This is a genomic window from Alcaligenes aquatilis, from assembly GCF_003076515.1.
GTDB lineage: Bacteria > Pseudomonadota > Gammaproteobacteria > Burkholderiales > Burkholderiaceae_B > Alcaligenes > Alcaligenes aquatilis.
This window is the reverse complement of the sequence record NZ_CP022390.1, coordinates 1,554,316-1,611,986: the sequence shown is the minus strand read 5'-3', so window position 1 is coordinate 1,611,986 and position 57,671 is coordinate 1,554,316. Positions and strand designations below refer to the sequence as shown.

At 55.8% G+C, this 57,671-nt stretch carries 52 protein-coding genes, 1 other RNA gene and 1 pseudogene (2 of these 54 only partly in view); 33 read left to right on the top strand and 21 right to left on the bottom strand.

Annotation, left to right across the window (positions count from 1 at the left end):
* Positions 1-670: the 5' portion of a LysR substrate-binding domain-containing protein gene (locus CA948_RS07435; RefSeq protein WP_108728725.1), read on the bottom strand. 263 nt of this gene lie to the left of the window's left edge; the window shows 670 of its 933 coding nt (coding positions 1-670); it begins with the start codon at positions 668-670; its stop codon lies beyond the left edge, outside the window.
* Positions 671-790: 120 nt separating this feature from the next.
* Here CA948_RS07435 and CA948_RS07425 point away from each other — a divergent pair.
* A pseudogene (locus CA948_RS07425) lies at positions 791-1,997 on the top strand (MFS transporter).
* A gap of 64 nt (positions 1,998-2,061) precedes the next feature.
* On the opposite strand, the gene CA948_RS07420 reads toward CA948_RS07425, so the two are convergent.
* Positions 2,062-3,771 (bottom strand): sulfate adenylyltransferase, encoded by a 1,710-nt coding sequence (locus tag CA948_RS07420; protein ID WP_094197198.1) that lies wholly within the window; start codon positions 3,769-3,771, stop codon positions 2,062-2,064.
* Positions 3,768-4,202, bottom strand: coding sequence for a hypothetical protein (locus tag CA948_RS17610; protein WP_159086127.1), 435 nt, complete (start codon positions 4,200-4,202; stop codon positions 3,768-3,770). The genes CA948_RS07420 and CA948_RS17610 overlap by 4 nt, the downstream gene beginning before the upstream one ends.
* Before the next feature lie 30 nt (positions 4,203-4,232).
* Here CA948_RS17610 and CA948_RS07415 point away from each other — a divergent pair, with 30 nt between their 5' ends.
* A complete protein-coding gene (locus CA948_RS07415; RefSeq protein WP_108727696.1) occupies positions 4,233-7,676 on the top strand; it encodes a hybrid sensor histidine kinase/response regulator in 3,444 nt (1,147 codons plus the stop codon).
* Here the strand turns inward: CA948_RS07415 and CA948_RS07410 are convergent.
* From CA948_RS07410 to sstT, 7 genes are all read right to left on the bottom strand, one after another.
* On the bottom strand, positions 7,663-8,325 hold the full coding sequence (locus CA948_RS07410; protein WP_108727695.1) for a response regulator transcription factor: 663 nt from the start codon (positions 8,323-8,325) through the stop codon (positions 7,663-7,665). The two genes, CA948_RS07415 and CA948_RS07410, sit on opposite strands and share 14 nt — an antisense overlap.
* A 128-nt stretch (positions 8,326-8,453) precedes the next feature.
* Entirely contained in the window at positions 8,454-10,118 is a 1,665-nt protein-coding gene (gene actP, locus CA948_RS07405) for a cation/acetate symporter ActP (RefSeq protein WP_108727694.1), read from the bottom strand.
* Positions 10,115-10,426 carry a DUF485 domain-containing protein gene (locus tag CA948_RS07400; protein ID WP_108727693.1) on the bottom strand — a complete coding sequence of 104 codons (312 nt, stop codon included), beginning with the start codon at positions 10,424-10,426 and terminating at the stop codon, positions 10,115-10,117. The genes actP and CA948_RS07400 overlap by 4 nt, the downstream gene beginning before the upstream one ends.
* 392 nt (positions 10,427-10,818) lie before the next feature.
* Positions 10,819-11,655 (bottom strand): MurR/RpiR family transcriptional regulator, encoded by an 837-nt coding sequence (locus tag CA948_RS07395; protein ID WP_108727692.1) that lies wholly within the window; start codon positions 11,653-11,655, stop codon positions 10,819-10,821.
* 208 nt (positions 11,656-11,863) lie between these two features.
* Positions 11,864-12,367 carry a nucleoside 2-deoxyribosyltransferase gene (locus tag CA948_RS07390; protein WP_094197192.1) on the bottom strand — a complete coding sequence of 168 codons (504 nt, stop codon included), beginning with the start codon at positions 12,365-12,367 and terminating at the stop codon, positions 11,864-11,866.
* 328 nt (positions 12,368-12,695) lie between these two features.
* Entirely contained in the window at positions 12,696-13,328 is a 633-nt protein-coding gene (locus CA948_RS07385) for a LysE family translocator (protein WP_094197190.1), read from the bottom strand.
* Between the two features lie 157 nt (positions 13,329-13,485).
* On the bottom strand, positions 13,486-14,712 hold the full coding sequence (gene sstT, locus CA948_RS07380) for a serine/threonine transporter SstT (RefSeq protein ID WP_108727691.1): 1,227 nt from the start codon (positions 14,710-14,712) through the stop codon (positions 13,486-13,488).
* Positions 14,713-14,856: 144 nt separating this feature from the next.
* Here sstT and ssrA point away from each other — a divergent pair.
* Positions 14,857-15,218, top strand: a transfer-messenger RNA (tmRNA) gene (ssrA, locus tag CA948_RS07375).
* A gap of 116 nt (positions 15,219-15,334) precedes the next feature.
* Entirely contained in the window at positions 15,335-15,958 is a 624-nt protein-coding gene (locus CA948_RS07370; RefSeq protein ID WP_108727690.1) for a glutathione S-transferase family protein, read from the top strand.
* An 87-nt stretch (positions 15,959-16,045) separates the two neighbouring features.
* Here CA948_RS07370 and CA948_RS07365 read toward each other — a convergent pair whose 3' ends face one another.
* Positions 16,046-16,699, bottom strand: coding sequence for an FMN-binding negative transcriptional regulator (locus CA948_RS07365; RefSeq protein ID WP_108727689.1), 654 nt, complete (start codon positions 16,697-16,699; stop codon positions 16,046-16,048).
* A 105-nt stretch (positions 16,700-16,804) separates the two neighbouring features.
* Here CA948_RS07365 and pdxR point away from each other — a divergent pair, with 105 nt between their 5' ends.
* Positions 16,805-18,313, top strand: a complete 1,509-nt coding sequence (pdxR, locus tag CA948_RS07360) for a MocR-like pyridoxine biosynthesis transcription factor PdxR (protein WP_108727688.1) — start codon at positions 16,805-16,807, stop codon at positions 18,311-18,313.
* Between the two features lie 116 nt (positions 18,314-18,429).
* Here pdxR and CA948_RS07355 read toward each other — a convergent pair whose 3' ends face one another.
* A complete protein-coding gene (locus CA948_RS07355; RefSeq protein ID WP_094197147.1) occupies positions 18,430-19,329 on the bottom strand; it encodes a LysR family transcriptional regulator ArgP in 900 nt (299 codons plus the stop codon).
* A 110-nt stretch (positions 19,330-19,439) separates the two neighbouring features.
* Here CA948_RS07355 and CA948_RS07350 point away from each other — a divergent pair, with 110 nt between their 5' ends.
* The 4 genes from CA948_RS07350 to CA948_RS07335 all read left to right on the top strand — a co-directional run bounded on the left by CA948_RS07350 (position 19,440) and on the right by CA948_RS07335 (position 21,947).
* Positions 19,440-20,057 (top strand): LysE/ArgO family amino acid transporter, encoded by a 618-nt coding sequence (locus CA948_RS07350; protein WP_094197146.1) that lies wholly within the window; start codon positions 19,440-19,442, stop codon positions 20,055-20,057.
* Positions 20,058-20,106: 49 nt separating this feature from the next.
* Positions 20,107-20,610 carry a GNAT family N-acetyltransferase gene (locus tag CA948_RS07345; RefSeq protein WP_108727687.1) on the top strand — a complete coding sequence of 168 codons (504 nt, stop codon included), beginning with the start codon at positions 20,107-20,109 and terminating at the stop codon, positions 20,608-20,610.
* Between the two features lie 287 nt (positions 20,611-20,897).
* Complete coding sequence (locus CA948_RS07340; protein WP_108727686.1) at positions 20,898-21,353, top strand: MaoC family dehydratase; 456 nt, start codon at positions 20,898-20,900, stop codon at positions 21,351-21,353.
* A complete protein-coding gene (locus CA948_RS07335; protein WP_108727685.1) occupies positions 21,354-21,947 on the top strand; it encodes a TetR/AcrR family transcriptional regulator in 594 nt (197 codons plus the stop codon).
* 102 nt (positions 21,948-22,049) lie between these two features.
* On the opposite strand, the gene CA948_RS07330 is transcribed toward CA948_RS07335, so the two are convergent.
* The gene (locus CA948_RS07330; protein ID WP_108727684.1) at positions 22,050-23,333 is read right to left on the bottom strand and encodes a pyridoxal phosphate-dependent aminotransferase; all 1,284 of its coding nucleotides are present in this window, start codon (positions 23,331-23,333) and stop codon (positions 22,050-22,052) included.
* A 336-nt stretch (positions 23,334-23,669) separates the two neighbouring features.
* Here CA948_RS07330 and CA948_RS07325 point away from each other — a divergent pair, with 336 nt between their 5' ends.
* Positions 23,670-24,158, top strand: a complete 489-nt coding sequence (locus CA948_RS07325) for a MarR family winged helix-turn-helix transcriptional regulator (protein ID WP_108727683.1) — start codon at positions 23,670-23,672, stop codon at positions 24,156-24,158.
* On the top strand, positions 24,155-24,931 hold the full coding sequence (locus CA948_RS07320) for a HEAT repeat domain-containing protein (protein ID WP_094197140.1): 777 nt from the start codon (positions 24,155-24,157) through the stop codon (positions 24,929-24,931). Before CA948_RS07325 ends, CA948_RS07320 begins: the two co-directional genes overlap by 4 nt.
* Before the next feature lie 22 nt (positions 24,932-24,953).
* On the opposite strand, the gene CA948_RS07315 is transcribed toward CA948_RS07320, so the two are convergent.
* Positions 24,954-26,078, bottom strand: coding sequence for a metallophosphoesterase (locus CA948_RS07315; RefSeq protein ID WP_108728724.1), 1,125 nt, complete (start codon positions 26,076-26,078; stop codon positions 24,954-24,956).
* A 523-nt stretch (positions 26,079-26,601) separates the two neighbouring features.
* On the opposite strand from CA948_RS07315, the gene CA948_RS07310 reads away from it, so the two are divergent.
* Positions 26,602-28,677 (top strand): catalase, encoded by a 2,076-nt coding sequence (locus tag CA948_RS07310; protein ID WP_108727682.1) that lies wholly within the window; start codon positions 26,602-26,604, stop codon positions 28,675-28,677.
* Between the two features lie 44 nt (positions 28,678-28,721).
* Here the strand turns inward: CA948_RS07310 and CA948_RS07305 are convergent, their stop codons facing one another.
* Positions 28,722-29,528, bottom strand: coding sequence for a hypothetical protein (locus tag CA948_RS07305; RefSeq protein WP_230017796.1), 807 nt, complete (start codon positions 29,526-29,528; stop codon positions 28,722-28,724).
* A 110-nt stretch (positions 29,529-29,638) separates the two neighbouring features.
* Here CA948_RS07305 and CA948_RS07300 point away from each other — a divergent pair, with 110 nt between their 5' ends.
* Positions 29,639-29,968 carry a hypothetical protein gene (locus CA948_RS07300; protein ID WP_094197136.1) on the top strand — a complete coding sequence of 110 codons (330 nt, stop codon included), beginning with the start codon at positions 29,639-29,641 and terminating at the stop codon, positions 29,966-29,968.
* Positions 29,969-30,040: 72 nt separating this feature from the next.
* Here CA948_RS07300 and CA948_RS07295 read toward each other — a convergent pair whose 3' ends face one another.
* A complete protein-coding gene (locus tag CA948_RS07295) occupies positions 30,041-32,053 on the bottom strand; it encodes a ligand-gated channel protein (RefSeq protein WP_108728723.1) in 2,013 nt (670 codons plus the stop codon).
* A gap of 235 nt (positions 32,054-32,288) precedes the next feature.
* On the opposite strand from CA948_RS07295, the gene CA948_RS07290 reads away from it, so the two are divergent.
* Positions 32,289-33,362: a linear amide C-N hydrolase gene (locus tag CA948_RS07290; protein WP_108727681.1), complete on the top strand. Its 1,074-nt coding sequence runs from the start codon at positions 32,289-32,291 to the stop codon at positions 33,360-33,362.
* 138 nt (positions 33,363-33,500) lie between these two features.
* Complete coding sequence (gene fdxA, locus CA948_RS07285; protein WP_094197133.1) at positions 33,501-33,833, top strand: ferredoxin FdxA; 333 nt, start codon at positions 33,501-33,503, stop codon at positions 33,831-33,833.
* Here fdxA and CA948_RS07280 read toward each other — a convergent pair.
* Positions 33,830-35,371 (bottom strand): MFS transporter, encoded by a 1,542-nt coding sequence (locus tag CA948_RS07280; protein WP_108727680.1) that lies wholly within the window; start codon positions 35,369-35,371, stop codon positions 33,830-33,832. The genes fdxA and CA948_RS07280 overlap by 4 nt on opposite strands.
* Before the next feature lie 84 nt (positions 35,372-35,455).
* Between CA948_RS07280 and CA948_RS07275 the strand changes: the two genes are divergently transcribed.
* Positions 35,456-36,322, top strand: a complete 867-nt coding sequence (locus CA948_RS07275; protein ID WP_108727679.1) for a LysR family transcriptional regulator — start codon at positions 35,456-35,458, stop codon at positions 36,320-36,322.
* A gap of 6 nt (positions 36,323-36,328) precedes the next feature.
* Here CA948_RS07275 and gph read toward each other — a convergent pair whose 3' ends face one another.
* The 3 genes from gph to ompA all read right to left on the bottom strand — a co-directional run bounded on the left by gph (position 36,329) and on the right by ompA (position 38,433).
* On the bottom strand, positions 36,329-37,024 hold the full coding sequence (gph, locus tag CA948_RS07270; protein WP_108727678.1) for a phosphoglycolate phosphatase: 696 nt from the start codon (positions 37,022-37,024) through the stop codon (positions 36,329-36,331).
* A 6-nt stretch (positions 37,025-37,030) separates the two neighbouring features.
* Positions 37,031-37,753, bottom strand: coding sequence for a bifunctional 2-polyprenyl-6-hydroxyphenol methylase/3-demethylubiquinol 3-O-methyltransferase UbiG (ubiG, locus tag CA948_RS07265; protein WP_094197130.1), 723 nt, complete (start codon positions 37,751-37,753; stop codon positions 37,031-37,033).
* A gap of 83 nt (positions 37,754-37,836) precedes the next feature.
* Positions 37,837-38,433, bottom strand: a complete 597-nt coding sequence (ompA, locus tag CA948_RS07260) for an outer membrane protein OmpA (RefSeq protein ID WP_094197129.1) — start codon at positions 38,431-38,433, stop codon at positions 37,837-37,839.
* A 440-nt stretch (positions 38,434-38,873) separates the two neighbouring features.
* Between ompA and gyrA the strand changes: the two genes are divergently transcribed.
* The 14 genes from gyrA to cysM all read left to right on the top strand — a co-directional run bounded on the left by gyrA (position 38,874) and on the right by cysM (position 54,263).
* Entirely contained in the window at positions 38,874-41,558 is a 2,685-nt protein-coding gene (gyrA, locus tag CA948_RS07255; RefSeq protein WP_094197128.1) for a DNA gyrase subunit A, read from the top strand.
* Positions 41,558-42,667 (top strand): 3-phosphoserine/phosphohydroxythreonine transaminase, encoded by a 1,110-nt coding sequence (serC, locus tag CA948_RS07250; RefSeq protein ID WP_094197127.1) that lies wholly within the window; start codon positions 41,558-41,560, stop codon positions 42,665-42,667. The genes gyrA and serC overlap by 1 nt, the downstream gene beginning before the upstream one ends.
* A complete protein-coding gene (pheA, locus tag CA948_RS07245; RefSeq protein ID WP_094197126.1) occupies positions 42,660-43,751 on the top strand; it encodes a prephenate dehydratase in 1,092 nt (363 codons plus the stop codon). Before serC ends, pheA begins: the two co-directional genes overlap by 8 nt.
* 326 nt (positions 43,752-44,077) lie before the next feature.
* Positions 44,078-44,962 carry a prephenate dehydrogenase gene (locus CA948_RS07240; protein WP_108727677.1) on the top strand — a complete coding sequence of 295 codons (885 nt, stop codon included), beginning with the start codon at positions 44,078-44,080 and terminating at the stop codon, positions 44,960-44,962.
* Complete coding sequence (gene aroA / locus CA948_RS07235) at positions 44,959-46,281, top strand: 3-phosphoshikimate 1-carboxyvinyltransferase (protein WP_108727676.1); 1,323 nt, start codon at positions 44,959-44,961, stop codon at positions 46,279-46,281. Before CA948_RS07240 ends, aroA begins: the two co-directional genes overlap by 4 nt.
* The gene (gene cmk / locus CA948_RS07230) at positions 46,278-46,955 is read left to right on the top strand and encodes a (d)CMP kinase (protein WP_094197123.1); all 678 of its coding nucleotides are present in this window, start codon (positions 46,278-46,280) and stop codon (positions 46,953-46,955) included. The genes aroA and cmk overlap by 4 nt, the downstream gene beginning before the upstream one ends.
* Before the next feature lie 84 nt (positions 46,956-47,039).
* The gene (gene rpsA / locus CA948_RS07225) at positions 47,040-48,758 is read left to right on the top strand and encodes a 30S ribosomal protein S1 (protein ID WP_022983279.1); all 1,719 of its coding nucleotides are present in this window, start codon (positions 47,040-47,042) and stop codon (positions 48,756-48,758) included.
* Positions 48,759-48,763: 5 nt separating this feature from the next.
* On the top strand, positions 48,764-49,123 hold the full coding sequence (locus CA948_RS07220) for an integration host factor subunit beta (RefSeq protein ID WP_026482971.1): 360 nt from the start codon (positions 48,764-48,766) through the stop codon (positions 49,121-49,123).
* Between the two features lie 114 nt (positions 49,124-49,237).
* On the top strand, positions 49,238-49,570 hold the full coding sequence (locus tag CA948_RS07215) for a lipopolysaccharide assembly protein LapA domain-containing protein (RefSeq protein ID WP_094197122.1): 333 nt from the start codon (positions 49,238-49,240) through the stop codon (positions 49,568-49,570).
* 16 nt (positions 49,571-49,586) lie between these two features.
* Positions 49,587-50,834, top strand: a complete 1,248-nt coding sequence (lapB, locus tag CA948_RS07210) for a lipopolysaccharide assembly protein LapB (RefSeq protein WP_108727675.1) — start codon at positions 49,587-49,589, stop codon at positions 50,832-50,834.
* Positions 50,831-51,760 (top strand): D-glycero-beta-D-manno-heptose-7-phosphate kinase, encoded by a 930-nt coding sequence (gene rfaE1, locus CA948_RS07205; protein ID WP_094197120.1) that lies wholly within the window; start codon positions 50,831-50,833, stop codon positions 51,758-51,760. Before lapB ends, rfaE1 begins: the two co-directional genes overlap by 4 nt.
* On the top strand, positions 51,757-52,755 hold the full coding sequence (gene rfaD, locus CA948_RS07200) for an ADP-glyceromanno-heptose 6-epimerase (protein WP_094197119.1): 999 nt from the start codon (positions 51,757-51,759) through the stop codon (positions 52,753-52,755). Before rfaE1 ends, rfaD begins: the two co-directional genes overlap by 4 nt.
* Positions 52,756-52,871: 116 nt before the next feature.
* Positions 52,872-53,258, top strand: a complete 387-nt coding sequence (locus CA948_RS07195; protein ID WP_108727674.1) for a ComEA family DNA-binding protein — start codon at positions 52,872-52,874, stop codon at positions 53,256-53,258.
* A gap of 99 nt (positions 53,259-53,357) precedes the next feature.
* Positions 53,358-54,263, top strand: coding sequence for a cysteine synthase CysM (gene cysM / locus CA948_RS07190; RefSeq protein WP_108727673.1), 906 nt, complete (start codon positions 53,358-53,360; stop codon positions 54,261-54,263).
* Here the strand turns inward: cysM and mltB are convergent.
* On the bottom strand, positions 54,260-55,453 hold the full coding sequence (gene mltB, locus CA948_RS07185; RefSeq protein ID WP_094197116.1) for a lytic murein transglycosylase B: 1,194 nt from the start codon (positions 55,451-55,453) through the stop codon (positions 54,260-54,262). The two genes, cysM and mltB, sit on opposite strands and share 4 nt — an antisense overlap.
* Positions 55,454-55,464: 11 nt before the next feature.
* On the opposite strand from mltB, the gene CA948_RS07180 reads away from it, so the two are divergent.
* From CA948_RS07180 to CA948_RS07170, 3 genes are all read left to right on the top strand, one after another.
* Entirely contained in the window at positions 55,465-56,388 is a 924-nt protein-coding gene (locus CA948_RS07180; RefSeq protein ID WP_162496896.1) for a histone deacetylase family protein, read from the top strand.
* Positions 56,389-56,473: 85 nt separating this feature from the next.
* Positions 56,474-57,223, top strand: coding sequence for an electron transfer flavoprotein subunit beta/FixA family protein (locus CA948_RS07175; RefSeq protein ID WP_094197115.1), 750 nt, complete (start codon positions 56,474-56,476; stop codon positions 57,221-57,223).
* Positions 57,224-57,671: the start of an electron transfer flavoprotein subunit alpha/FixB family protein gene (locus CA948_RS07170; protein WP_086060209.1), read on the top strand. Its footprint extends 482 nt past the window's final position; only the first 448 of its 930 coding nucleotides appear in the window; its start codon is at positions 57,224-57,226; its stop codon lies beyond the right edge, outside the window.

The following is a 57,671-nucleotide window of genomic DNA, read 5'->3' as shown; positions in this document are numbered from 1 at the left end:
CGATGTTGTTGCAAATCATCGAAGTTGGTAGCGTCAGTTCGGGCTCATCGGTCGCGCGGTGCAAGGCCCACGGCTCCAGCTTGCCGCTGTTGGGAAAGCGGTAGTGCAGGCAGGTGTAATTCAGCAGATCAGCAGGTACTTGGGGTATTCCTTGCCGCGCCAGATAGTCGGGTGAGGCGACCAACATCGAACGAAAAGAGCCAAGCCGACGAGCGGAAAGGCGCGAGTCAGTGGGGTTGCCCGTTCTGACTACGGCGTCGAAACCTTCCTCGATCACATCAACGAGCCGGTCGCTGAAATCCAGGTCCAGCTCGATCTCCGGGTACTCGCGCATGAACTCGCCGAGCACGGGCAGTAACAGCGAGCTGACTAAAGGCAGGCTGACTCGCAACCGGCCATGCGGCATAGTCGTCGCCTGCGACAGTTCCTGTTCTGCCGCCTCGATTTCGGCAAGGATGCGGCGGCTGCGCTCCAGGAACAGCGAGCCCTCGGCTGTCAGCGAGACACTGCGAGTGCTACGGTGGAACAGGCGCACACCCAGCTTTTCCTCCAGCCGCGCCACACTCTTACCAACCGCAGAGGCCGACACGCCCAGCAGCCGACCAGCTGCAACGAAGCTGCGCACTTCAGCCACTTGGACGAACACCACGAAGCTGTTGAGACTGTCCATCATCACCCCTCAATTACGGACATAAAGTTCCGCTTAACACGGAACTCTACCTGACTTTTTCTTTAATTTCAGGCTTTCTATCATGACGTTTGGGTCCACTGATGAAAGGAATTACCTGTAATGACTTCCGTAATTACGCGATGCGCCGACGCCCCGCCTGCGCATCTTTCCACCCGTGTACAGACCATAGCTCAACAGGCACTGGACCAAGGCCGCCTGGTCGGTGCGGTCGTGCTGGTGGCCCGCGATGGCAAGCTGATCCATCACCAGGCTTACGGCTGGGCCGACCATGAAAGTCGTCGTGCGATGACGGTGGATACGGTCTTTCGCCTGGCCTCCGTGAGCAAGCCCATTGTCTCCACCGCCGCACTGGTATTGGTGGCGTCGGCCATTGTTGCTGATCGCCATCAGCGGCTTCGCTGTTGTCAATGCGGTGACGGCTGTTTCTGACAGCTATACCATCACACTTGTCGCCCGTTTCTTTGCTGGTGTATTTGCAGGACTGTTGTGGGCCTTGGTGGCCGGCTATGCGGCCCGCATGGTGCCCGAGCACCTGAAGGGCCGCGCCATCGCGATCGCCATGGCAGGTACGCCGATTGCACTTTCCCTGGGCATTCCGGCCGGCACTTTTCTGGGTGCGGCTTGGGGTTGGCGCGTGACTTTTGGTCTTATGAGCATTCTGACGGTGATTCTCGTGGTCTGGGTGACTGCCAAGGTGCCGGACTTTCCAGGACAAGCACGCGGAAAGGGGTTTGCACTCAGGACGGTTTTTACTTTACCGGGCATTCGGCCGATTCTGTTTGTCACGCTAGTTTATGTGCTGGCCCATAACATCCTCTACACCTACATAGCCCCCTTTCTCGTCCCGGTTGGCATCGCGGATCGGATCGATCTTGTCCTGCTGGTTTTTGGCGTCGCTGCGTTACTGGGCATCTGGATTGTGGGTGTGTTGATCGACCGCCGCTTGCGTGAACTGGTACTGATCAGCACGACCTTGTTCGCGCTTGCCGCATTGGCACTTGGCCTTGTCGGCAACGTACCGGCTGCTGTCTACGCGTCTGTCGCCGTCTGGGGGCTAGCCTTTGGTGGTTCGGCGACGCTCTTTCAAACGGCTTTGGCCAAGACGGCAGGGGAAGCCACCGACGTAGCGCAGTCCATGATGGTGACGGTCTGGAACATCGCTATTGCTGGTGGCGGAATTGTCGGCGGCATTTTGCTCGAAACCTTCAGCGTGTCTGCCTTTCCGTGGAGTGTGCTGGTGCTGCTTGTCGCGGCATTAGTGGTCACTGGAGTTGCTCGCTCACATGGTTTTCCATCATCGAGATAGGCATCTGCCACGGGCCGTCCTGCCCGATCTCAATCCAAGCAGGACGGTGTAGCAAGATACCGCCTTATTCCTTATCCGCCCCACGATAGCGCTGGTAGGGCAGGACGTTCCAGGTACGTGTGGTCAATTGCTTGGCAGAGATCACCGCTGGAATATCGTCCAGTAGGCTGCGGGCTGAATGCAGTTCCCGCACGACCTCTTGCTTGTCCTGATACATGAACTCGTCCGAGGCCTCTTCCGGTGCTTGCTGCTGTTTTTCTTCCAGATCGCTGATCAGACGCTCTTGCTGAAAGCGCAAGGCAGCACGGGCATCTTCAATCCAGGCGGCTTGCATGCTGCGGTTATGGTCCACCACGGCGCTGTACTCGGTGTAGACACCGTTATAAATATCCCCCGCATGGTGTCGGACGTCGTGACTGGCGATTTCTAGATCACGCACCGTCAGTTGAGATGGATCCAGCGGTTCGCTGCGCTTGGCCCCGCCCAGACGGGTGTACTGGGTGTAGTAGGGGAACATGCTCTGGATCACCTTGCTGACGGGCTGAATCGCCTCGCCTTCCTCGCAAAGACCTTTGGGTTGCACGCCTTGCATGGCGGGCAGGATGGATTCGGGGCGGCAAATCTCCTTGGGCGGCATGATGCCGTGACGCAGCATCTCACGAATGCCCGTGCCGGAGATGGTCAGCCTGAAGCGATCATCGTGCGGGCAAGTCTCGGAAGTAGCGTGGCAGGCGCAGCGAGTGCAGTAAAACACCTCGTGGAACAGGCGCACATCAATGCCCATTTCCTTGGGGCTGAACTGATCAAAAATGCTGTGGCTGGCGTACTTGTCGTAGTAGCTGCCAATCCCGGCGTGATCCCGCCCAATCAGGGCGTGAGTACACCCGTAGTTCTTCATGATCAGGGCATGCAAAATGGTTTCGCGCGGACCCGCAAAAATATAGGTGACACGCAACGGTGACAGGATGGCGCGGTCCTTGGGGTAGTAGGTATCGAGCACGTTCCGGTAGGCCATCATGCGGAACTCATGGCGCACGTATTCACGCTTGGCCATCTCTACCAGTGGCTGCAGGAACAGGCCATCAATCCCCTCCAGCGCATTGCGGTGAATGTACTCGTGGCCCCGGTGCAGTGGGTTTGCGCCGGTGATAAAGCCCGCCACGGAATTGAATTTCTTTTCTTCGTAGAACAGATGCCAGGTGTCCTTGGGTTCGCGCCGCAGTTTCTCGAATGGGCCCCAGTCCACACGCTGCAGCAGGTGCAAGGTGCCGCCCAGGGACACATCGCCCATGCGTCGGTAAATGGAATCCACACCGGGGTGGTTTCTGTCTGTCGTGCCAAACAATTGCTGGGCGCGCTGCTCCTTGTCGTAGGAGAAGATGTCCTCGATGCTAAGGATGGCAACTGGTTCGTTGTCGCTATTGGTCAGCGCCACTTCAGAGCCAACCGAAAGGTCTTTGATAATGTCGCGGTTGCGATCGCCAATGGGAGCAAAGCTCAAGGGCACAGGCCACACCACACCATTACTCAAACGACCCTCTTTGAGCACGGAGTTGTAGTCGGCCTCGTTCATGAAGCCCTTGTTGGGAGAGAGCACCCCGGTCGCAATCATCTCGATGGTGATGACCGCCTCCAGATCCACGCGGATGCTGGGCAGGGAGCGCGCACGTTCGATCTCGTCCTTGACGCGATCTTCCGGGACGACCTGGTTGACCAGCGTCCCACCATGCGGCTGCTGGGGGTAGCGGTCAAAGTTCAATGTTGAGTGCTTCATATTGCCTCCTTTAATGTGCCCCGCGTGATGATGAAAGATAGTTGTTTGTCGGGGCGTTTTTCTGGTGTTGGGTGATAGATGTGCTCTGGGCCGGAGCAGATGCTCTTTGCTTTCAAACGCTCTATTTCTTCTTGTGATGTCGGACGAAAAATCCTTGTCCGAACAGGTGATGCAGCGCTGGCTTGAGTACCGCTTGCGCATCGTTTTGCTGCGGTCGTTTGATACGGCATGACGACAGGGATACAGGCACCGTGTCGGGCTGCTTGGCAGGTGAGGTGATCTTCACCGTGGCCCATGATGCTGCGGCGGTTGCTTGCCCCAGGAGATCTGCCTTGAAATTCAAATTGGGTATAGGTGATAAGCCCTAGATTTTCATGGCCAGATCCCGCAGGAACTGTCCTAGTATTACTTACAATCACGAGAAAAATCATCGAGTTATACCAAAGTAGGAGACAGTGCAGATGACGCCAGCTTGGGTCGTGTTGGCTTCCTTGATTTACGCCGCCATCTTGTTCGCCATTGCCTGGTTCGGAGACAGGAATCCTTTGTATACCCAGCGCCCTTGGCTGCGACCCACGGTCTACAGCCTGGCCTTGGCTGTGTACTGTTCTTCCTGGACCTTTTATGGTGCGGTCGGCTCGGCCGTGCGCTATGGCATTGGTTTTTTGCCTATTTATTTAGGCCCCATGCTGATGCTGCTGTTTGGCTGGCGGATTATTGAACGCCTGGCGCTGGTGGCTCAATCCCAGAATACGGTGTCCATTGCGGACTTCATGGCCAGTCGTTATGGGCGTTCGCAGCGTTTGGCGGCGATGGTGGCGGGGATTGCTGTGGTGGCTGCCGTTCCGTATCTGGCCCTGCAATACAAGGCGGTCGCCTTGAGTTTGAGTGTGCTGGCAGGGACGGAATTTCATGTGGGCCTATTAGGTGATCCGGCCTTATATGTTGCCGTTTTGATGGCCTTGTTTGCCATCCTGTTTGGAACACGGCAAGTGGATGCCACTGAGCATCGACCGGGCTTGATGCTGGCAGTGGCGTTTGAGTCGGTGGTGAAACTGGTGGCGTTGGTTGCCGTTGGTGTGTTCGCGTTTCGCTGGTTTGGGGAGGCTGAACTCAATATGGTGGGAGCGGTCACCACCTTGTTCGAGAACAGTCCCCCCGTGGGCTTTGTCGGGCAGACCTTGCTGGCTTTTGCCGCCATTATTTGCTTGCCCCGTCAATTCCATGTGGCCATTGTGGAATGTGGGGATGTGGTGGATATACGGCGGGCGCGCTGGTTGTTCGGCGCGTATCTGGTGCTGGTCAGCGTGATGGTTGTGCCCATTGCTGCGGCAGGTGTCAGCTTGTTTGGTGTCGGGGGCGAGGGGGTGGCACCCGATAGCTTTGTGCTGGCCTTGCCCTTGTCGCAAAACCAGGTGGGCCTGGCCTTGATGGTTTATATAGGCGGTTTTTCGGCAGCAACCGGCATGGTGATTGTGACCAGCGTAGCGCTCTCGACCATGGTCAGTAATGACTTGGTGATGCCCTTGTTGCTGCGCCGAGGTTGGGCGCAATACCAGCAAAGCACAGTCGCTTCCACGGTGTTATGGATACGTCGTGTTGCCATCATGGCGCTGGCCGGTGTGGCTTACGGCTATTACATGCTCAGCGGCAGCGATACGACCTTGGCTGCCTACGGCTTGATGGCTTTTGTGGCGGTCGCGCAGTTTGGGCCGGGCTTGATCGGTGGCTTGTATTGGCGCGGTGCCAGTCGGCAAGGGGTGGAGGCCGGTCTTTTATTGGGCTTTGCCATCTGGGTTTATACCTTGCTCCTGCCAACGCTGACCGAGGTTGGTTTGCTGGCAGATGACTGGTTGCATCAAGGGCCTTTTGGACTGTCCTGGCTGCGCCCTTATCAGTTGTTTGGCGTAGAAGGCTGGGACCCGCTGACGCATGGCACTTTCTGGTCCTTGCTGTGCAATATCAGCGCATTTTTGTGGGTTTCGTGGCGCAGACGTCCGGGCTTGGGAGAACGTTTGCGTGCCGAGCCTTTTCTGGATCCTTATGCAGAGCGACAGACGCTGGCGGCCCGGCATTCTTATGGGGATCTGTCGGTACACGATTTACTGGTATTAGCGGAACGGATTGTCGGCAAAAAAATGGCGCGTCGTGCTTTTGAGACGCAGGCCAGGCAGGTCAAGCAAGTGCTGGAACCTGGTCTGCGGGCTGATAGTGCCTGGGTGCATTTCACCGAATTGCTATTGGCGGCAGCGGTGGGGGCGGCGTCTGCGCGTTTGGTGCTGACCAGTGCCTTGCGTGGTTCGGGCATGGAAGTGGCCGCCATCATGGCCGTGCTGGACGAGGCGGGGCAGGAGCTGCGCTTCAATCGGGATATTTTGCTGGCTACGCTGGAAAATATTGATCAGGGCGTCAGCGTGGTGGATGCGGACATGCGTCTGGTTGCCTGGAATCAGCGCTACCAGCAGTTGTTCGATTATCCACCCAGCATGCTGTATGTGGGCCGCTCTGTGGCGGACCTGATTCGCTTTAATGCCGAGCGGGGCAAGGTCGATGGCGTGGAAAGCATAGGGGTGGAACAAGCCATAGAACGTCGTATTCAGTTCATGCGCGAAGGCTCTTCCTATGTGACTCAACGCATGTTGAATGACAAGCAGGTGATCGAGCTGCGGGGGCGACCTTTGCCGGGGGGCGGTTACGTCACCAGCTATAGCGATATCACGCAGTACAAGCGCGTGGAGCGCGAATTGCGCGAAATGAATGATAGCCTGGAGCAGCGCGTTGCGGTGCGTACACAAGAGGCGGAAAAAGCCCAGGAGTCCCGTACCCGTTTCCTGACGGCGGTCAGCCATGATGTGCTGCAACCGATTAATGCGGCGCGTCTGTTTGCCTCGGCATTGCGCGATACTCACGACCTTGCAGAGATGCCTAATCTGGCCGAGCGGGTCGACACTTCTTTGCGTACGGCAGAAGAATTGCTGGAGGGTCTGCTGGATATTTCCCGTCTGGATGCTGGGGCCTTGAAGCCGGATTTGGGCGTGATCGATGTTCAGCACTTGCTGCAGCATTTGGCGGATCAATATGCGGCCATGGCGGCACGGCGTGGTATCCAACTGCGGGTTCATGCACGACCTTTGCAGGTGTATAGCGACCATCGCTTGCTGCGTCGGGTGCTGCAAAATTTCCTGGCCAATGCCTTGCGATATACGCAGGAGGGGAGGGTGGTGTTTGGTGTGCGGGTTCGGGGTAAGGAACTGGAGTTTCAGGTTTGGGATTCAGGACAGGGCATTCCGTCTCATCATATTCAGCAGATTTATGCAGAGTTTCATCGCTATGAGCAAGCCTTCGATTGGGATGGTCGTGGCCTTGGGTTGGGCTTGTCTATCTGCCAACGTATTGCCGTCCTGTTGGGACACACGCTGGATGTGCGATCCCAAGTGGGGCGCGGCAGCATGTTTTCCATCCGTGTTCCCTTGAGCCAGGCTACCGAACCTGGCAGCTATCCAAATAACGAGTCCAGCAAGCCTGCAGACGGCCTGCCCTTGACGGGCTTGCGGGTACTTTGCCTGGATAATGATCTGGATATTATGGCGGGTATGGAAGTGCTGTTGGGTCGGTGGGGAGCGCAAATCATTACCGCCAATACGGTCGATGGTGCTTTGGAAAAAATCGACTTGCATCCCGAGGTCTTGCTGGTGGATTACCACTTGCATGATCGATTGGACGGCTTGCAGGCACTGCAATTATTGCGCTTGCATTTGCCCCATGCGCAAGGTGCTTTGTTGACGGCCGATGGTAGCGATGAGTTGAAAGCGGCAGCTCGGCAATATGGTTACCTGGTGCTGACCAAACCGGTCAAGCCCGCTTCGTTGCGCGCTTTTTTGGCTGCCCAAATTAAAACGTATTAGCGTCCTGGGACTCGTCCTGGTTCAGGCCAAGGTGACTGGCCATCAAGACGGCCTGGGTACGATTGGAGGCACCCAATTTGCGCAAAATAGCCGTCATGTGAGCCTTGATGGTGGCCTCCGAGACGTTCAGCTCGTAGGCAATCTGCTTGTTCAGTTGGCCTGTGCTGAGCATTTGCAGCACGCGGAATTGTTGTGGGGTCAGTTCGCGCAATTTCGCGGCCACTTCGCGTTCGTCCAGGCTGATGCCAGGGGCACAAGAGCCGATTTCCGGCAGCCAGGTGCCGCCGTCCAGAACTACCTGCAAGGCCACGCCCAGGGTGTGAGAGTCAATAGATTTGGGGATGAAACCCATGGCGCCGTGATCCATGGCGCGGCGCATGAAGCGGGCCTGTTCATGGGCGGTAACCAGAATGATGGGCAGGCAGGGATAGGTTGCGCGCAAATGAACCAGGGCGCTAAAGCCAATTGCCCCTGGAATATCCAGATCCAGCAAGAGCAGATCGGCGTCCGGATGGTCGTCGACCAGGGGGTATAAATTGGAGATGCGATCCGCTTCGTAAATGGCGGTGCCGGGAAACAGGCTGGCTACGACGCCTCGTAATGCTTCACGAAACAGCGGGTGATCGTCAGCAATGAGCAGTTCATTCATGTGAGGATTATGCCATGTTCACGTTTCTGTCATAGTGCTTGTCAGGATGAGCTGCACATTCGTAAAAACAGGGCACCGAAATGCCCTGTTTTCTGTTCCTGCATGCTGATCAAATCAGCGTAAAAGCCTTAGTGAGCGCTGGCGCTGGCAGCACCAATGCCGGTTTGACTGCGTACGGTCAGAGCCTCGAAGGCTTCTCGTTCCTGGGTAGCGCGGGCGCTGTTATCCAGGGTCGAGAACAGCCAGATCGAGAAGAAAGCCAGCGGGATGGACAGGATGCCAGGGTTAGGGAAAGGCGTGATGGGCTCGGCAAAACCGAATACATCCACCCACACCGTGCTGCTCAAGACCACCCACACTGTGGCGGTGACCAGACCCAGGAAGCCGCCAATCGTGGCGCCTCGTGTGGTGCAGCCACGCCAGGCAATTGACAGCACCAGAACCGGGAAGTTGGCACTGGCGGCAATGGCAAAGGCCAGGCCCACCATGAAGGCGACGTTCTGGTTCTCAAAAATAATGCCCAGCAAAATCGCCAGCACACCCAGCACCACCGTGGAGATACGCGAAATGCGCATCTGGTCTTTTTCGGTCGCGCGTCCTTTGGCGATGACGTTGGCGTACAAGTCATGCGAAATAGCTGCGGCACCAGCCAGAGCCAAGCCTGCGACCACAGCCACAATGGTTGCGAAGGTCACCGCTGCCAGAAAGCCCAGCAACAGGTTGCCGCCTACGGCATTGGCCAGATGAACCGCCACCATATTGGTGCCACCAATCAGATTGGTCAGCATGTTGAAAGAGCCATCCGGGCCAGTCTGGAAGTACTCGGGGTGCTTGACCAGCAAGGCGATGGCACCGAAACCGATGATGAAGGTCAGCAGGTAGAAGTAGCCAATAAAGCTGCTGGCGTAGATCACGGATTTGCGAGCTTCCTTGGCATCGGCCACGGTGAAGAAACGCATCAGGATATGGGGTAGGCCAGCGGTACCGAAGGCCAGCGCAATCCCCAGGGACAGCACGTTCAGCGGGTTGCTGCTGACGGCAGCGCCGGGCTCAAGAATGGCGTGCCCGGTGGGGTGCGTTTCCACGGCTGCGGCCAGCATGGCATCGACATCCCAGTAGAAAGCGGCCAGAACCAGAATCGTCATCAGCGTCGCACCGAACAGCATCAGGACAGCTTTGATGATTTGTACCCAGGTGGTGGCCGTCATGCCGCCAAAGGTGACGTAAATCATCATCAGCGAGCCTACGATGACAACGGCCACGTTGTAGTCCAGACCAAACAACAGCACGATCAGTTTGCCGGCGCCTACCATTTGCGCGATCAGGTACAGGGCAATGATCAGCAGCGAGGCGCTGGCCGCCAGAATCCGCATGGGGTTCTGGGACAGGCGAAACGAGGTCACGTCAGCAAAGTTGTAGCGGCCCAGATTGCGCAGGCGCTCGGCAATCAGAAACATCACAACCGGCCAGCCGAACATGAAACCGATGGCGTAAATCATGCCGTCAAAACCGCTGACGTACACCATGCCTGCAATCCCCAGGAAGGAGGCGGCGGACAGATAGTCCCCGGCAATGGCCAGGCCGTTTTGAAAGCCGGTCAAACCGCCACCGGCGGTATAAAAGTCTGACGTGGTGCGTGTGCGGCGGGCCGCCCACCAGGTAATGCCCATAGTCCCGGCAATAAAGATCAGGAACATGACAATGGCAGAGGTATTGGCCTGGCCGGGCGAGGCCGCCATGGCATTGCCGCTGGCCAGACTGAACAGGCCCAGGCTCAGAAGGAATGTCTTCATGTCACATCCTTCATGACTTGAGCCAGCAAGGGGTCATACACCTTGTTGGAAATGTAGACGAAGGCGGACACCAGCACGACGGCGCTCAGCAGCACAATGACAGCGCTCAGTACGCCGATGGTCATGGTCATGGAGCCAACGGAGCGGCTGAACAGTTCGGGATCAAAGGCCAGGGTCAGGATAAAACCGGCGTACACAATCACGGTCAAGCCGAAAAAGATCAGACTCATGCGGTTGCGTTTTCTAAGCAGCTCTTGATAGGCAGGGTGCTGGGTGACTGCCGTCACGACAGTATTGGCTGAACTCATTCTTATGTCTCCTTATGGGGTTTGATGATTCTTGGCATCGAGGCTCTCTAAACACGGCGTGTACAGGGAGTTGGCGCTTGCGGGCGCTCTGTGTACAGCATGTATAGAACGAATCAACGTTTCCCAATAGGCGACTTTGGTCGTAGATGGTGGGCGAAGGCTCTGGTTTCGGAGCCTTGATTTGGCTGGACGACGGCACGGCATTACGCCGTAATCGACAAGCGATGCTGGTTTTTTTTTTGGAGGAGGGTGGTCTTATATCGTGTGACGAAAAGAATGCGATATTTCAATCGGCGAGGGGAAGTAAATGACGCAGGATCCTTGCAGGTACAAGATTTGTCTATTCTGCTCTGAGTCGGCCGCAGAGATTCAAAAGAACGCGCTTTGTTTGCTTAAAACAGCGCTTCAGCGGCGGCAAGCTCTTGTGCCGATTCATCGCGGCGGTCGGCACCACGCGCTTTCAGTACTTCGGACAGGAGAAGATGGGACAGGCTGGCAACGGCCACCGAATTATCAGGCAACTGTTCACGTCCGGGCTGGCAGGGCAGGGACCAGCGGGTCTTGGGCCGCTGTTTGTAATCCTGGTCGGTGATCAGCACGATGTCCGCACAGCGTGCTTCCAGGTGCTGGATCAGCTCCGGCATTGGGCTGGCGCGTGGATGCAAATCAAAAATAATGAGCACATCCTGGTGCTGGATGTCAGTCAGGTATTCGGAGACTGTCTGACCTGCTCCGGGGATGAGTCTGACCCCCGGCAAGAACTTGGACAAATGCCAATGGAAATGCCCGGCCAGAAAGTAGTTTGCCTGCAAACCTATCAGCCAAACCTGCCGCGCACGACTGATAGCCTGGCTGGCTTCCAGTAGTGCCGACTGGGACAGATGCCGGTAGGTGTTGCCCAGCTTGCTATAGCTTTCCTGCAGGTGCGAGTGCAAGGTTGTCTCACCCGGAGACAGAGGCGAGTTGACGGGGGTGAAAGAATCATCTGTTCTTTCCGAGCGAATCTGTTTGCGTGCCGCTTCGTAGTTGGCGTATTCCAGGCGGCGGATCAGGCGTGTGACCGTGGCATTGGACACTTGGGCCAGGCTGGCCAGCTCCGAGGCGTTGTAGCTGGACAGATCCCCCGAAAAATCCAGTGTGAATTGGGCCAGACGTCGCTCGGAAGCGGGGAGGTCACTAAGGATGGCGCGTACGCGCTCAAGAAAAGAGATGTTGCTGGTGTCTGGCATGGTACTGGGCGTAGCCCTGTTTTTTTGAGTCAAGAAAAGCGGGTGATGCGGGGAGCTTATTATGCAGCTCGTGGGTATTGTTTGAAGATCTCAAGGCCCCATCCTACCAGAGAATCTACGGCGTTTAATTTCGCTGGGGTTCGTTTAATTTCAAGCCTGTTTGAGAGTTTGTCCTTGATTGCTAAGCAGAACTTTCTCTGCGTGTGAATCAGCCGATGGCTTTGAAATAGTCCTGCGCAGCGATCAAGGCATCGGTAAACGTGCCATGTACAAACTCCGTGCTGATTGCCACCATCAAGTTCGAGGGCAGGCCAAAGTCCTCAATAAGTGCGCCATTACGATCGCGCCATATCTGGGTGGCCGGGTCCAGTACGACCGGGCTGTAGTGTTCGCGCACGGTATCCAGAACCGTATCGGCGGTAGAACGGTAGGTGAAAACAGGCAAACCCTGAGCCACGGCATAGCCAATTTCAAAGGCGGTGCCAGTATCAATTTCCGCACCTCGAAAGGGCGTGATATTGGCCAGTACTGCATCGGCCTGATCCAGCAGGCGGATATTGTGATGATAGATGGAGGAGGCTTCGATTTCTTCCTGATCAACGGGATGCAAGGGTTGGAAGCCAAAGTCTCGTACCAATTGCTTGTGCAGTGTGGCACGCTCGGCGGCATCGCTGAAAAACACGTCAGGACCCGCTAAATAGATACGCTTCATCTTGACTCCTTGTTGCATCGGGCTAAGTGGAAAACCATGCCGGTCCAGGCGCTAAGCCTTGATATACCGGAGTTCGTGAGGATATGGCGACATTGAACCGTAGCAGGGCATTCGGGGTGGCCACCTGAATGATGATATACGATCCCATCGGCCTGAGCATGGTGCCGGGTGCAGGTATCTGGTCCGGTTTTGTGCTTTGTCGTTTTGCCTGTTGCTGCGGCGTCATGGATGGTGATGGGCCGCTTCGTAGCTGGCAAGCCCGGGTTGCCACACACAAGAAAAAGGGACCAGTTCAGATCCCTTCTTGCCTTGCAAAGCGTTGTGAGCCTTAGTTGGAGTTGCTGCGTCGATACAAGCTCAAAGCAATCCCCAGACCTGCCAGCATGCCTGCGCAGCCCCGGTTTAACCAACGCATGGCCTGGCCAGAAAGCAGCCGCATGGCGTGATGACCGCCTACGGCGTATACCGTCATCAGGGCAATATCAATGAGGGCCGTGACCAGTGCCAGTGTGATGTACTGGGCTGCAATGGCCTCTTCTGGGCGGATGAATTGTGGCAGAAAAGCCGAGAAGAACAGTAATCCTTTAGGGTTGGATAAAGCCACCAGCAAGGAGCGTAGGAAGGCGGTGCGACCTGACAGGGTATTGCTCAAGGGAGCTCCTGTCTGGATGGTTCGGACAGGGGCGTGCCACAGTCCATAGGCCAGGTACAGCAGGTAGGCCGCACCGATCCATTTTACGACCGAGAAGAGCTGTTCAGAGGCAAGCAGCAGTGCTCCCAGTCCACCGCCTACGGCGGCGATCAGAATCAGGTCCGAGAGCGCTGCACCCGCAATACCGCAGGCCGCGATTCGTTTTCCCCCATGAGCGCCATTATTCAGGGCCAGCAGCATCGTTGGTCCCGGAATGACGGTGACAGCCGCGACGGCAACGATATACAGAGAAAGACTGGCTACATCCACGAAGACTCCTTGATAAGCGCCTGACTGCGCAAGCATCTGGCAGATGCCCACACCCCAAAGTACGGTGACTGGTGTCTGGGCTGAGGCAATCGGGTTCGGATTACATACAAAAAAGGCCAGCCTGACTGGCTGGCCCCTTGTGAGTCAAGGTGTCAAATCAGGCACGGCCAGGTTCAAGTGTGGCTGCGGCAGTAAACAGCACATCCGTCGAGGAGTTCAACGCCGTTTCGACTGAGTCTTGCACCACCCCAATCACAAAACCGACGCCCACAACTTGCATGGCGATATCGTCGGTAATGCCGAACATATTGCATGCTAATGGAATTAGCAGCAACGAGCCACCGGCCACGCCAGAAGCACCGCAAGCCGCAACCGTGGCCACCAGACTGAGCAGTAGGGCAGTGGGCAAGTCAGCCTGAATGTTCAGTGTGTGTACAGCGGCCAGTGTCAGCACCGTAATTGTGACAGCAGCGCCAGCCATATTGATGGTGGCACCCAATGGAATTGAAACGGAGTACGTGTCTTTATTCAGTCCCAGACGTTCGCACAATGCCATGTTCACGGGGATGTTGGCGGCAGAACTGCGGGTGAAGAAAGCCGTGATGCCGCTTTCACGCAGGCAGGTAAAGACCAGCGGGTAGGGGTTGCGACGCAACTTGGCAAATACGATCAGGGGGTTGACGATCAGGGCCACCGCCAACATGCAGCCTACCAGCACGATCAGCAGCAGGCCGTATTGGCGCAGGGCATCAAAGCCAGACTCTGCAACGGTTACAGCCACTAAACCAAAGATCCCCAACGGCGCAAAGCGAATCACCAGTCGTACCAGGGAAGAGACCGAGTTGGCCATATCAGTGAGCAGGTCACGAGAGCTTTGTGAACCATGTTTCAAGGCCAGGCCCAAGGCAATGGCCCACGCTAAAATGCCCATGTAATTGGCGGTAAGCAAGGCATCAATCGGGTTCACCACAATATTGGTCAACAGATCCAGCAGCACCTCGGTGATATCGCTGGGCGGATTCAGTGTGGTGTCGGCCAGATCCAGTTTGAGTTTGACGGGGAAGGCGAAACTGGCGATCACGGCAACCAGTGCGGCCAGAAAGGTGCCCATCACGTACAAGAGCAAAATAGGGCCCATGCGGCTGGAGGACTGGGCTTTTTGATTGGCGATAGAGGACATCACCAGCACAAACACCAGAATCGGTGCTACCGACTTCAAGGCAGAGACAAACAATTGGCCCAGCAAGGCGATCGACTGCGCAGCTGCCGGTGCAAAGTGCCCCAACAAAATACCGGCGAACAAACCGATCACAATTTGAGTAACAAGACTGCCGTGCAGGATAAAGCCTAACGGGCCTCTGGCTTGACTGGCGGGATGGGTCATGGAAAGCGACTCCAGACAAAAGGGTAGGTGTGACGTACGTGAAAAACGCCCTGGCGAGGACTCAGCCAGAGCGCGGAAGACGGTTATTCTAGCACCAGGCGCTATACATTTTGTAGCCGATGTGGTATGGTTACTAATCCACATGGGGTCGACATGGCTTCGACGTGGGTCAAGAAGCAGCACAGGGCGTGTCGAGCACCAGTACGCTCGTAAATCCACTGGAAAACTACAAACGCCAACGACGAGCGTTTCGCTCTAGCCGCTTAAGGCTGGGCCACTGCACTAATTTGTCTTTGGGTTAGGTAGGGCAACCTACAGCAGTGTTATTTACAAAGAATCGAATCGGCCTGTGCCACGTAGTCCGGTTCTAAAACTTAGTGGATCGCCAAGGAAAGGCCTGTCAATTGGCATAGTCCAAGGTTAAAACTTAAAATTAATTGACTACACATGTAGAACTGTCTGTGGACGGCTTGCGGACGGGGGTTCAATTCCCCCCGACTCCACCAAGAAATCCCAAGAAACCCAACAGCGTAACGGCTGTTGGGTTTTTTGTTTTCTGCTTGCTCAACAACGCTTTAGGGTCATAATAATCCCTTCATTTACAATACAAGAGGGGATCAATATGTCTCGTTGGGTGTTCTATTGCGCGCCAGGGACCTGCGCGCTTGCCACTCATATTGCACTGCATGAAGCAGGGGCAGACTTTGATGTGGTCAAGCTGGATTTTGGTGCCAATCAACAGCAAAGCCCGGAGTTTCTGCGTGTCAATCCCAAGGGGCGTGTTCCGGCACTGGTGACAGAGCAGGGAGCGTTGACGGAAACCCCGGCTTTGCTGGCTTTTGTGGCACAGAGCTTTCCGGCTGCCAAGCTGGCACCGTTGAATGATCCTTTTGCATTCGCTCGTATGCAGGAGCTGCACAGCTACCTGGCATCTACGGTGCACGTGGCCCACGCGCACAAGCGTCGTGGCTCTCGTTGGGTCGATGATCCTGCTGTGGAAGAAGCCATGCGCGCTAAGGTTCCGCAAAACATGACGGCGTGTGCGGCTTATCTGGAATCCTTGATTGTTGGTCCCTGGGCGTTGGGCGAGCAATTCAGTGTGGCCGATGCGTATCTGTACACCGTGGGTGGCTGGCTGGAGGGGGATGCCGTTGATATGAGCCAATTCCCTAAACTAAGTGCCTATCTGGAGCGGGTGGGCGCGCGCGAGGCTGTGCGTAAGGCCGTGGCCGAGGCCGCTGCCTGAGCACGTTGCTACCTTGGGGAGTCTCACAGGCTCATTCAGGGCTCAAACAATAAACCTAAGCTTATTCGTTGCAGGGGAGCGGTTTTTCTAGGCCTTGCTCTCCTGCACCTGTTTTTCTGCTGCCACCGCCTGCATCGCGCTGCCAATGAAATCGTCCCCTTGGCGGATTAAGGCTGCTGATGCCGCCTCCACATCCCGAGCCTCTTTATTCTGACTCAGCTTGGTTTTGCCGATCAGGCTAGTGATCTCAATTTCAATCCCAACGATGGCTTTGAGCATGGCGTCGATATAGTCCTTGGGCCCATCCGTCATCTTCCAGGGCATGGGCTGGCTGGCTTCGTGGATGCGGGTCAAGCGCGCCACGGCACCGCGAACATAGCGTTCCTCATCGCGTATCGTCACCTGCCCATAGGCATGGGCCACGATGTAGTTCCAGGACGGGACTTGCTTATGTGTTTCCAGCTTGCTGGGAAACCATTGCGGAGAGATATAGGCGTCCCCTGCTCGAAATATCACCATCACTTCGTCGCCGTTCTCCAGGTCTTGCCATACGGGGTTGTTTCTGGCGACGTGACAGTGCAATACCCCTTGTGCGCCTTCTTTGGGATGCAGCATGAAGGGCAGGTGATTTGCACTTAAACCACTTTTGCCATTGGCGACCAGAATGCCCAACGGATGCTGGGCGATCAGCTCGTGCAGTGGTTCAGGTCGGGATTCATTGAAGTGTGCGGGGATATACATCGTCGTCTGTCTGGGCTTGGGATTGAGGATCAATGTGTCTATTATTGGTCTATTCTGGCTCATTGAACTGTGCCAGTTTGGTGCTATTTTCATGGACCACAAACAATGTCTCGTACCGCCCATAATCCGAAGATTCCTTCCCTTGGTGAGCTGGACCGAAGCGCAGGCACCCTGGGGCGTCAGCTAGCGCAGAAGCTGCGCGAAGCAGTAAAAAACGGTGCGCTCAAACCGGGTGAATCCTTACCGTCCACGCGAGCCTTGGCGGCATCCTTGGGTGTGGCCCGTGGCACGGTCGTGGAAGCTTTCGAGCAATTGATTGCCGAAGGTTTTTTGGAGTCCTTGCCGGGCGTAGGTACTTATATCGCCCCGTCGCTGGGCCATCCCAAGGATGCCGCCAAGAAGCGCAGGGCGGCATCGCTGCCTGCCCAGCCTGCGCCACCCGCTGCCCAGCCATTCAATACGGTTGCGGCTCAATTCCAGCCTTTGCCGTCAGCCCCGTTTGCTGTGTCGATTCCCTTGGGTGCTGCTGCACCCGGACCTATCTGGCGACGCTTGGGAAATCGTTTGCGGGCACATGGTCAGGGCGCGCCAGGTGGCTATGGTGATCCTCAGGGTGCCTTGCCTTTACGGGAAGCCATCGCGGAATACGTGCGCCGTTCCCGCTCGGTACGCTGTGAGGCCGAGCAGGTAATTGTGACAACGGGCACTCAGCAAGGTTTGTTTCTGGCTTGTCTGGTCTTGATGAGCAGGCAGGATTTCGCCTGGGTAGAGAACCCGGCTTATCCTGGCATTACCGCGATTTTGAATACGGTAGGTTCGCCGGAACGTATGGTTCGTGTGCCTGTGGATGAAGAGGGGCTGGATGTGGCTGCGGGCATACGCTTGCAAGCCGATGCGCGGGTCGCCTTTGTGACTCCTTCGCATCAATACCCTTTGGGCATGCCCATGAGCATGGCACGACGCAATGCCTTGCTGGCGTGGGCACGCGATAAGTCCGCCTGGGTTGTTGAGGATGATTACGACAGCGAGTTCCGCTACTGCGGCCATCCTTTTCCTGCCATGCAGGGCCTGGACCCGGAGCGAGTGATCTATCTTGGAACCTTTAGCAAGGTGCTGTTTCCCTCGCTACGTCTGGGCTATGCGATTGTGCCGCCACCGTTGGTACAGGCTTTTTGCGGAGCGCGAGTCCTGCTGGATCGGCATCCGCCCAGTGCAGACCAGCATGTCCTGGCCAGCTTTATTGCAGAGGGGCATCTGGAGCGGCATATTCGGCGTATGCGTGGGGTCTACACTCAATGTCGCAACCATCTTTTTGAGATTGTGCGTGATGTCTTGCCTGATGATTTGACGCGTCTGCAACCCAGCGATCAAGGGATGCACTCGGTCTTGTGGTTGACCGCACAGATTGACGATGTGGCGGTGGCGCAGCAGGCCATGAAAGAGGGCGTGGCCGTGCGTCCGGTCTCTGCCATGTATCACGCCGGTGAGGGCCCCCCAGGGCTGATTTTGGGCCTGAGTGCGTTCAGTCCAGAGCAAATGAAGGAGGCGGCGCAGAAACTGGCGCGCATTATTTCTGAGCAGGCTCGACCTTCCAAGACCAAAAGAAAGCCTTGAGTTCGATTCTCTTGATAAGTCTGTTGCAAAAGCTGGCGTGAGCCCGCTTTTTTACCATTTACTGCGAGGGGCAAACCCTGGCCATTGCTTTCCTGCGAAGGACGCCAAAGAGCTCATTACGCTGGAACTGGCAGTAATGAGGTGCTGGCTGCCTGCTCAAGGGCCCTGCCCATATTGTGCAAGGTGTCGGAGCGGATAGCGGCATGTTGCCAGTACAAAGGCACATCCAGCCAAAGGCCGGGGGCGATCAAGGACAGTTCCTGGCAGGCTAAGGCATTGCTGACCATGGAGTCCGGTGCCAGACACCAGCCCAGGCCCAAAGCCGCCGCTTTCACAAAGCCGGTAGAGGTGGGCAGATAGTGGATGGGAGGGGTGACAGATTCAGTGGTGATCTGACGTATAAAACGCCACTGCAATTCGTCCTTGCGGTTAAAGACAATCATGGGGGCTTGGGCCAACGAGCCTGCGTCTACTTCTGAACTGAAGTACTGGGCTACAAATTCTGGAGAGGCAATGGCTTGGTAGCGCATGATGCCCAGTGCTTGAACTTTGCAACCTTGCAGGGGTGTCGGTTCGGCGGTGACGGCACCTAGTACGGAGCCATTGCGTATCAGTTCCAGCGTGTGGTCCTGGTCATCCACGCGCACATCAAACAGGTAGCCATGTTCCTGGCTTAGTTGGGAGAGGGCTTGCAGAAACCAGGTGTCCAGCGAGTCACTGTTGACCGCAATGGCGATGGGTCTACGTGGGCCAGTTCGTTCTGGCAGAAAATCGGCGACAGCCTCTGCTTCCAGGGTTTGCATGGGACGTACACGACGCAGCAGCAACTCGCCTGCTGGTGTAGGACGGCAAGGTGGTTGGCGCAGGACCAGAACCTGTCCCAGTCTGTCCTCCAGCGCTTTGATACGTTGCGAGACAGCCGACGTGGTGATGTATAGCTTGCGTCCGGCCGCTTCAAAGCTGCCTTCCTCCAGAACTGCCGTAAACGCTCTTAATTGCGGGTGCAACAGATCCATGATTCGCCTATGTATTTAGAAATTCTTAATTAAGTAAAGAATAATTAGCTTTTCTTAAATCGTAAATGACAGCATCCTATCGCAATTGTTGAATTTCGTGGGTGGATGGCATGTTCTTCTCTGTGCTTGCGACTGGTTTTTTGACGGGTGCTGGCCTGATCATGGCCATAGGCACACAAAATGCCTTTGTCTTGCGGCAAGGGCTGGAGCGTAGGCATGTGGGCTTGGTGGTCGCTATCTGTGCCTTGGCCGATATCGTCTTGATTCTAGGGGGCGTGGCTGGCATTGGTACCTTGGTAGAGGAATGGCCAGGCTTGCTGCAAGTTCTGCGCTTTGGCGGCGCGGCTTTTCTTGCTTGGTATGGGCTGTTGGCCGCACAACGGGCTTGGACGGGCAAGGGCAGCTTGATGGCTGGGCAGGGTAGCGAGCGCAACCGTCGTCGTATCTTGCTCACTTGTCTGGCATTTACTTTTTTGAATCCTCACGTGTATCTGGATACGATGGTGCTGCTAGGTAGCCTGTCTACGCCGTATCCTGGCCACTTGCAGTGGGCCTTTGCCTTGGGGGCCTGTGCAGCCAGTGCCAGCTGGTTTCTGGCCTTGGGCTATGGGGCGCGATTGTTGCAACCCGTGTTTCGTCAGCCTTTGGCCTGGCGTGTGCTGGATGCCAGCATCGCTGTTTTCATGCTGGCTTTGTGCGCTGTATTGCTGTTGCGGCCCTTGCATTAAGCGTTGTGGTCCCTGATCGGTACCTGACTCTCTTTATAAAGGATGTGTTGTGATCTCTATTCGTCCGGTTCAGGCGCATGAATGGCGCACGTATCAAGCATTGCGCCTCAGTGCCTTGCGTGATTCTCCCGATGCTTTCGGGAGTACCTATGCCGTGGAGTCCGCACATTCTGAGCATTTCTGGCAGGAGCGGATCCAAACCGCTTGTGCATCCGAGGCAGACCATGTCTTGTTAGCTGACAAGGAGGGGCAAGCGTGTGGTCTGGTCTGGTGCAAGCTGCCCGCCTCGGAACCTGCCGTGGCTGATATCTATCAGATGTGGGTGGCACCCTCCGCGCGTGGCTTACAGGTAGGCTATGGCCTGCTGGATGCGTCAGTGAAATGGGCAAACAGTAAGCAGGCGGCTTGTATACGTTTGAGTGTGACTCTGACGAATGCGGCAGCCGTCCAGTTGTATAAGAAGTATGGTTTTTCGCCTAGCGGTGAACCTGAGCCGTTGCGTGAAGGCTCGTCTTTGATGTCGCAGACCTTGGTACTGGATTTAGCAGGCTAAAGCCCAGCAGATGAAGGCAGCCCCTTGAGGAGTCTGCTAGCAAAGGGTGGCTTTCCTTTATGTCTTGCTGGTCTGTGGGGCGATGTGCCCTATTCAAGGCGCATTTTCTCAAACGCTCTACTGAATGGCTTTCAGGTAACAAAGCAGAGTAATCACCATTTTCAAAATAGAGTATGTCTGTAATCTATTGTTGATTTTCAGAAAAGCTTGTGCAAGGATAGCTGCTATTCATAATCTATTTATGTAGGCAGCAATACGCACTCGCACACTTTCTGGAGAATAGTCGGATGAGTCTTACCGCAGTTGTTTATCTTGACGATCTGGCCCTGGGGATGGAGTTTCGCAGCGCAGAGCATGCTCTGGATGAGGCGCAAATTATCAGCTTTGCCCGCCAGTTTGATCCGCAGCCTTTCCATCTGGATGCGGAAGCGGCCAAGGACACGTTCTTTCAAGGTTTGGCTGCAAGCGGTTGGCACACTGCTGCCATCACCATGAAGCTGTTGGTGGACAGCTTGGAATTCAGTCAGGGAATTATTGGTGCCGGCGGGCAGATAGACTGGCCACGGCCCACGCGTGCTGGTGATGTCTTGCATGTGCTCAGTAAAATCATCGACATTCAGCCCTCTCGTTCTAAAGCGGACAGGGGGATGGTGACGGTGGAGTCTCACACCATGAATCAAAATAATGAAGTGTGTCAGCGCTTGATTGCCAAGCTGATTGCTTTTCGTCGTCCGGAGGTTTGAATGGGGCGTGTCTCGCGCGAGCAGGCCGAACGCAACCGCGAACGGGTGCTGGAAACGGCATGCCGGCTGTTTCGCAAACATGGGGTGGAAGGGGTCTCGATCGGGGACATCATGGATGATGCGGGTCTGACGGCTGGCGCCTTCTACAAACAGTTTGCCTCCAAAGAGGCCTTGATTGAGGAGGCTTCCCGTTTTGCCTTTACGCAGTCCTCGGCATCCTGGCAGCGTATCAACCAACGCTATGAAGAAGATGCCGTACAAGGTTTTCAAGCCTTGATGCGACGTTACTTCAAGCATCGTCCTCAAACTCAAAGCTGCCCGATTTTGGCCTTTTCTTCCCTGGCTAGCGGCCTGCCTGCTGATGCGCAGACCACGGCAATTTACAGTGAAGGGGTAGAGCACTTGTTTGAGCAGTTTCGCCGCCTTGCCTTGCAAGCCTGTGCCGAGCAGTCCGAAGAGCAAGTCATGCTCTTGTTTGCCGCCATGTTGGGGACAGGGATGATCAGCCGGGCCATGGGTGATACCGTGTTGACGCAAAGTATGCAGGCGGCTGTTCTGGCCGCATTGCCTGGTGGGGAAGCTTGTCCTCAATAAGTCGATTTTCAGAATAAAAAACGCCCGATGTGCTGTATCGGGCGTTGGTCACTACATCAAGGTCTATTGACTTCTCAGTCCCTGCTTGGCAACGTTTTTTGCTTAGGCGGTTTGCACAGTACTCTCAGCGGGAAGTGCTGCTTGCGCAAACTCAGGCCGTTCCGTACCGTGCTTGACACGGTAGTCTTTCAGGAACTTGGCCATGCGGCCGATGGCCTCGCGCAGGTCGGGCTCGTGGGGCAGGAACACCATGCGGAAGTGGTCCGGATGAGGCCAGTTAAAGCCCGTACCTTGCACCAGCATCACGCGGGTGGCTTCCAGCAGTTGCAGGAAGAACTGACGGTCGTCCTTGATGGGGTAAATTTCGGGATCCAGACGCGGGAACATGTACAGAGCAGCGTGGGGCATGACGCAGCTGACCCCGGGAATGGCGGTGATCAGTTCGTATGCCAGATCGCGTTGACGACGCAGGCGTCCGCCTTCGCAAACCAGGTCGTTAATGCTCTGATAACCACCCAAGGCCGTTTGAATAGCCCATTGGCCGGGCACGTTCGCGCATAGCTTCATATTGGCCAACATGCTCAGCCCTTCGATATAGTCAGCGCCAGCCTGCTTGTCGCCCGAAATCACCAGCCAGCCTGCGCGGTAACCACAGGCGCGGTAGCTTTTGGACAAGGAGTTGAAGGTCAAGGTCAGCACGTCGGTGGACAGGCTGGCCATCGCGGTGTGCTTCATGTCGTCAAACAAGACCTTGTCGTAGACTTCGTCGGCCAGCAGCACCAGATTGAATTCGCGGGCAATATCGATCAGGGCTTGCAGCACCGAGTCGGGGTAGAGCACGCCGGTGGGGTTGTTCGGGTTGATGACCACCAGACCTTTGGTGCGCGGGGTGATCTTGGAGCGGATATCGTCCAGATCAGGGATCCAGCCATTGGCTTCATCACAGAGGTAATGGACGGGCGTACCGCCGGACAGGCTGGTGACAGCCGTCCACAGCGGGTAGTCGGGCATGGGTAAAAGCAGCTCGTCGCCGTCGTCCAGCAGGGCATTGGTCGCCATGGCAATCAGTTCAGAAGCACCATTGCCCAGGTAAATGTCTTCCAGCGTCACGCCCTTGATGCCTTGTTCCTGGGTGTAGTGCATGACGGCTTTGCGCGCGGCAAAAATACCTTTGCTGTCCGAGTAGCCCGAGGAATTGGGCAGGTTGCGGATCATATCGAGCTGGATCTCTTCCGGGGCATCAAAACCGAATACCGCCAAATTGCCGATGTTCAGCTTGATCAGTTGCTGACCCTCGTCTTCCATTTGCTTGGCCCGGTCCATGATGGGGCCGCGAATATCGTACAAAACATTCGCCAATTTGTTCGATTTCTTGATGCTATTCATGATGCTGGTACTCGGATTCCATGTGTGCTGCAGAGGATAGTTGGCAGGGCTGATGCCTGACCAGCCTTCTACCTTACCGCATGCGAGGGGTTCGCTTGGTAAGCATCAAGCTTAAAATGTGGCATTGTCGAGTTTTGGCGACACTCTTTTTGTCAGAAGATCGGCTGTATTTATGGATAGGTTCCTTACCATTGGGCATATTTCGCTTTGTGGTTTGGATTGGCATGATATGAAATCTGCGCACGTTCATTTCGGATAAGCAAGTCTCTTTTATTTTTCTTGTTTTTGATGGAATCCAATATTAAGATTTGATGTCAAATAATTTGATCTCAAACTATGAAATTGGAAGCGAAATATCAGGCCTTACTCTCGCATGCACAGCAGCACCAGGACGTTAACGTACAGGGAATGTCTCTTTGTTTTCAGCTCTTGTCCTTGTCCGCTCGTATTGATCGAGACTGCGCCGCCTTGTTGGCACCCTATGGCTTGAGCGAAGCCCGTTTTGTGCTTTTGTTTTTGCTGAAAGAGGCACCCGAGGGTATGCCCTCGCATATCCTGGCTGAGCGGGCAGGTGTTACGCGCGCAACGGTCACCACCTTGGTGGATGGACTGCTTAAAGCGGGTTGGGTGCAACGCTTTGCGGCCGAGGCGGATCGGCGTTCCGTCATGGTGAAACTCAGTCCTCAGGGGGAGGAGCTGGCCAAGACCCTGGTGGGGACACATGCCCAGTGGATAGGCAATCTGTTCAGGCATTTGTCCGAGGCGGAATGCGCGCAGTTAAGCACCTTGTTGAACAAAGCGGCCGCAGGAGAACAAGCATCATGAGTACAGAAAACCGCAAGGGTTATGCCAGGGTCGCGGACATACCCGCTGATATTTTGTTGGCCCTGTCCAAGGGGGAAATCCAGGGCGCTACCCTGACGGAGTCGCTGGCGATTGATCAGCGTGTGCTGGTGGCCACTGTTTTTCCGGAACTGGATGAGCAGGGCGCGCAGCACATCGACGCCCTGGCCGAATTGGGCATTCTCAAGCGCATGAAAGCCATAGGGGAATATTTGCTGCAAACCTATGGTGAGATGGCCTGGATGCGTTGCCTGAATCATCCGGCCGATGTGGTGCGTGGCTGGGCTTGCTTTATGGTGGGAGCGCGCGAGCCGCTAAGTGTCTCCCAGCGTCTGGACGCACTGCGTCCCTTGGCGGATGATCCGCATTTTGGTGTGCGCGAATGGGCCTGGATGGCGGTACGGCCTCAACTGGTGGCCGAGCTGGAGGTATCGATTCAGACCTTGCAGCAGTGGGCACGTTCAGACTCGGAATATCTGCGCCGCTTTGCGTGTGAAGCCCTGCGCCCTCGGGGAGTGTGGTGCGCGCATATCGCTATTCTGAAAAAGGAACCGGAGCGCATGTTGCCGATTCTGGAAACCTTGTATCGGGATGACAGCGTGTATGTGCAAGACTCGGTGGCCAACTTCTTGAATGATGCAGCCAAGGATCAGCCACAGTGGGTGCGCGATTTATGTGCTCAATGGCAGGTGCAATCACCGGATAATGCGGCTGTGCAGCGCCTGTGTCGACGGGCACTGCGCAGCGTATCTTGATACTTCGGTTTGCGTTTCAGGTTCAGGAGGCGCGCAAGGTAATCAAGGTAATTTCCGAGGCGCGCCCCAGACGCAGGGGGAAACCTGGCCACAGCCCGGCGCCGTAGCTGACATAGAGCTGCATATCATCGACTTGATACAGTCCGCCTACATAGCCGTCATTGGCCATTTGCACGATCTTGTGCATGCCTAAGATATGGCCGCCGTGTGTATGGCCGGACAGTTGCAAAGCCACGCCGGCCGCTGCGCTTTCTTTGGCGGTATCGGGGCGATGGGCCAGCATGATGATGGGCATGCCGACCGGGATGCCGGCGACCGCCGCAGCCACGTCGGGCGTGGGCTGCCCATGCACGGCCGCTGACTTGTCCGTGATGCCAGCCAAGGCGAAAGCGGCATCGCCTTGCTCAATAATGCTGTGCTCATTTAGGAGCAAACGTAGCCCCAGACTGTTGAAGTGTTCTATCCAGGGCTGATACTGGGTGTAGTACTCGTGGTTGCCTGCAATGACCCAAACCCCTTTGGGGGCAGACAGGGCTTGCAAGGGGGCGACATCTTCGCGACGAGCTTTCACCGTGCCATCGACCAAGTCGCCCGTAATTGCAATCAAGTCCGGTTTTAAGGCCTGTGTTTTGTCCACGATGGCCTGTACCCACGGCCCTTGCAGCAGACGGCTGGCGTGCAGGTCGGTCAGTTGCATCAGCTTGAAACCATCCAGGCTAGGGGGTAAGCCATTCACCTTTACGTCGATGGATTTTACTTCCGGGACTTGCACCGCCTGCCACACGCCCAATGCGGAAAGACTGACAGCGGCGATACCTAGCACACCGCGCAAGGTGGGGGAGCGCAGCAGCACCCGTCCGGCAGGTTTGTACAGGACGCGCATTAGCAAACCTGCCAGATCGGTGATCAAGGTCAAGCAGGTGGCCAGCAAGACAGCTCCAAAAGCCCATCCCAGGATCATGATGACTTGGGCGGGAATTTCCGGAGAAGCGCGGGAGCCCCAAAACAGGGCGACGGTGTAATGGTGCAGGGTGGCGGCAATGGCCAAGGCACTTAACAGCCACTTGATCCAGGGTTTGATCGGTAAAGGTTTGATCAGTCGCCAAGCGACATATAGAGCGAAGACGAGGGCAGTGGCTTGAAACACAAAATCATTCCAAAAAGAAACGGAGCACATGCTTGGGCATGCGCTAAAGCGTGCTCAGTATAGAGCGAGAAAATGCGCATGATGCCAGAGCGGGCCTGACAGTTACCGGCTTGTCACGAAAAAAATGTGGACATGCTTGTTTACGTTTCGAGAGATTGGTTCGCACATCAAGTCATTAAAACTCCTAGGCTTTTTCCAAGGGCACCCCAGCAGGACGGGGTGCCTGCTCCTTGTTTCAAGTTGCACGATTTGCAGGATCAATAGGGTGCATCCCGAAGGAATGGGTGAGCTTGAAACAGGACACGTCTGGGTTTGACGTGTGTAGTTTATTGGGAGCGCGCGGTGATGGCAGGCTCACGCTCATCGTTCAGACAAACCCTGCTTGCGAGGTTCTGGTGCCGAGTGCCGGCACACCCTGGCAGTCTGGTTTGGTTTTTTTCGCCTGAACACCACATCGTTGCGTATCACTACTGAATTCAAACCTGCAGAGCGGGGTTTGTTAGGTGACTCGACTGGAGGACATATGGTGACGAAAAAATCCTCAACCAGGACCAATCAGGATGCCGTGGGTCAAGGCGGGGAGTTGCATCAGTTTGGCCAAACTGGCTTGACGACCAATCATGGCGTGCCCCTATCGGACAATCAGAACTCCTTGCGATTTGGCGCGCGCGGCCCGACTTTGTTGGAAGATTTTGTCCTGCGCGAGAAAATATTCCATTTCGACCACGAGCGCATCCCGGAGCGGATTGTTCATGCTCGCGGCACGGGCGCACATGGCTATTTTGAATGTACGCAGGCCATTCCGGAGTTGACTCAGGCCTGTGTGTTTCAAAAGGAAGGACACCGGGTGCCGGTGTTCTGCCGTTTTTCAACAGTGGCCGGTTCCAAAGGCTCCAAAGACACGCCGCGTGATGTGCGTGGCTTTGCCGTCAAGTTCTATACCGAGCAGGGGAACTGGGATCTGGTGGGCAATAATATGCCCGTTTTTTTTATCCAGGACGCCATCAAGTTTCCGGACCTGATCCATGCCGTCAAGCCGGAGGCAGACCGGGGCTTTCCACAGGCAGCGTCAGCTCATGACACTTTCTGGGATTTTGTCTCCCTGATGCCTGAGTCTTTGCATACCGTCATGTGGTTGATGTCGGACCGAGCCTTGCCGCGCTCATTTCGCATGATGCAGGGCTTTGGTGTGCATACCTTCCGTTTTGTGAATGCCAAGGGCAAGTCGCATTTTGTGAAGTTTCACTGGAAGCCCAAACAGGGTTTGCAGTCGACCTTGTGGGACGAAGCGGTCAAGATTTCCGGCGCGGATTCGGATTACCTGCGCCGCGATTTGTACGAGGCCATTCAAAGCCAAGCCTTCCCGGAGTGGGAGCTTGGCGTGCAGGTTTTCGACCAGGAGTGGGCCGACAAGCAGGACTACGACGTGCTGGATGCGACCAAGCTCATTCCCGAAGAAAGCGTGCCGGTCAAAATTGTGGGTCGCATGGTGCTGGATCGTTATTCCGATAATTTTTTTGCAGAGACCGAACAAGTCGCCTTCTTGCCGTCCAACCTTATTCCGGGCATCGACTTTACGGACGATCCTTTGCTGCAAGGCCGTTTGTTCTCCTACCTGGATACACAGAAGTCTCGTCTGGGAACAGTCAATTTTCATCAGATTCCCATTAATGCGCCACGTTGTCCGTTCAGTAATATGCAGCGCGACGGCATGATGCAAACTCAGGTTCCCAAAGGCCGCGCGACCTATGAGCCTAACAGCCTGGATGAGGCGGGCGAGTCTGCTGGCCCCCGTGCCCAGGCCCATGGTTTTCGCAGCTTGCCCAGCACGGTAGACGACGGGGCGAAACTGCGGGTAAGGGCGGAGTCTTTTGCTGACCATTACAGTCAGGCCCGTTTGTTTTACCGTTCGCAGACGGAAGTCGAGCAAGAGCATCTGATTGCCGGTTTGGTCTTTGAGCTATCCAAGGTTCAACTCAATCATGTTCGTGTGCGGGTGCTCTCTCATCTGCGTGTGATTGATGAGGATCTGGCCAAGCGAGCAGCCCAGGGCTTGGGCCTGGATTTGCCGCCGCCTGCCAAACCTGCCCGCAAACCAGTAGATATGCCACCCTCTAAAGCCTTGTCCATATTGGCTCAGAAAGCACCTGTTGCAGGCCGGATGCTGGGCATACTGGTGACGGATGGGGCGGATAAAGGCTTGCTGGAGATGTTGCTGACGGGCGCTCAAGAGGCCGGTGTGGCCGTCAAGCTGATTGCTCCGCAAGTTGGGGGCGTAACCTTGTCGGACGGCACCCAGTTGGCCGCTGATGAAAAGATCGCTGGTGCTCCGTCGGTGCTTTTTGATGCGGTCGCCTTGTTGTTGACACAGGAGCAGGCTTCAAAGCTGTGTAATAACAAGGCCGCAGTTGATTTTGTGGCAGACGCCTATGGGCACTTGAAGGCCATTGGCCACAACGGTGCGGCCCAGCCTCTATTGGATCGGGCGGGCGTGTCCGTAGACAAAGGGGTGTTTGTTATCAAAACCGGGGACGACCTGCTTGGCAAGGTGGCTTCGCGTTTCTGGGAACGTCGTCATCAAGTAGATGGTATGGCTTGATCTGATGGGAAAAGGGGCGGTCCAGGCCGCCCCTTCCCGTTCAATCAGTACCGCCAGCTAAGCCCCAGTACGGGGCCGGACATACGAGTATCAAAGACATGACCGGCGCGACGGTAATTCACATCCAGCACTTTGTATCCGGCGGCAAGCGAGAAGTGCTCTGACAGGTCGTAGTTCAGCGTCAGCGTGGCCTGATAGCTCAGACGCGAGCCCACGTCAAATCCGCCTAAATGGATCTGAGCATGAGTGGACAGCTCGGGTGTGAAGCGGTAGAACGCACGCAGTCCGATCATGGGGTCCACCCAGCTAAAGCTTTCTTCGTGGTGTTTGGTCCGGCCCGCTGTGCTCAGATGGGCACGAGTGCGAATATCCCAATACGAAAAGCCGGCCAGTGCATCCAGGCTGGCTTGTTCGGAATCATAGACACGATACCCGCCTTGCAAGGTCGCCATGAACAGGCGCGTGTCTACCGTTCCCTGGGCGGCGCCGACCAAGGGCAAGCCTCCCACTACCTCGCTTTCACGCGTGTTCACGTAGAGCAGGTCGCTATTGAGTACATAGCGGTCGCGCCGCGCCCAGGTGTTTAGAAAGGCGGCGGCACGCAGATTGTGCAGCACATCGGAAAAGGACTTTTCGATATCCAGCGAGGGTGCGCGCTTGAATGGAGAAGATTCACCGGACAAGCCCGTAATCCAGGCGTAGGGGGTGATCTGTAATGCGTAAGGTGTGGAGCCCCAGGTGTTGGTTTCGGGCAGTGCTACCGAATTGAGATCCGTCGTTTGGGCTTGTGCCAGGGTGGTCAGTGGCAAAAGCCCCAACAGTAGCCAGCGGGAGTGAGTGAGTTTACGCATTACTGTCATGGGCTCCCTTTTTTAATTCTGTAAATGATGGCGTACTAGCGCCGGCCTTGTTTCTTTCGGTATGCTGGACCAGCCGATCACCAATCCGTGGAGAACGTGTCATGCATGTGTTTTACCTTAGCAAGCAAGATATTGATAAGTTGTTGCCCCTAGTGCAAGCGGCGTTACACGCTGGCCAAGGCGGGCAAGTCGGTTTTACTGATCAAGAGTTGGCCTTGCGCGCTGCTCTGGAGGGTTTACAAGACCCCAAGCTGTCCGAGCTTCTGGCCGGTGCCCGAGTTGATCCGGGCCGCAGTGCGGTTGGTTTGGCTGATGAGGACTACCGGGAAAATCTGTTGGCTCTGGAAACCCGAGACAGTGCGTATCTGATTGATCAGCTCATGGACAGCTACGCAAGATTGCCAGGGTTTTTTGACTGCCTGGAGTTTTGAATGGCTGGTTTGAACTGAGCTGTAAAAACGGCCCGTGAAGGGCCGTTTTTGATTCTGCATGAAGCGGTGTTTTTAGAAACCGACAGTGAGTTGAGCCCAGTAACGGCGCCCATCATACACAGCATCAAAGGTTTCATCCGTGACGCGCTTGTCAAAGATGTTGTAGATACCAAAGCCAAGCGTGGTGGTCTTGTTGACCTTGTAGTTCAGGCCGGCATCCAGGAAGGTGAAGGATGGGGTGCCTTGCGCCATGCTGGTGCGGCTCAGGTAGTCTGAAGTCTTGCCACGGTAGTTGACACGTGTCCACAAGCCCAGTTGTTCGTTGGCATCCCAATCCAGGGTGGCGTTAAACATATGCTTGGGCATCTTGTTCAAAGGCTGGCCGGAGAACTCACCGCTCTTTTGCTTGGAGTAGGTGTAGGTGTAATTGGCGGCCAGACGCAGGTCATCGGTAATCGACCAGGTTGTGGAGGCCTCCACACCACGCATGATGGCCTTGTCTACGTTGACGCGGTCACTTACGAATTTGTAGCCTTGATCGCCTGGGAAAACGTGGCAGTTAGGCAGGCCATCCGGATCTGTACAACGGCGAGTTTCAGAGATCTTGTCTTTGAAATTGGTATTGAAGAAGGTCAGGCTGTTGACCATACCGTTCTGGTTGTCCCAAACAATGCCCAGTTCCTGGCTCAGGCTCTTTTCCGGCTTCAGATTCGGGTTGCCAACGATCACAGCAGGAACGCCGCCGCCACCGGTGATCTGCCCCCAGTCAGCCACGGCCGAACGCAGGGAAGGGGCCTTGAAACCAGAGGAGACGCCGCCCTTCAAGGTCAGTTGCTCGGTGGCATGCCAGACACCATAAAGGCGTGGAGTCCAGTGATTGCCATAGTTCTCGTCGTGAGTCATGCGCAAGCCGCCGGTCAGGGCAAAGTTGTCGGTCATGCTCCATTCGTCCTCCGCGAATACCGACCATTGTTCACGGCTTAGGCGATTGACATCGGGCTTGTACTGGTTGCCGTTGTCGCGCAGTTGCTCATGCAGATACTGAAAGCCCGAGGTCAGCATGTGGTCGCCTAAAGGCAGGCTCCATTGCGTATTGAACTCGGTGTTTTTCAGGAACATGCTACGGCCGGGGTTATCAATCTCTTCACGTTGTACGTAGGTGTTGGAAACAGCCCGTCCCCAGCGACCGTTGTGGCCCACGGAGAACACATTGCGAGAGTACTTGCTGGAGGAGATGCTGTTGGGGGAGCATTTGCCGTTTCTGCCGCAGGTTTCGGCGGGCATGCTTTTGCCGGGTGTAGAGGTTCGCTCTTGCAAAGTCCGGGAGAACTCGGCGGTAAAGTCGTGATTGGCCGAAGGTGTCAAGGTCAGCTTGACGGTGCCCGAGGATGTATTTTGTTTGTTGAAACCGTCAAGAATTTTGTCTTCATTGCGACGGGATTCCTGGCCATAAATCTGCAGCCCCAGCATGTCTTTCTTGATGGGGCCTGCCAGATAGAAATTGCCTTGATAAATATTGCCGGACTTGGAGTCCTCTTGGATGGTGCCTTCGGTGCGCAGCGAGCCGGTCCATTCCTGGTGAACTTTGCGGGTAATAATGTTGATCACTCCCCCCATGGCTTCTGAGCCATACAAGGAGGACATGGGACCACGAATCACTTCAATACGTTCGATTGCCTGCATGGGAGGCAACCAGCCCTGCTCAATACCGGCACCATCGCTGTTGGGACGTGTCTCACGCGAGTTTTGTCGCTTGCCGTCAACCAGGATCAGGGTATAGGCCGAAGCCATACCACGAATGCTGATATCGCTACCACTTGCACCACCTGTGATCACCACGCCAGGTACATCTCGCAAGGCGTCGGTGACGTCACGGTAGGCTCTCTTTTCCAGTTCGGCACGTGGTACGACGCTGATGGAGGCGGGGGCATCTTGAACCGCTTGCTCAAAGCCGGAAGCAGTAACCACGATATTGTCGAGCTGGTTGACGCTTTGTTGAGCCAAGGCACAGGAGAAGGGGGCGATGGAGCCAGCAAGAATGGCTACGGCACGGGCAGCCGGAGAAAGAGGAAACAAGAGAGACATAAAAATCAGAATAAGGAACAATAATGAGAACAGTTATTATTATCTAAACACTGTGTTTCTCAAATCAAGAGAGCTCTTTTTCATGTATCTGTAGGTCTTCTGCCACAACTTGTCACTTGGCTTGACGCGCTGTCCTAATCCTGTTTTTGTTACACCCGTGTCCAATGTATCGGCTGTCTAAACAGTCGGTTTTTTGTTTGATTGATTGGGCGGCTAGCCGTCTCTGGAGAGAAAGATGTTGCTAAAAAAATGTCGTCGTACTTTGCTGGCTTGCGCAGTTGGGCTGGCTTTGGTGCCTGCGGCCTCTCAGGCGTGTACTCGAGCTGTTTTTCTGGGTGATAACGGTCAGGTGATTACCGGTCGTTCCATGGACTGGAAGCTGGACGTTGGAACCAACCTCTGGATTTTTCCTCGTGGCGCCAAGCGCAGCGGTGAAGCAGGTCCATCGTCGATTGAATGGACATCCAAATATGGCAGCGTGATTGCTTCGGGTTACGACCTGGCCTCGACAGACGGAGCAAATGAAAAGGGACTGAACGTCAATTTGCTGTGGTTGGTGGAGTCGGAGTACCCCACCCCTCAAAAAGGTGACAAAACCTTGAGCATGTCCTTGTGGGGGCAATATGTTCTGGATAACTTCGCAACGGTGGCTGAAGCGGTGGCTGCCTTGGAAAAGACCCCCTTCGTGGTGATCAGCGACAAGGTTCCCAATGAAGAGCGTTTGGCGACCTTGCATTTGTCCATGTCGGACTCCTCTGGTGACAGTGCCATTATTGAGTACATCGATGGCAAGCAGCATATCCATCACAGCCGCAAGTATCAGGTGATGACGAACTCGCCGACTTTTGACCAGCAATTGGCTATTCGTGATTACTGGCAGTCGGTAGGAGGCATGAATATGTTGCCGGGCACCAGCCGTGCCGCCGACCGCTTTGCTCGCGCTTCTTTCTACATTGATGCCGTGCCACGCAATCTGAGCGATGACAAGGCCGTGGCCAGCGTGCTGAGCGTGATGCGCAATGCGTCCACCCCCTACGGCATGACGGTGCCCGATCAGCCTAATAACTCGTCGACACGCTGGCGCACGGTGTTCGACCACCAGCGCAGCCTGTATTACTTTGATTCGGTGCTGTCGCCCGGTGCGTTCTGGGTTGACATGAAGAAGGTCGATTTTTCGGCCGAGACGGGCAAGGTCATGAAGCTGGATCTGGGACCTGAGCAAAGCACGGTCTATATGGGTGAAGCGCTGGAGCACTTCAAGCCAGCCAAACCCTTTCAGTTCTTGCCAGCGAAGGGGCCTGCTGTTTAAGGCCATGAGCAGTTAGGGCCGTTTCAGGACGGTCTGAAATCAGGCCGAATAGGCGGGGCATGGCCGACAGCGAACACATGATATTCATGTTCAGCTGTTATGCTATGCCCCGTCTTTATTTGTTGAAGTAGCCGTGTCATGACCTATGTAGTGACGGAAGCCTGTATCCAGTGCAAGTACACCGATTGCGTGACGGTGTGTCCCATGGATTGCTTTTTTGAAGGCCCGAATTTCCTGGTCATTCATCCTGATGAATGTATTGACTGCTCCATTTGTGTGGCCGAATGCCCCGTGGGGGCGATTGTCAGTGATCAGGACGTGACGTCCGAACAGCAGGTCTATGTCGAGCTGAATCGAACTTTGAGCGAGAACCCGGCCTGGACGCGCATCAGTCAACAAAAAGCGCCCTTGCCGGACCATGAGTACTGGGCCACTCAGACTGACAAGTTGGCGCTGCTGCAAAAAGACTAATAGGCAGAACTCGCGTGGCTGCTTTTGTTGCGCTGGAAGTACCAGACAGCCAAGGCCGCCATCACCAGTAAGGCCGTGCAACTGGCCAGCACGGCAACATAGCCTTTATCAAAAGAATCGCGGGCCAACTCACTTAAGGTGAGGGCCAGATTCTGCGGCATGGTTTCTGCCATCAGCAAGGCTTGGTCCAGACTGTCGTAGGCCAATGGGCGATCACTTAACTCCTGCGGCAAGATCAGGCTGGTGCTGTATACGAAGGACAGCAAACTGCCCATAATGGTCACGCCCAGTGCCCCACCCAGCTCGTAAGACATTTCTTCAACTGAAGCTACCATCCCGGCGCGCGAAGGCGGCACGCTTTGCATGATGGTGCTGGAAGCGGCGGTCATGGCCGCACCAACGCCCAGACCAAGCATCACAAGACTGGTCACTTGTAGATACTGCGCGCTGTTATGCCACAGCAAATAGGCGGCCATGCCCGTTCCCGCCAGGCTCAGAGAGCCGATCAACAGATGTTTGCTGCCAATGACAACCAACAGGCGGCCAGCCAGGGGCCCTGATACAAAAGCGGCCAGGGGCAAGGGCAGAATCGCCAGACCTGCCTCTAAGGGCGAGAAACCCAGTACCAATTGCAAACGTTGGCTAAAAACCAGTTCCATGCCAATCAGGGCGGCCGAGGCCGTCAAGGCAGAGAGCACGGCGGTGCTTAGCGTGGCGTCCTTGAACAGGGAAAAATCCAGCAAAGGAAAAGGGCTGCGGTTTTGTTGACGAACAAACCAGCTTAGAAAGGCAATGCCAATAAGCAGGGCGAGAGCGACTAGCCCCCAGTTGATGTGCAACTTGCCCATTTCTTTGATTGCCAAGGTACTGGCAACCAGGCCCACCATGATCAGCAACGAGCCTTTGATGTCCCAGGGGCGGGATGTATTGGGCGCGGATCTGGGGACCAGCAGCCAGCCCATAGGCAAGGCGATCAGCACAATCGGGACATTGATCAGAAAGACCGATCCCCACCAGAAGTGTTCCAGCAAGAAGCCGCCCAGGACTGGGCCAAAAGCGGCCCCGCCCGACGCAATTGACGACCAGACACCAAAGGCCACGGCACGTTCGCGCTCATCGTGAAAAGTGATGCGGATCAGCGACAAGGTGGCCGGCATCATCATGGCTGCCGCCACCCCCAGAAACGCGCGTGCGGCAATCAGGGCGGTCGGGTTGGGGGAATAGGCTGCCGCGATCGAGGCCAGTCCAAAAGTGGCCAGGCCACACAGAAACAGGCGTTTGTGACCCAGACGGTCGCCCAGGGTGCCCATGCCCAGGAGCAGGCCGGACACGACCAAGGCGTAGCTGTTGACAATCCAGAGCTTGTCCGAGGCCGAGGCATGCAGATCATGTGTCAAGCGTGGCAGGGCGGTGTAGAGCACCGTCATGTCCACCACAATCAATAAAAGGGCTGCCGACACAATCGCCAGGATCAACCAGCGACGGCTTGGAGACAGGGGGGCAGTTTGGGCTTGATGGGTAATCGAGCTGTGCAGCATAGAACGCCAGAAGGGTAGGAAAGCCACTATGATCTATCAATATTATCAACAGACAAAGTTAATTAGCATCTATAAAATAGATGAATGGATTGGACTTTAGAACGTATCCGACACTTTGTGGCCGTGGCTGAAACTGGCTCCATGACGCAAGCGGCCAAAGAGCTGGGCAAGGTGCAGTCTGCCGTCAGCACCTCAATTTCCCTGCTAGAGGCCGACTTGAACCTGGAGCTGTTCGATCGCTCGCGCCGAACCCTGAGCCTGACGGTACCAGGTGAAATCATGTTGCTCGAAGCCAAGGCCTTGTTGCGCCAGGCAGACGGGTTGAATCGCCGTGCCCTGGACTTGTCTCAGGGGCAGTCGGCCCGATTGGAAATCGGTCTGGATGAGGCTTTGCCGCAAGGACCACTGCGTTTATTGCTGAAAGAGCTGGCGGTGCGTTGGCCTGCTCTGGAGTTGACGATCTGGAACGGGACGGCGGCCGAGGTTATGGATTATCTCGGTGAAGGGCGCTCTGATGTAGCCATTCAGTTTGATCGTGGGGCCGATGTCAGCTCTTTTGCGCAGAGCTATATCGGTGCGGTGCCTCAGGCGATTTGTGTTGCGCGTACGCACCAGCTAGCCAGCCAACAGCAGGTCAGCCGTAAGGAACTGACAGCGCATAGACAGTTGCTGATTCATATCGAAGGGGTAGAACAAACGGTGGTCAGGCCCAGCGTATGGCGCTCGGACAGTTTTTATGTGATTGCCGATATGGTGGCTGACGGCTTGGGCTGGGCGATTTTGCCCTTGAATATTGCGGAGTACGAGAGCTTGCGCAATAAATTGGCGCAGCTACATTGCAAGGAGCTAGCCTTGCCGCCTTTGTCAGTGCAGATGTTGTGGCGACAGGGGCAATCGTTGGCGACGGTGGCCGTGTGGATGCAGCAGCGCCTGTCGGAGCTGCTGCCTTAAGTCTGATTAGCAGGCCAGCGGGGTGGGGGTCGGCAATTGACCGTTCGCCCAGCGTTCTACGCCTTCCCAGATATCGCTGGCGTGGTGCACGGTCAGATCAGCCTGCCAGGTGATGATACTGTCGTCGCCAGCACAATAGCCGTAGGCAGCAACCATGGTTGCCATGCCAGCCGCCTGGCCTGCTTGAATGTCACGCAGGTCATCGCCCACATACAGGCAGTCTGCCGGCGCAAAGCCGGCTTGTTTTGCAGCGTACAGCAGGGGCTCGGGATGCGGCTTGGTATGTTGGGTGGTATCCCCGCCTACCGTAACGGCACACGACTGATTCAGGCCAAGGTGACGAATCAGCGGCAAGGCCAGGTATTCCAACTTGTTGGTGACAATGCCCCAGGTGTAACCTGCTTGCTCCAGCTGTGTGAGCATGGGGGCCACGCCTTCAAACAGATGGGTCAACTCTGTCATGTGATCGTGATAGTCCTGCAAAAACTGTGCTCGCAACTGAGCATAGTTTGGATGATCAGTGTTGATATCCAGTGCTACCTTGAGCAGACCGCGGGCTCCGTGTGAGGCATACGGACGCAACGCGTCGTAAGGCAGCTCAGGCAGGCCATGCTCTTTGCGCATACGATTGGCGGTGGCTGCCAGATCCGGCGCGGAATCGGCCAAGGTGCCGTCAAAATCGAATAGAACTAGTTTATTCATTAGTGCTTAACGTTGGCGGCGGCTGGCCAGCAGGTAGTTGACGGAAGTGTCGCCGGACAGGCGGTAGTGCTCGGTAATCGGGTTGTATTCCAGACCTTTGAGGGCCAGGGCATCCAGACCGCTGCGACGGGCCGAGGAAATCAGCTCACTGGGTTTGATGAAACCTTCATAGCTATGCGTGCCCTTGGGGATCAGGCGCAGCAGATACTCGGCGCCCACAATGGCAAACAAAAAGGACTTGGGGTTGCGGTTCAGTGTTGAGAAAAAGACCCAGCCACCAGGTTTGACCAGCTTGGCGCAGGCCGCGATGATAGAGCCCGGATCAGGGACGTGCTCCAGCATTTCCATGCAGGTGACGACGTCAAAACGCTCCGGGTGCTGATCGGCCATGTCTTCGGCGCTGATCATTTCGTATTTGACCGGCACACCCGATTCCAGGCTGTGCAAGCGCGCAATCTTCAAGGAGCGCTCGGCCAGGTCAATGCCGGTGACGTCGGCACCGGACTGAGCCAGGCTTTCTGACAGAATCCCGCCCCCACAACCGACGTCCAATACCTGCTTGCCCGCCAGGGAGCCGGTGTAGGACAGAATCCAGTCCAGACGCAAAGGGTTGATGGCGTGCAGCGGTTTGAACTCGCTGTCTGGGTCCCACCAGCGGGATGCCAGTGCACTGAATTTATCGATCTCTGCGGGATCGACATTGAGGTTAGTGGCAGTGGAAGCGGTCATGGCTTATCCAAAAAAATTAAGGCCCCGCAAAAGCGGAGCCTTAATTGTAGCCTTAGCTACAGAAATACGTGATGCAGCAAGAATTACTTGCGGTTGCCCACGATTTCAATTTCTACGCGACGGTTTTGAGCACGGCCTTCGCGGGTCTTGTTGGACGCCACGGGGTTGGCTTCGCCTTTGCCTTCGGTGTAGATACGGTCAGCAGGTACGCCTTTGTTGACCAAGTATGCTTTAACAGCATTGGCGCGACGCTCGGACAGCTTCTGGTTGTAAGCTTCAGCGCCGATCGAGTCAGTGTGACCGGTAGCGATCAGAGTTTCCAGATCGATGGCTTGAACAGTGTCAGCCACTTGATCCAGAACCTGGCGGCCTTCTGGCTTGATGGTGGATTTGTCGAAGTCGAAGAAAGTGTCAGCGTTCAGGGTCACTTTAGTGACGGTAGGAGCGACGACAGGAGCTTCGGGGGCTTGGGCAACGGGCACACCGTCACAACCTGGAATACCTGTAGCAGGTGTCCAGAAGTTGTTGCGCCAGCACAGTTCGTTGGTGCCGTTTTTCCAAACGTCGCCGAACGGATTGCGCCAGTTGTTAACTTCGCCGGACTCTTGTGCGGAAACTGCACTAGTAGCCGATGCGGCGGCAATGGCGAGTACAAGTGCGATTTTGGAGGGTTTGTTCATATTTCTCCTCGTTGAGCTGATGCTGTTAAGTGACCGCAGCGAACCCCTGCCGCTGATTAACGGAACCAGTATAGCAATCCTTTGAACGGAACAAAGACTTGCTTGCGCTGGGTTTCATGCGTGTTAGGTCGAATCTTAAGACATTTCGGCCTTATGCGTGAGGGGGACAAGGAACGATTCGCGAAGATGCGTGGAATTAGCCTTGTTCTTTCCTGTTATTGTTGGTTTTAGGCAACAGGAGGTGGGTGGCGTCGCTTCCCCAATTCCTGATCGATACGTTTAGTGGATGGCAGATTTTTGATGGATCAACCCTTTCAATCACCTATCACCTGCCTTGTCGCCGCGCGACGCTGCGTCCCTCTATGTGAAAGTGCTAGAATTTCCCCTTGTCCGTTTACGGCTGGCTTACTGCTTAACCCATATCTATAAAGAATTGACCTATGGATTCCTTTGCCAAGGAGACGCTTCCCGTTTCGCTTGAAGAGGAGATGCGCCGCAGCTACCTCGATTACGCCATGAGCGTGATTGTGGGCCGTGCTCTTCCCGACGTGCGAGATGGTTTGAAGCCCGTGCATCGCCGTGTTCTGTTCGCCATGCATGAACTCAATAACGACTGGAATCGTGCCTATAAGAAGTCGGCTCGTATCGTCGGTGATGTTATCGGTAAGTACCACCCTCATGGTGACTCTGCCGTCTATGACACGATCGTGCGTCTGGCGCAGGACTTTTCCATGCGCTACACCCTGGTCGACGGGCAAGGTAACTTTGGTTCCATCGACGGGGATAACGCCGCAGCCATGCGTTACACCGAAATTCGTCTGGCCAAGATCGCCCACGAACTGCTGGCCGATATTGACCAGGAAACCGTGGATTTCGTGCCCAACTATGATGGCAGCGAAAAAGAACCGGCCCTGTTGCCCTCGCGTCTGCCCAACCTGCTGGTGAATGGCAGCTCGGGTATTGCCGTGGGTATGGCTACCAATATTCCACCGCATAACCTGGCTGAAGTGGTCAATGGCTGTCTGTATTGCCTGAGCCACCCCGAGTGCACGGTCGATGAGCTGATCGAATACATTGCGGCTCCCGACTTTCCGACTGGCGCCATTATTTATGGCATGTCCGGTGTGCGTGAAGGCTATCGCACCGGTCGTGGCCGCGTCATCATGCGCGCCAGTACGCACTTTGAAGACATGGAAAAGGGCAACCGTCAGGCCATTGTGGTCGACGCCATCCCCTACCAGGTCAACAAGAAGTCGCTGCAAGAACGCATTGCCGAGCTGGTCAACGAAAAGCGCATCGAGGGTATTTCCGATATTCGCGACGAGTCCGACAAGGACGGTATGCGTTTGGTCATTGAGCTCAAGCGTGGCGAAGTGCCGGAAGTGGTGCTGAATAACCTCTACAAGAACACGCAGTTGCAAGAGACCTTCGGGATGAACATGGTGGCACTGGTCGATGGCCAGCCCCGTTTGCTTAACCTGAAACAGTTGGTCGATTACTTCCTTAGCCACCGACGTGAAGTGGTCACCCGTCGCACTGTGTTTCAACTGCGCAAGGCGCGTGAGCGCGGTCATGTGCTGGAAGGTCTGGCTGTCGCCCTGGCTAATATTGATGAATTCATCGAAATCATCAAGGCCGCTCCTACGCCGCCGGTTGCCCGCGTCGAGCTGATGGCTCGTTCCTGGGATTCCGGTCTGGTGCGCGAGATGTTGGCCCGTGCTGATACCAGCGCCATTGTGGGTGGCCGTCAGGCTTATCGTCCGGATAATCTGGGTGCCGAATTCGGCATGGGCTCGGAAGGTCTGTACCGTCTGAGCGACGTTCAGGCCCAGGAAATTCTGAACATGCGCTTGCAGCGCTTGACCGGCCTGGAGCAGGACAAGATTGTTAACGAGTACCGCGAGGTTATGGACAAGATTGCCGACTTGCTGGACATCCTGGCCAGTCCCGCCCGTGTGTCCGCCATTATTGGCGACGAGCTGATCGCCGTGCGCGACGAGTTCTCGGCGACCGGCAAGGATGTTCGTCGCTCGCAAATTGAGCACAACGCGACCGAACTGGATACCGAAGACTTGATCACCCCGATGGATATGGTGGTGACTCTCTCGCATACCGGCTACATCAAGAGCCAGCCGCTGTCTGAATACCGAGCTCAGCGTCGTGGTGGCCGTGGCAAACAGGCCACCACCATGAAAGAGGACGACTGGATCGACAAGCTGTTCATCGCCAACACGCACGATTACCTGTTGTGCTTCTCCAACCGTGGCCGTGTGTACTGGCTCAAGGTCTGGGAAGTGCCACAAGGTTCACGCAACTCGCGTGGCCGGCCTATCGTCAATATGTTCCCTCTGGAAGAGGGCGAGAAGATCAACGTGGTGTTGTCCGTCAAGGAATTCAGCGAAGATCAGTTCGTGTTCATGGCAACCTCGCGCGGCACGGTCAAAAAGACCCCGCTGTCCGACTTCTCCAACCCTCGCAAGGCCGGCATTATCGCTGTGGGTCTGGACGAGGGCGACTACCTGATCGGGGCTCAGCTAACCGACGGTGTTCACGACGTCATGTTGTTCTCTGACGCCGGCAAGGCGGTGCGCTTTGATGAAGGCGATGTACGTCCAATGGGCCGTGCCGCCCGTGGCGTACGCGGCATGACTCTGGAAGAGGGGCAGTCCGTGATCGCCTTGCTGGTGGCAGAGGACGAAACGCAATCCGTGCTGACCGCGACCGAGAACGGTTTTGGCAAACGCACTCCGATTGGCGAATACACGCGTCACGGTCGCGGCACCAAGGGCATGATTGCCATCCAGACTTCGGCCCGTAACGGCAAGGTCGTAGGTGCCGTCCTGGTTCGTGAAACCGACGAAATCATGTTGATTACCAACGCGGGTGTGCTGGTTCGGACGCGTGTGGCCGAGATCCGTGAAATGGGTCGTGCAACGCAAGGTGTGACCTTGATCAGCGTCGATGACGACAGCGAACTGTCTGGTGTGTACCGCGTGGTAGAGACCGATGACGAGGTCGACGCCGAGCTGGGCGAAGACGGTCAGGCGCCAGAAGGTCTTGAGCAGGACAATCAAACGGATTCCGCCCAAGATCAGGCGGACCCTTCTGGCGAGGAAAACGAGTAATGCGTGTATGGAATTTTTCGGCAGGCCCGTCGATGCTGCCGTTGGAGGTGCTGGAACAAGCTGCCGCTGAAATGACCGATTGGCACGGCACAGGCATGTCCATCATGGAAATGAGCCACCGTAGCAAGGACTATATGGGGGTGCGTGACGAGGCAGAAGCCGATTTGCGCGCTTTGCTGTCCGTGCCGGATGATTTCGCCGTGTTGTTTGTGCAGGGTGGGGCACAGGGCCAGAATGGCCTGCTGCCTTTGAACCTGATCCAGCGCAATGGCAGTGGCAAGGCCGACTACGTGCTTTCGGGCAGCTGGTCGGTCAAGTCCTGCGAAGAGGCTCAGCGCTACGGTGACATTCGTGTTGCCGGCACCAGCGGACAGACTTGGCAGGACCAGGGCAAGGAGTGGGCGCCCTGGACCTGGTTCCCCGAGCCTTCCCAATGGGATGTGCGCCCGGACGCAGCTTACTTGCACGTCTGCACCAATGAAACCATTGGTGGCGTAGAGTTCAACGATATTCCCAAGCTGGATGTCCCCGTCGTTGCCGACGTGTCGTCCAATATCTTGTCCTGCCCGATTGATTTCTCGCGCGTGTCGGTTGCTTACGCGGGTGCCCAGAAAAATGCCGGCATGTCCGGTATTGCTTTGATGATGATACGCAGGGACTTGTTGGGCCATGCCATGGATCTGTGCCCGTCGGCGTTCAATTACGCCAACATCGAAAAGCAACAGTCCATGTTCAACACGCCGCCTACGTACTCGATCTACATGGCTGGCCTGATGTTCAAGTGGCTGGAACGCCAGGGTGGTGTGGCGGCCATGCAGGCCCGCAATGCGGCCAAGTCCGAGGCCTTGTATGGCTTTCTGGATGCCTCCGAGTTCTATACCAATACCGTGCATCCGGCTTACCGTTCGCGCATGAACGTACCGTTCCTGTTGCGTGATCAGTCGTTGGACGCCTTGTTCCTGGAGCAGGCCACGGCAGCGGGTTTGACCTCTCTGAAAGGGCACAAGAGCGTGGGTGGTATGCGCGCTTCTATTTATAACGCCATGCCGCTGGAGGGTGTGCAGGCACTTATCGATTTCATGACTGATTTTGAACGACGGAATGGCTAATACCTTAACTGAGCGCCTGCTCCCTTGGCGCAATCGTATTGATGAGCTGGATCGCCAGATCCTGGAGTTGCTCAACGAGCGTGCTCGTGCGGCTTTGGAAGTGGGCAAGATCAAGCAGGACTTCAATACAGAGGAAGTCATCCTCAAGCCCGAGCGCGAGGCACGTATTGTGCGTCGCTTGCAGTCTGAAAATGATGGCCCGTTTACTCCTGCCGCAGTGGAAGCCGTGTGGGGGCAGATTATTTCTGCCTGCCGCGGTCTGGAAAGCGTATTGCGCGTGGCTTACCTGGGTCCACAAGGCTCTTTTTCCGAGCAAGCCGCTTACGAACATTTTGGTCATGCTCTGGATGGCCTGCAGTGTGACTCCTTCGATGAGGTTTTTCGCAGCGTCGAGGTGGGGCAAGCAGAAGTGGGTATGGTGCCCGTCGAGAACTCGACCGAAGGTGCGGTTAACCGCACCTTGGATCTTTTGCTGAACTCGCCCTTGCGTGTCCTGGGCGAGCGCTCCATTCGTGTACACCACAATCTGCTGACCCAGACCGGCACCATGGAAGGCGTCACTCGGGTGATGGCTCATCCGCAGGCCTTGGCGCAGTGTCAGAACTGGCTGCAAAAGCACTACCCCCAGCTTTTGCGTGAAGCCGCTTCCAGCAATGCGGAGGCCGCTCGCATTGCGGCTTCCGACCCCACCGTGGCGGCGATTGCCGGTAATACCGCTGTCACTGCCTGGAATCTGGGCGTGGTGGAAGCCGGTATCCAGGACGATCCGCATAACCGCACACGTTTCCTGGCGATCGGTAACATCGAGTCCTTGCCTAGCGGCAACGACAAGACCAGCATCATTCTGGCCGTGCCCAACCGGGCTGGCGCTGTCTATGACATGCTGTCTCCGTTGGCGGTACATGGCGTTTCCATGACTCGTCTGGAGTCGCGTCCTGCACGGACAGGGCAGTGGGAATATTATTTCTACGTAGACCTGATCGGCCATCGTGACGAGCCTGCCATGGCAGCGGCTTTGGCTGAATTGAAGAAACAAGTCGCCTTTTTCAAGATTCTGGGTTCTTACCCCGTAAACGACTTTTAAGCATCGGAAACAAGAAAGGCCTGAGTGGGGAAATTTTCCCTCTCAAGGCCTGATTGCCTGCTGGGACGGGCTGCGACAGGTGGTTTGTGCAAAATCGGCTTGTTTTGGCATGTGTTAAGCAGCCGTTTGATGCTCTGTTTCATCAAGACGTGGCTAGGCAGAATAGAGGCTTTGCGCATTGCTTTAACCCCTTGATGGCGTTCACGCAGCAGTCAGGCAAAGTCTGCATCAATATCCCGGTTTTGCTGGTGCTATTTCACGCAATACGCGCAGCATGGACGGCCTGAGAGGGAACGGAATTAATCATGATAGCGTCATCAGAAACTATGGCGTCGCCGCCCTTGGTTCCAGTGCTGGCGGTCGTTGGAGTCGGTTTGATTGGCGGCTCTTTGACTCTGGCGCTCAAGCGCTCCGGGGCTGTTGGAAAAGTGCTGGGTGTAGGTCGGCAACTGAAGAGCTTGCGACGAGCTCAGGAGCTGGGCTTGATCGACGAGGTCGCCACGCTGGAACAAGCCGCGCAGCAAGCAGACTTGATTGTGCTGGCTACGCCTATTGGTGCCATGGCTTCGACATTGAAAAGCCTGCGTCCCCATTTGCGCGACCATACATTGATTAGCGACGCAGGCAGCACCAAGGTCGATGTGGTCAGTGTGGCGCGTGAGGTGCTTGGGGATCGTATCGGCCAGTTTGTTCCCGGCCACCCTATTGCGGGTGCGGAAACCGTAGGCCCGGAAGCCGCACGTGCTGATCTTTACGACGGCCGTAATGTCATTTTGACCCCCCTGGAAGAAAACAGTGTCAGTGCACGCGAACGTTTGATTGCGGTTTGGGAGGCCTGCGGGGCGCGGGTCATGTTGATGGACCCGGCGACCCACGACGAAGTGCTGGCCTCGGTCAGCCATGTGCCGCATTTTCTATCCTCGGTCTTTATGTGGCAGGTAGCCTCCAGTGCGAACTCGGATCAACGCTTTGCCTTGGCGGGGACGGGTTTTCGGGATTTCACCCGTATTGCCGCCGGTTCACCGGAGGTGTGGCGCGATATTTTCCTGAGCAATCGTGAGGCTGTCTTGGGGCAGTTACAGGAAGTACGTCAGGCTTTGGATCAGGCTGAACAGGCCTTGCAGGATCAGGATGGTCAGGCTTTATACGAATTTTTAGAGCGCGCTGCTTTAGCGCGCCGTTTTTGGGCAAGTAGGAGTGGTTTGCAATGAGTCAGAGCGACAGTCTTGTTTTGAACCCGGTCAGCCGTGCCAGTGGGCAACTGCAATTGCCAGGGTCCAAGAGCATTTCCAATCGAGCCCTTTTGCTGGCCGCTTTGGCCCAAGGGCAAACCCGCCTGGAGGGTTTGCTGCACTCGGATGATACCCGCGTCATGATGGCTGCTTTGCAGCAAATGGGCGTGGCGGTGCAGGATCTTGGACAGGGCGTGGTGGTGATTGACGGTGGCGCTCCTTTTGCACATCGCGATGCCGATCTGTTTTTGGGGAATGCCGGCACGGCTTTCCGTTCCTTGACCGCTGCCTTGGGTTTGATGGGAGGGCGCTTCAATCTTAGCGGTATTGCTCGCATGCATGAGCGTCCCATTGGTGATCTGGTAGACGCGCTGCGTAGCCTGGGGGCCGAGGTGCACTACCTGGGTGCGGAAGGCTATCCTCCCCTGGCGATTGGTGAGTTGGCCCAAGCAGATCAGCGTTACGTGTCGGTGAAAGGCTCGGTATCCAGCCAGTTTCTGACAGCCTTGTTGATGGCCGCACCCTTGTTGACCACTCGTACGGGCCAGCCTTTACGTATTGAAGTGCAAGGGGAGTTGATCTCCCAGCCCTATATTGAAATCACCCTGGCCATGATGGCGCGTTTCGGTGTGCAGGTAGAGCGCGACGGTTGGAGCAGCTTTACGGTCCCTGCCGATGCTACTTATGTCAGCCCCGGTTTGTATGCCGTGGAGGGCGATGCCTCGTCCGCTTCGTATTTCATTGCATTGGGAACGATTGGGGGTGGTCCGCTGCGCATTCAGGGTGTGGGTACAGAAAGTCTGCAAGGTGATATTCAGTTTGCGGATGTGGCCCAGGCTATGGGTGCCCGTATCGAACGCCATGCCAACGAGCTGATTGTCTCTGGCTTGTCCGTGGCCAAGGGCGACAAGCTCAAGGCCTTTGATCTGGACTTTAACCACATTCCCGACGCGGCCATGACGGCGGCGGCCATGGCCATGTTTGCTGATGGTCCTTGCACCTTGCGTAATATCGCCAGCTGGCGCGTGAAGGAAACGGATCGTATTGATGCCATGCAGGCCGAATTGCGCAAACTGGGCGCGACAGTGGAATCCGGGCCGGATTGGCTGACTGTGCATCCTATTGCGGCCGATCAATGGCGTTCAGCCAGCATTGAAACCTATGATGATCACCGCATTGCCATGTGTTTTTCGCTGGCCAGCTTTGGCTCGGTGCCGGTCACTATTCTGGATCCTGCCTGCGTCAGCAAGACGTTCCCCGAGTATTTTTCTGTTTTTGAACAATTGGTGCAGGCATGACAGAACAGAGCATTCCCGTCATTACCATTGATGGTCCTACGGCTTCCGGTAAAGGAACGATTGCCTCTCTGGTTGCGCAGCGGCTGGGCTGGCATACGCTCGATAGCGGTGCCTTGTATCGCCTGACAGCCTTGTCCTGCCTGCGTCGTGGTGTGGATGTGCAGGACGAGGCTCAGGTCCAGCACGCCGCCCAGAACCTGAACGTGCGTTTTGACTACCCCCATATCTACATGGACGGCGACGATGTCAGTGATGCTATCCGTCAGGAAGAAGTAGGTAATCTGGCTTCGCAAGTGGCAGCTCTGCCGCTGGTGCGTGAGGCGCTTTTGCAACGGCAGCGGGATTTTCGCGTTGCGCCCGGTTTGGTGGGCGATGGGCGCGATATGGGCACCGTTGTGTTCCCGGACGCGCCTTTAAAGATATTTTTGCTGGCAGATGCAGAAGTGCGAGCCCAAAGACGCTGTAAACAGTTGAGCGAAAAGGGTATTTCTGCTAATCTTACGAGTCTTTTGGCGGATTTGCGTGCGCGCGATGAACGTGATCGTTCTCGAACCCATGCCCCGCTCGTGCCTGCGCAGGGTGCCCATATTGTGGATTCTTCCCAGCTCAGCATCCAGGAAGTTGTAAATAAGGTGCTCGACCTTTGGTCGGGTATTGCGGTCCCGACAGCCTAATCCCGTGCTGATCGGGCTTTGTTCACTCCACCGGGTTCTGCCTGGTGTGTTTTTTATGGCCATTTTGGCTAACGGATTGATTTAATGTCCACTAACCTTCACACAGACGCAACGGGCGGCGAAAGCTTTGCCGATTTGTTTGCAGAAAGCATTAAAAACCAAGACCTGAAAAGCGGCGAAGTTATCTCCGCCGAGGTTCTGCGTATTGACCACAACTACGTTCTGGTCAATGCTGGCCTGAAGTCCGAGGCACTGATCCCTCTGGAAGAGTTCCTGAACGATCAGGGCGAACTGGAAGTTCAAGCAGGTGACTTCGTTTCCGTGGCTATCGATGCCTTTGAAAACGGCTACGGCGACACCATCCTGTCCCGCGACCGCGCCAAGCGTCTGTCGGCCTGGTTGTCCCTCGAGCAAGCGCTTGAGTCCGGCGAGCTGGTCAACGGTACCATCACCGGTAAGGTCAAGGGCGGTCTGACTGTCATGACCAACGGCATCCGTGCCTTCTTGCCTGGTTCGCTGGTTGATCTGCGTCCTGTCAAGGACACCACGCCATACGAAGGCAAGACCCTGGAATTCAAGGTTATCAAGCTCGATCGCAAGCGTAACAACGTTGTGTTGTCGCGTCGCGCTGTGCTGGAAGCCTCCATGGGCGAAGAGCGTCAGAAATTGCTGGAAACCCTGTCCGAAGGCGCTATCGTCAAAGGTATCGTCAAGAACATCACCGATTACGGTGCGTTCGTGGATCTGGGCGGCATCGACGGTCTGCTGCACATCACCGACATGGCATGGCGCCGTGTTCGTCACCCATCCGAAGTTCTGCAGGTGGGTCAGGAAATCGAAGCCAAGGTTCTCAAGTTCGATCAGGAAAAGAGCCGCGTCTCCCTGGGCGTCAAGCAGCTGGGCGAAGATCCATGGATCGGTCTGGCACGTCGCTACCCACAAAACACCCGTTTGTTCGGCAAGGTTACCAACCTGACCGATTACGGTGCATTTGTTGAAGTGGAAGACGGTATCGAAGGTCTGGTTCACGTATCCGAAATGGATTGGACCAACAAGAACGTTGACCCACGCAAGGTTGTGACCTTGGGTGAAGAAGTCGAAGTCATGGTTCTGGAAATCGACGAAGATCGTCGTCGTATCTCCTTGGGCATGAAGCAGTGCCGTGCCAACCCATGGGAAGATTTCGCCATCAACTTCAAGCGCGGTGACAAGGTTCGCGGTGGCATCAAGTCCATCACCGACTTTGGCGTGTTTGTTGGTCTGCCAGGCGGCATCGACGGTCTGGTTCACCTGTCCGACCTGTCCTGGTCCGAGACGGGCGAAGAAGCCGTTCGCAACTTCAAGAAGGGCGACGAAGTTGACGCCGTGGTTCTGGGTATCGATACCGACAAAGAGCGCATTTCCCTGGGTATCAAACAGCTGGAAGGCGATCCATTCAACAACTTCGTAGCGACTTACGACAAGGGTGCTGTGGTTAGCGGCGTCGTCAAGTCGGTCGAAGCCAAGGGTGCGGTTGTTACTCTGTCGCTGGACGTTGAAGGCTACCTGCGCGCTTCCGAGATCTCCTCGGGTCGTGTTGAAGATGCCACGACGGCTCTGAAAGAAGGTCAGGAAATCGAAACCATGATCTTGAGCGTGGATCGCAAGACCCGTTCGATTCAGTTGTCCATCAAGGCTCGTGATACTGCCGAAACCGCTCAATCCATGGCCCGCCTGACCGAAGCCAGCGCTTCGTCCGGTACGACCAATCTGGGTGCTCTGCTGCGTGCCAAGCTGGACCAGCAGCAACGTGACGACGGTTAATCAGCGTGACAAAGTCTGAGCTGATCGCGTTGTTGGCCAGTCGCTATCCGCAGCTGGCTCTGCGCGATATGGATTTCGCCGTGAAAACGGTTTTGGATTCGATGACCCAGGCTCTGGCCAGTGGTCAGCGGATCGAAATCCGAGGGTTTGGCAGTTTTTCGCTCTCTACCCGCTCGCCGCGGGTAGGGCGCAATCCCAAATCCGGTGAAAAAGTGATGGTGCCTGGTAAACAGGTGCCTCACTTCAAAGCGGGTAAGGAGTTGCGCGAGCGAGTCGATTCTGTCTTTCTTGAGCAAGAGCAAATCGAGGCGGACGACCAGTCCTCAGCCTTCGAGCAGCTCAATGCGAGAGTCCGTCACGGTTAAGACCTACTTGCACACTGATTACACAGGCCCTTTACAGGGCCTGTTTTGCGTGTGCGCTAAATTCCGCTTGCACGTACAATCAGACATTATAAAAACACTGTTGGAGCCCTAAAAATGCGCTATCTAGTCTGGGTACTGCGTCTGCTCGTTTTTGTGATCGTGCTGCTGTTCGCACTGAAAAACACCGAACCCGTGCAGGTCAGCTTCTTTGCCGAGCATATTATTCAAGACGTCCCGCTGATCGTCGTGATGCTGGCCGCGTTTATTTTAGGCTTGGTGTTGGGGCTGCTTTTGATGGTGGGTGCAGTCATGCGCCGCCGTCGCGAGGTCAACCGCTTGCGCCGCGAAATGGACCGTTTGCAAGACAGGCTCGAGCAAGTGCAGCAAGCGCCTGTGAATACGGCTGCTGTTGCGCCCGAGACCGTCGCCCCCTTGGCGCCTTTGTAAGCCGTTGGAGTAAACAGTGGATTTTGAAACCTGGTGGTTGGTTTTTGTACCCATTCTTTTTGCCTTGGGTTGGGTCGCAGCACGGGTGGATTTTCGGCAAATGATGTCCGAAACCCGCACGTTGCCGGACTCCTATTTCAAGGGGTTGAACTTCCTGCTCAATGAAGAGCCGGATCGTGCCATTGATGCGTTTGTGGAAGTGGCCAAACTGGACCCTGAAACCACCGAGCTGCACTTTGCACTGGGCAGCCTGTTTCGCCGTCGAGGCGAAATGGAGCGCGCTATCCGTGTGCATCAAAGTTTGCTGTCGCGTGCCGATCTGCCTGTTGCAGATCGTGAAAATGCCCAGTTTCAGATTGCCCAGGATTTCCTCAAAGCTGGCATGCTGGATCGGGCTGAAGCCGCTTTTGAGGCGGTGCGTGAAACGCGTTTTGCGATACCGGCCATGCGCGCTTTGATTCGTATTTATGAGTCCGAGCATGATTGGCCACGTGCGATCGAAGCGGTGCGCCGCCTGCGAGCCCTGGTCGATGAGCCCGTGCCGCAGTTGGTGCATTACCAGTGTGAGCAGGCCGAGGGGGCCTTGCAGGGCAAGCAGCCTGATTTCGAACGTGCTGCCAAAGCCTTGGACGAGGCTGATAATGCCATTCGCAAATTGGGTACTGGCCAGGGCATGTATGCCTCCCAGGCTCGGGTTGCTGGTTTGCGTGCTCGTGTTGCGCGTATGCAAGGGCAGAACGAGCAGGAGCGTGCCTATCTGGTGTCCATCCTGAGCAGTGCCCCCGAATATGTGGGTCTGTACGCTACCGAGTTGCTGGACAGTTATCGCAAGCTGGGTCGTGGTGAAGAAGGTGTTGCCATGCTGCGCAGTCATTATCAGCAGCACCCCAGCCTGGATATTTTCAATGTGCTGTTCCGCGTTCTGCGTGAGCAGGAAGGCCATTTGCAGGCCTGGGCCTTTGCGCGCGATGCCTTGCGCGCCCATCCTTCTTTATTGGGTCTGGACAAGATGCTGGAAGTCGAACTCCAGGATCAAGGGCAGAGCAAGGAAGGTGCCGAAGGCGCAGAAGCGGTCGGTGTCGATCAAATTATTGCGGGCGCGGATTTAAGTCTGCTGCGTTCTTTGATTCACAGGCATACACAGCGCCTGGATCGATATTCTTGCAGTTCTTGTGGCTTTGAGGCTCGCCATTTTTACTGGCAATGTCCTGGTTGCAACTCCTGGGAGACGTATGCCCCTCGGCGCCTTGAGGAGTTGAAATGATGACGTTTCCAGGTGAAGCCGTCGCCGCCAGTCGTGTACTGGTAGTAGGCGATGTCATGCTGGACCGTTACTGGTTTGGTGATGTGGATCGTATTTCCCCCGAGGCTCCTGTTCCCGTGGTCAAGATGGGCCGGGTGGAGGATCGTTTGGGTGGTGCTGCCAACGTGGCGCGCAATATTGCTGCTTTAGGTGCTCAAGCCAGCTTGCTTGGCGTGATTGGGCAGGATGAAGCGGGCAAGACAGTGCAAGACTTGGCGAGAGCCGACCATGTTCAGGCCCACTGGGTGCAAGACCCTCTGATGCCCACTTCCTTGAAGTTGAGAGTACTGGGTCGTCAGCAGCAGTTGTTGCGGGTGGACTTTGAAGAAAGCCCTGCTGACGGCGCTCTGGAGCAGCTACAGCAAAATATGAGCGACCTGTTGGATCAGCATCAGGTGCTGGTTTTGTCTGATTACGCCAAAGGCGCTTTGGCGCAGGTGGAAAGCCTGATTGCCTTGGCACGCTCCAAGAATATTCCCGTTTTGGTCGACCCCAAAGGCAAGACCTACGAGCGCTACCAGGGCGCCACTATTCTGACCCCGAATCGTTCGGAAATGCAGGAAGCCGTGGGTGCTTGGAAAGATGAAGATGATCTCATGCGACGCGCCCAGGATTTGCGTCGCAAGCTGAATTTGGAATGCTTGCTGATTACCCGTTCCGAGCAAGGCATGACCTTGTTCACCGAGCAGGGGCGTGAGCATGTGGATGCCCAGGCACAAGAGGTGTTTGATGTCTCGGGTGCCGGGGACACGGTATTGGCAACGCTGGCGGTGATGCGAGCGGCTGGCCTGGATTGGTTGCAGGCCATGCGCTGGGCAAATCGTGCCGGTGGTATCGTGGTCGGAAAATTGGGTACGTCCATTGTGACGGCAAAGGAATTGGCATGATCGTAGTGACCGGTGGCGCTGGCTTTATTGGCAGCAATTTGGTGAAAGGCCTGAACCAGCAGGGTGTGACCGACATTCTGGTGGTGGACGACCTGAGCGATGGCGACAAGTTCGTCAATCTGGTGCATGGTCAAATTGCCGACTATATGGACAAGGATGATTTCCGTGCCCGTTTGGCGCGGGACGAGTTCTCCAATATTGAAGCTGTGCTGCATCAGGGCGCATGTTCGGACACCACCGAGCGCAATGGCCAGTTCATGATGGACAATAACTATCGCGTGACACTGGAAATCTTTGAGTATTGCCAGGCCAAGCGCATCCCTCTCCTGTACGCTTCGTCCGCCGCTGTTTACGGTGCGGGCCCGCTGTACGCCGAAGACCTTAGTAACGAAGCCCCTTTGAATGTTTACGGTTATTCCAAGTTCCTGTTCGACCAAGTGCTGCGTCGTCATCTGGATAGACTGAGCGCACCCGTGGTGGGTTTGCGCTACTTTAATGTCTACGGTCCACAAGAGCAGCACAAAGGGCGCATGGCATCGGTGGCTTATCACAATATGCTGCAATACCGCCGTGACGGTCATGTGCTGCTGTTCGGTGGTTGGGATGGTTATGTGGATGGTGGGCAGCAGCGCGACTTCGTCTTTATTGATGACGTGGTGTCGGTGAATCTGCATTTCCTGGGTCAAGACAAGCAGTCCGGTGTTTTCAATTGCGGTTCGGGTCGTGCTCAGCCATTCAATGATGTGGCCCAAACGGTCGTCAACACCTTGCGCGAACACGATGGTTTGCCTGCCTTGGAATTGGAAGATTTGGTGACGCAACAGTTCCTGCAATACATCCCATTCCCGGATGATTTGAAAGGCCGTTATCAAAGCCACACGCAGGCTGACTTGACTCAATTGCGTGCCGCTGGCTACGACAAGCCTTTCCATGACGTGCAGACCGGTGTGGCCGAGTATGTACGTCGTCTGCTTCAGTCAGGCGCTCTGCGTTAAGAGCCAGGACAAGAAAGTCCATGCGGGCTGTCACGCATGGCTAAACGCGCGCTTCTGGCCGCTTTTTCAATCATCCAGGCGGCACCATAAAGGCTTCTTTTCAAGGAGCCTTTATCATGTGTACCTCTGCACAGTCGTCTTCTGTTTCCAATCGCCAGTTGCGTTCGATGCAACGCTGGCGTGGTGCTGTTTTGCGCGTCCTGCTTGCCCTATGTTTGTTTGGGCCTTGGGGTTTGGCGACGGCAACCGACCTGAATACCGCGGATGCCCAGCAGCTCCAGCAAATCAAGGGCATTGGCCCCCGGACGGCCGAGCTGATCCTTGAGGAACGTCAGCGTGGTGGCCCCTTTGATTCTCTACAGGATTTGGCAGATCGGGTTAAAGGGATAGGTGCCAAAAAGATTATTACGATGGAGCAGTCGGGCTTGAAAGTGGAGCCCGCCAAGGCGGCCAGCAAGGCCGTTTCCAATACGGCCGGCGCGGATATAAGAAGAAAGCCGTAGCTCTGGGCGTAGACTCGCTTTAAGCTAGTGGTTTGTTGAGTCTGCATGGGCAGTCAGTGCGAGCTGGCTGCCTTCTTGTTCAAGGTAAGAGATTGATCGATGAAAAACTATCCCACCATTGAAGATACCGTTGGCCAAACCCCTTTGGTGCGCTTGCAGCGTATTCCGGGCGAGTTTGGGCAGGCACGCGGTAATGTCTTGTTGGCCAAGCTGGAAGGCAATAACCCTGCCGGTTCAGTCAAAGACCGGGCGGCCAGTTCCATGATTCAAGAGGCTGAACGTCGCGGCGACATCAAGCCGGGAGACACCTTGATCGAGGCTACCAGCGGCAATACGGGTATTGCGCTGGCCATGATTGCGGCCGTACGTGGCTACAAAATGATTTTGATCATGCCCGATAACTTGTCGCTGGAGCGTCGTGCGTCCATGACAGCGTATGGTGCGAAGTTGATTCTGACGCCCGCCGATCAAGGAGGCATGGAGTACGCCCGTGATCTGGCGCTGAAGATGCAGGCCGAAGGGCAGGGCAAGGTGCTGAACCAGTTTGCCAACAAGGACAATCCAGCAGCTCACGTGCACAGCACTGGTCCGGAAATCTGGAAGCAAACCGACGGGCAGGTCACGCACTTTGTCAGCGCTATGGGTACGACCGGCACCATCATGGGTGTGGGTAATTACTTGCGCAGCCAGAACAGTGGCATTGTGGTGGTGGGTGCTCAACCTGCACCAGGGGCGCAAATTGCCGGCATTCGTAAATGGCCAGAAGAGTACTTACCCAAGATTTACGATCCATCCAAAGTGGATCTGTTCGAGGAAATCGGCCAGCAAGAGGCCGAGATCATGACGCGCCGTCTGGCCGCTGAAGAAGGAATCTGCGCAGGCATTTCGTCTGGCGGTGCCTTGGTGGCCGCTATGCGCGTTGCTCAGCGCGTAGAAAACGCCACGATCGTTTTTATTGTGTGCGACCGTGGCGACCGTTACCTGTCTACTGGCATCTTTAATTAATTAGGGTTGCCATAACCCATTTGTTTAGCCAGTTCGGAAGCCAGGTCGGCGACCGAGCTGGCATAAAAATAACTGCGGTTGTAATGGGTAATGGCAAAGAAGTTGGGCGTACCCAGGCGATACTCCGTGGTATTGCGTGGCTCATCCACCAGGTTCACCACACCTAATTGAGCCTGCTGCCAAGGGCCTGCATTGTGGCTCTGGCCCTTCATTTTGGCACCGGCATTAGTCAATTGAGTCCAGCTCAGCTTGGGGTAGATGCCGCCGTCCACCATGCCTTTGTTCGCGTTACTCAACTCAACCGGCGCAAAAACGGGTAAGCCAGGTTCCCAGCCATGTGCCCGCAAAAAATTGGCAATCGAAGCCATGGCATCGGCGGGATTGTTGCGCAGATCAATGCGGCCATCTCCGTTACCGTCCACGGCATAGCGTATCAGGCTGCCGGGCATGAATTGGGACATACCCATGGCACCGGCGAACGAACCTTGAGCAATCCGGGCATCCAGCTCCCCTTGATAGTGAAGTTCGATCAGATCAGCCAATTGATCGCGGAATAGTTGACCGCGCTCGGGCCGACTGTCGTCCGGATAGGCAAAGCCCAGCGTAAATAGGGCGTCCAGCACCTTGAAATCACCCATGATTTTTCCGTAGACGGTTTCCACGCCCAGGATGGCCACAATAATTGAGGGTGGCACGCCATAGTCTTTGGAGGTCTGCTCCAGCGCCAATCGATGCTTTTGCCAGAATTGGACGCCACCTTGAATGCGGGCTGGGTCTACATTGCGTTTTTTATACGTTACCCAGCTGCGTTTGATGCGCCCTTTGGTGGGACGCATTAATCTGGCAGCGGTCTCGTTATATTGGGCTTGCTGCAAAATATCAGTGACCAGATCCAATGGGATGTCGCGTGCTGTTGCCACTTCCTGGGCGTAGGCCGCAATATCATCGTTTAATTCACCGTTTAATTTAAAAAACTGTGTCCGGCCAGAACGGGACTGGCCAGCCTGAATGGATTGGGGTTCGGCTAAGGCCTTGATTGTGATGGCCTCAGTATTTTTTGTTGGGGTCAGGAAAACCGCGCCGTTATTGGGTTTGGTGTCCGAAGACGGAGCTTGTGAAGTGGTGGAAGCGCAGCCGGCAGTGCTCAGCGCGATCAGTACTGCTTGCAAAATTCGAGTGGGTCTGAACATAATCCATCCTCATGGAGACACTATATTTTATCCATCCATCGTGCCATTTGCATGAGATGGGTCGATGGCATCCGGAAAGTCCGCAGCGGCTCGATGCCATAAATGATCAACTGCTATCCAGCGGTCTGGCATCCTATCTGGCTCAGCGACAAGCTCGGCTGGCCACGGATGAGGATATTTTGCGGGTGCATGATGCTGCTTATGTGCAAAAGCTAAAAGAGCAATTGCCCAAGCAGGGGTATTTCAATATCGATCCTGACACCCTGATGAATCCCCATACCCTGGAAGCGGCCTATGCCGCTGCCGGGGCGGGTCTGGATGCCGTCGATGGCGTCATGAATGAAGGGGCGGCCGGTGCATTTTGTGCTGTACGACCTCCTGGGCATCATGCCGAGCGGGCGCGGGCGATGGGGTTTTGTTTTTTCAATAATATCGCTGTCGCTGTAGCCTATGCCTTGGAAAAATATGGCCTCAAGCGGGTGCTGATCGTCGATTTTGATGTGCACCACGGCAATGGAACCGAACAGATTTTTGCCGGCGACGATCGAGTTCTGATGTGCAGTTTTTTTCAGTCCCCGTTTTTTCCTGATTCCTTTCAGGACCCGGCAGCGCAAAACATGGTAAATATACCGGTTGAGGCCTACACCAAGTCTGCTCAGATTATCGATCTGTTCAAGCAGGTTTGTTTGCCCCGCATAGAGGCTTTTGCCCCTGAAATGGTCTTTTTCTCGGCAGGCTTTGATGCTCACCGTGAAGACGAGATGGGACAGCTAAGCCTGGTTGAAGCCGATTATGCGGAATTGACTGCCATGGTGGTCCAAGCCTGTGCGCCCAGTGCCGGACATCGTCTGGTCAGTATGCTGGAAGGGGGGTACGATCCCTCGTCCCTGGGACGTAGCGTGGTGGCCCATATCAAGGCCTTCGCCGGGCTTTAGGCGATTGGCTCCGGGCTTTGGAATTCTTCCAAAGCCTTATTTCAACAGAACAATTTTTATTTAAGACTGCACTGGAGAACATTACATGAAGGTGTTAGTACCCGTGAAACGCGTAGTTGACTATAACGTCAAGGTACGCGTGAAATCTGACCAAACCGGGGTGGACATTGCCAATGTGAAAATGTCCATGAACCCCTTTGACGAAATCGCTGTCGAAGAGGCCACCCGCCTCAAAGAAAGCGGTGCAGCCACTGAAGTGATTGCTGTTTCTTGCGGTGTGGCGCAAAGCCAGGAAACCTTGCGCACGGCGCTGGCCATTGGGGCTGATCGGGCCACTTTGGTACAAACCGACGTCGAGTTGCAGCCTTTGGCCGTGGCCAAGCTGATCAAGGCCGTGGTGGACAAAGAACAGCCTCAGTTGGTGATCCTGGGCAAACAGGCGATCGACGATGACGCCAACCAGACCGGCCAGATGCTGGCTGCCTTGCTGGACTGGCCACAAGCCACATTTGCCAGCAAAGTTGAAGTGTCGGGCGATAGCGTATCGGTCACTCGTGAAGTGGACGGTGGCCTGGAAACACTGAAACTGAGCCTGCCTGCCGTGATCACTACTGACCTGCGCTTGAACGAGCCTCGTTACGTGACACTGCCCAACATCATGAAGGCCAAGAAAAAGCCGTTGGAAACCCTGACTCCTGAAGAACTGGGCATTGATGTGGCTCCTCGTATCAAAACCTTGAAAGTGACCGAGCCCCCAGCTCGTGCTGCTGGCATCATGGTGCCCGATGTTGCCACACTGGTCGAGAAACTGAAGAACGAAGCGAAGGTGATTTAAATGGCTATCCTTGTTATTGCCGAGCACGACAATCAGCAGCTGAAGGCTGCAACACTCAATGCCCTGGCTGCCGCTCAGAAGATCGGCGGTGATGTGCATGTTCTGGTCGCGGGTAATCAGGCCGCTGGCGTGGCCCAGGCGGCTGCCAAAGCCCAGGGTGTCAGCAAAGTGCTGCTGGCCGATGGGCCTGCATTGGCTGAGGGTCTGGCCGAGAACGTGGCAGCCCAAGTGCTGGCCATTGCTTCGAACTACAGCCACATCCTGTTCCCTGCCACCGCTTCGGGCAAGAACATTGCTCCTCGCGTGGCCGCTAAGCTGGATGTCGCCCAATTGTCGGACATCTTGTCCGTCGAGTCGGCAGACACCTTCACCCGTCCGATTTATGCCGGTAACGCTGTGGCCACCGTTCAGTCCAGCGATGCCGTGAAAGTGATCACCGTGCGTACCA

Coding starts and splice junctions, on each gene's coding strand:
- CA948_RS07390 (WP_094197192.1), bottom strand. CDS start 12,367: ATGAAGCGTATCTATTTAGCGGGTCCTGACGTGTTTTTCAGCGATGCC.
- pheA (WP_094197126.1), top strand. CDS start 42,660: ATGGCTAATACCTTAACTGAGCGCCTGCTCCCTTGGCGCAATCGTATT.
- ubiG (WP_094197130.1), bottom strand. CDS start 37,753: ATGACCGCTTCCACTGCCACTAACCTCAATGTCGATCCCGCAGAGATC.
- gyrA (WP_094197128.1), top strand. CDS start 38,874: ATGGATTCCTTTGCCAAGGAGACGCTTCCCGTTTCGCTTGAAGAGGAG.
- CA948_RS07175 (WP_094197115.1), top strand. CDS start 56,474: ATGAAGGTGTTAGTACCCGTGAAACGCGTAGTTGACTATAACGTCAAG.
- CA948_RS07400 (WP_108727693.1), bottom strand. CDS start 10,426: ATGAGTTCAGCCAATACTGTCGTGACGGCAGTCACCCAGCACCCTGCC.
- CA948_RS07340 (WP_108727686.1), top strand. CDS start 20,898: ATGAGTCTTACCGCAGTTGTTTATCTTGACGATCTGGCCCTGGGGATG.
- CA948_RS07215 (WP_094197122.1), top strand. CDS start 49,238: ATGCGCTATCTAGTCTGGGTACTGCGTCTGCTCGTTTTTGTGATCGTG.
- CA948_RS07415 (WP_108727696.1), top strand. CDS start 4,233: ATGACGCCAGCTTGGGTCGTGTTGGCTTCCTTGATTTACGCCGCCATC.
- rfaE1 (WP_094197120.1), top strand. CDS start 50,831: ATGATGACGTTTCCAGGTGAAGCCGTCGCCGCCAGTCGTGTACTGGTA.
- CA948_RS07180 (WP_162496896.1), top strand. CDS start 55,465: ATGGAGACACTATATTTTATCCATCCATCGTGCCATTTGCATGAGATG.
- actP (WP_108727694.1), bottom strand. CDS start 10,118: ATGAAGACATTCCTTCTGAGCCTGGGCCTGTTCAGTCTGGCCAGCGGC.
- CA948_RS07370 (WP_108727690.1), top strand. CDS start 15,335: ATGTCTCGTTGGGTGTTCTATTGCGCGCCAGGGACCTGCGCGCTTGCC.
- CA948_RS07310 (WP_108727682.1), top strand. CDS start 26,602: ATGGTGACGAAAAAATCCTCAACCAGGACCAATCAGGATGCCGTGGGT.
- CA948_RS07350 (WP_094197146.1), top strand. CDS start 19,440: ATGTTCTTCTCTGTGCTTGCGACTGGTTTTTTGACGGGTGCTGGCCTG.
- CA948_RS07325 (WP_108727683.1), top strand. CDS start 23,670: ATGAAATTGGAAGCGAAATATCAGGCCTTACTCTCGCATGCACAGCAG.
- rpsA (WP_022983279.1), top strand. CDS start 47,040: ATGTCCACTAACCTTCACACAGACGCAACGGGCGGCGAAAGCTTTGCC.
- ompA (WP_094197129.1), bottom strand. CDS start 38,433: ATGAACAAACCCTCCAAAATCGCACTTGTACTCGCCATTGCCGCCGCA.
- mltB (WP_094197116.1), bottom strand. CDS start 55,453: ATGTTCAGACCCACTCGAATTTTGCAAGCAGTACTGATCGCGCTGAGC.
- CA948_RS07355 (WP_094197147.1), bottom strand. CDS start 19,329: ATGGATCTGTTGCACCCGCAATTAAGAGCGTTTACGGCAGTTCTGGAG.
- CA948_RS07290 (WP_108727681.1), top strand. CDS start 32,289: ATGTTGCTAAAAAAATGTCGTCGTACTTTGCTGGCTTGCGCAGTTGGG.
- CA948_RS07295 (WP_108728723.1), bottom strand. CDS start 32,053: ATGTCTCTCTTGTTTCCTCTTTCTCCGGCTGCCCGTGCCGTAGCCATT.
- CA948_RS07305 (WP_230017796.1), bottom strand. CDS start 29,528: ATGCGTAAACTCACTCACTCCCGCTGGCTACTGTTGGGGCTTTTGCCA.
- pdxR (WP_108727688.1), top strand. CDS start 16,805: ATGTCTCGTACCGCCCATAATCCGAAGATTCCTTCCCTTGGTGAGCTG.
- gph (WP_108727678.1), bottom strand. CDS start 37,024: ATGAATAAACTAGTTCTATTCGATTTTGACGGCACCTTGGCCGATTCC.
- CA948_RS07365 (WP_108727689.1), bottom strand. CDS start 16,699: ATGTATATCCCCGCACACTTCAATGAATCCCGACCTGAACCACTGCAC.
- sstT (WP_108727691.1), bottom strand. CDS start 14,712: ATGACCCATCCCGCCAGTCAAGCCAGAGGCCCGTTAGGCTTTATCCTG.
- CA948_RS07420 (WP_094197198.1), bottom strand. CDS start 3,771: ATGAAGCACTCAACATTGAACTTTGACCGCTACCCCCAGCAGCCGCAT.
- cmk (WP_094197123.1), top strand. CDS start 46,278: ATGACAGAACAGAGCATTCCCGTCATTACCATTGATGGTCCTACGGCT.
- rfaD (WP_094197119.1), top strand. CDS start 51,757: ATGATCGTAGTGACCGGTGGCGCTGGCTTTATTGGCAGCAATTTGGTG.
- CA948_RS07300 (WP_094197136.1), top strand. CDS start 29,639: ATGCATGTGTTTTACCTTAGCAAGCAAGATATTGATAAGTTGTTGCCC.
- CA948_RS07395 (WP_108727692.1), bottom strand. CDS start 11,655: ATGCCAGACACCAGCAACATCTCTTTTCTTGAGCGCGTACGCGCCATC.
- cysM (WP_108727673.1), top strand. CDS start 53,358: ATGAAAAACTATCCCACCATTGAAGATACCGTTGGCCAAACCCCTTTG.
- fdxA (WP_094197133.1), top strand. CDS start 33,501: ATGACCTATGTAGTGACGGAAGCCTGTATCCAGTGCAAGTACACCGAT.
- serC (WP_094197127.1), top strand. CDS start 41,558: ATGCGTGTATGGAATTTTTCGGCAGGCCCGTCGATGCTGCCGTTGGAG.
- CA948_RS07410 (WP_108727695.1), bottom strand. CDS start 8,325: ATGAATGAACTGCTCATTGCTGACGATCACCCGCTGTTTCGTGAAGCA.
- CA948_RS17610 (WP_159086127.1), bottom strand. CDS start 4,202: ATGATTTTTCTCGTGATTGTAAGTAATACTAGGACAGTTCCTGCGGGA.
- CA948_RS07275 (WP_108727679.1), top strand. CDS start 35,456: ATGGATTGGACTTTAGAACGTATCCGACACTTTGTGGCCGTGGCTGAA.
- CA948_RS07240 (WP_108727677.1), top strand. CDS start 44,078: ATGGCGTCGCCGCCCTTGGTTCCAGTGCTGGCGGTCGTTGGAGTCGGT.
- aroA (WP_108727676.1), top strand. CDS start 44,959: ATGAGTCAGAGCGACAGTCTTGTTTTGAACCCGGTCAGCCGTGCCAGT.
- CA948_RS07320 (WP_094197140.1), top strand. CDS start 24,155: ATGAGTACAGAAAACCGCAAGGGTTATGCCAGGGTCGCGGACATACCC.
- CA948_RS07330 (WP_108727684.1), bottom strand. CDS start 23,333: ATGAATAGCATCAAGAAATCGAACAAATTGGCGAATGTTTTGTACGAT.
- CA948_RS07335 (WP_108727685.1), top strand. CDS start 21,354: ATGGGGCGTGTCTCGCGCGAGCAGGCCGAACGCAACCGCGAACGGGTG.
- CA948_RS07195 (WP_108727674.1), top strand. CDS start 52,872: ATGTGTACCTCTGCACAGTCGTCTTCTGTTTCCAATCGCCAGTTGCGT.
- CA948_RS07280 (WP_108727680.1), bottom strand. CDS start 35,371: ATGCTGCACAGCTCGATTACCCATCAAGCCCAAACTGCCCCCCTGTCT.